Here is a 56,399-nt window from a genome sequence, read left to right on the forward strand (position 1 = left end):
GCACAGGTTTGGCATATACAAGGGCATGCGCGACAGGCGTAGTGTACTTGGAATCGTCTGGCTTGACTAATCCACGCCGGACTGCGGCGTGCTTGAAAAATATTTTCGGGAGGCATTTGACTTCAGCGTGGATTCCTCTATAATTCTGGTCTCCCGCAGCGCAAGCGACGGGATCTGCAAGACAGGGTTGATGTGCAGTAAGGAATGTAAAAGTTCATCTGGCGCAAAACTCTCCCGGTCGCTATAATAGCAGAGTTGTTAAGCAGCATCAGTGCCCACGTGGCGGAATTGGTAGACGCGCATGGTTCAGGTCCATGTGCCGCAAGGTGTGGGGGTTCGAGTCCCTCCGTGGGCACCACAGAATTCCGCGAAAAGAGCCTCCTTCGGGAGGCTTTTTTTCATTTCTACTCCGTCCACTCCAGTTTCAGGTGCGCGCCGATCTCGCGCAGCAGGTCGTGCTCGTTGACGGGCTTGGCCAGGAAGGCGTTGGCGCCCACCGCCAGCGAACGCTCCTCCCCTTCCGGCGTGGAGCTGGCCGAGATGATCAGCACCGGCGTATCCGATGTGCGCTCGTCGGCGCGCAGGCGGCGCGTGGTTTCTATGCCATCCATGCCGGGCATCACCATGTCCAGCAGCACCATGTCCGGCTGCCCCGTTTGCGCCTGCATCAGACCGGACACGCCATTGTCCGCCTCCAGCGTGCGAAAACCCAGCGAACCCAGCAAGTCGCGCAGCAGCGCGCGGTTGGTGGCGACATCATCGACCACCAGGATGGTTTTGCGCGGACCGGCGTAGCCGGTGGCGATGTGCTCACCGGTCGCCAGCGTGCCGGGAGCGGCGACCACCGGCAGCGGAACATCGAACCAGAAGCGGCTCCCCCTGCCCCGCGCGCTCTCCACTTGCAGCACGCCGCCCATCAGCCGCACCAGTTGCTGACTGATCGCCAGGCCCAGCCCGGTGCCACTGGCACGGCGCGAGGCGTCGCCCACTTGCTCAAACGGGCGGAAGATCGCCTCCAGCTGGTCGGCGGCGATGCCGACACCCTCATCGATCACCTCGAAACGCAGCAACGCCTCCGCCCCCCCCTGCGGCGTCGGCGGCGGCGACACGCGCAACCGCACGGCACCACGGTCGGTGAACTTGACCGCATTACCCAACAGATTCAACAGCACTTGGCGCAGCCGGGTTTCATCCACGCTAACGGCGGTGGGCAATCCCTCCATCCACTCCAGCTCGAAGTGCAAATGTTTCTGCTCGGCCCGCACGCGCATGATGTCGCCGACCACCGACAGCAACTCGCGCAGCCGCACCGGCTTGGGATGGAATTCCAGCTTGCCCGCCTCGACCCGCGCCAGATCGAGCACATCGTTAATCAGCGCCAGCAGATGCTGACCGCCTTGCTGGATCGTGCTGATGCCGGTTTGCTGTGGCACCGTCAGACTCTTGTCGCGCTTGAGGATTTGCGCGTAGCCGAGGATGGCGTTGAGCGGCGTGCGCAACTCATGGCTCATCGACGCCAGGAAGGCACTCTTGGCGCGGTTGGCCACCTCGGCCCGCTCCATGGCCATGCGCAGATCGTTGTTGGCTTGTTGCAGCTCGGCGTTGACGGCGGCCAGTTGCGCCGGACTGGGAATGCGCAACGCGATCGGCACCAGCAGCACCGTGGCGACCGCCGTCACCACCGACGCGGCGGCCGTGATCGCCTTCAGCGACGCCGCCAGCACGTAGTCCGGATTCCAGATCACCCAGATGTCGGCGATGTGCGTGGCGCCGCAGGCCAGGATGAACACACCGAAGGCGATGAACATCCAGTGAAACGGCATGTCGCGCCGCTTGCGGATGAAATACACCAGCGAAATCGGGATCGTCAGGTAAGCCAGCGCGATCAGCGCGTCGGAGATCACACTGGTCCACAGAATGGACGGAATCCACAGGAAGCAATGTCCATGCGGCATAACCATGCGGCATAAAACTGACCATAGCCCATCTCCGGCATGATATGAGAGGGAGCAAGCTTACGAAAGCGCAACGCAAGAAGCAAGCACGAAAAGCACTTGCGAAAAACAAGTCGTTGCCTTAATATGCTGACCTCTGACGCGGACAACGCGACAGAGCAAGCAGCAAAACGCCCACGTGGCGGAATTGGTAGACGCGCATGGTTCAGGTCCATGTGCCGCAAGGTGTGGGGGTTCGAGTCCCTCCGTGGGCACCAAGAATTCCGTGTGAAAAGCCTCCTTCGGGAGGCTTTTTGCATTTCCGCGCGCGCCGCAACGAGATGGCGCCAAATAATTTCACAAAAGCAGCAAAATGCTATTGACGGGTGAGGCCTCACCCCTTAAGATGCGTGCCTTCTGTTGCAGAACACGCAGCAGAAAGTAGCTGCAAGACATCAGCGCCCACGTGGCGGAATTGGTAGACGCGCATGGTTCAGGTCCATGTGCCGCAAGGTGTAGGGGTTCGAGTCCCTTCGTGGGCACCATGCGCTGATGATTGAGGTTGCAAATGAAGTTACAAATGCCCACGTGGCGGAATTGGTAGACGCGCATGGTTCAGGTCCATGTGCCGCAAGGTGTGGGGGTTCGAGTCCCTCCGTGGGCACCAAGAATTCCGCAAAAAGCCGTCTGGCTGAGCGCAATAAAAATTGCGTTCAAGCCCGACGGCTTTTTTGTTTGCGCTTACAGCGCGGCTTTGACAGCGTCGGCCAGCGAGATGGTTGGACGGCCGATGAGCTTGCTCAGGACCTTGCTGTCGTCAGACAGCGCGCCTTTGGCGGCCTGGGCGTCGGCGTCCGCCACCAGCTCGGCCAGCGGCGCCGGCAGCCCCACTTGCAGCAGCATGCCGAGGTAGTCTTGCGGCGGCAGGTTGTGGTACGGGATGTCCTTGCCGGTCTGGCGCGAGACTTCCGCCGCCAGTTCCGCCAGCGTGAACCCGACATCACCGGCCAGCTCGTAAATCTTCTCGACCGGCGCCGCGCTGGTCAGCACGACGGCCGCCGCTTGAGCATAGTCGGCGCGCGCGGCGGCGGCAATCCGCCCCTCGCCCGCGCTGCCGGCCAGCGCGCCGTGCGCGATCGCGCCGCCCAGCGCGCCGGTGTAATTTTCCACATACCAGCCATTGCGCAGCAAGCTGTATGGCACGCCGGCCGCGCGCACCGCGTCTTCGGTCGCACGATGCTCGGCGGCCAGTCCCAGCGCCGAGGTGTCGGCGTGCAGCACGCTGGTGTAGGCCAGCAGGCTGACGCCAGCGCGGGCGGCGGCGTCGATGACGTTGCGGTGCTGCGGCACCCGGTTACCCAGGTCATTCGACGAAATCAGCAGCACTTTGCTGGCGCCCTCAAACGCCTGATCCAGCGAGGCAGGGTCGTTGTAGTCGGCGTGGCGCACCAGCACGCCCTGGTCGGCCAGATCGGCCGCCTTGCCCGGATCGCGCACGGCGGCGACGATCTGTTCCGAAGGCACACGTTTGAGCAGTTCGGCAATGACCAGGCGACCCAGTTGGCCGGATGCGGCGGTAACGATAATCATGAGGTTTCTCCTGAAAAAGTGGATGACACCATCATATAGGCTATACTTACGAATTGTAAGTACGCACATTTTAGTAAGTACCCCAACACACGGAGCCGGACCATGACCAGCAAATCCCTGCGCAAAACCATCGAACGGATGAATCAGGATCCGCAACGTGCCCAGGTCATGGCCGCCGACTGCCCGTCGCGCGCCGTGCTCGGCCACATCACCAGCCGCTGGGGCGTGCTGGTGCTGGTGATGCTGCTGGAACGCACCCACCGCTTCAGCGAACTGCGCCGCGCCGTCGGCGGCGTCAGCGAGAAGATGCTGGCGCAGACGCTGGACGCCCTCGCCTACGACGGCCTGGTGCTGCGCGTCGCCCATCAGGTGGTGCCGCCGCACGTCGAATACAGCCTGACGCCGCTGGGCCGCGCCGCCGCCGAGCGGCTGGAAGTGCTGGTCGACTGGATCGAGGACAATTTCCCGCTGATCAAGCAAGCGCAGGACGCGGCCGCGCTGAAGGCGGCATAAGCCCCTCCCGCCGGTCGTCATCTTGTAATACACTGGCGCCAAGCCGCCTTGCAGAGCTTTGACCACCCCACCACCCCACTATGCCGCCGTATTCGTCCGATCAGCCGCAAACCATCCTGATTGCCGCCAGCGCGGCATTCGATACCGACGCACTCGGGCGCCAGCTGGCGCGCCATGGTTTCGAGGTGCTGGCCGTGCGCCGGGGCGACGAGGCGCTGGCGGCTGTCCGCGGCGGCAAGGTCGCGCTGGCCCTGCTCGACGTGGTGCTGTCCGGCAGCGCGCAGCTGGAACTGTGTCCACGCCTGCAACAGGCCAGCAACCATCCGCTGCCGGTGTTCATGCTGTCCAGCCATCCCGACGACGAGGAACGGCAGCACGCGCAGCAGGCCGGCGCCACCGCCTACCTGCCGATGAGCGTCAACAGCGAGGACCTGGCGGAAAAAATCCTGCTGCACCTGCAAGTGATCGCGCCGGCGCCGGCTCAGGCCGGCATACCGAGCGTCAGCACGCTGGAAGTCAATTACCACACCGTGCTGGCCGATTCACAGGACGCCATCGTGCTGATGCAGCGCGGCAGCCGCCGCATCCTCGACGTCAACCTGCGCACGCGGCAGCTGTTCGGCATGACCGAGACCGAGCTGATCCAGACCGACCTGCTGTCGCTGTGCCCGCTGCTGCAGCCGGACGGCCTGCCCAGCGAGCACGTGCTGGACGTCGGCATCGAACGGGTCATGGCCGGCGATGCGCAATCTATCGAACTGACCATGCGGCACAGCGCCGGCCGCCCCATCGCCTGCGAACTGCGCATGGTGCCGCTGACCACCGCCGAGCACCGGCTGATGCATGTGCGCATCATCGACGTCACCCCGGCCAAGCTGGCGGTTGCCCTGCGCGACGGTAAGAACGCGCTGCTGGAAATGGTCGCCCGCGGCGCGGCGATGAACGACACGCTGAACAAGCTGGTCACCCTGATCGAAGGCCAATTGGACGGCGGCTATTGCACCGTGATGCTGCTCAACCCCGACGGCGTCACCGTCCACAGCGCCGCCGGCGCCAGCATGCCGCCCGAGTACATGAACGCCCTCAACGGCCTGCCGATCGGCCCGGCGGCCGGCTCGTGCGGCACCGCCATGTTCCGCAAGGAGACGGTGATCGTCAGCGACATCCTCAACGATCCGCTCTGGGCGCCCTACCGCAACGCCGCCGCCCATTATGGCCTGCGCGCCTGCTGGTCGATGCCCATCCTGCTCGACAACGACACCGTGCTGGGCTCGTTCGCCATGTACTACAAGGAGGTGCGCGCGCCGCAGGACGAGGAACGCTACCTGATCCACACCGCCACCCACCTGGCCGGCATCGCCATCGCCCGCACCCGGCGCGAAGAGGAACTGCTGCGCCACCGCGAGCATCTGGAAGACCTGGTGACCGCGCGCACCGCCGAACTGCGCCAGGCCAAGGAAGAAGCCGAACACGCCAACGAAGAACTGAGCACCGCGCTGGACAACCTCAGCATGACGCAGGAGGAACTGGTACGGCGCGACAAGCTGGCCGCGCTCGGCGCGCTGGTGGCCGGCGTCGCGCACGAACTGAACACGCCGATCGGCAACGCCCTGACCGTGGCCGGCAGCATGAGCGAGCGCACCAACGAACTGCGCCGCGACCTCGACGCCGGCTTGCGCAAATCGGTGCTGGCCGTATATCTGGAACAGGCGGCCAGCGCCGACGAGATCATGCTGCGCAACCTGAACCGTGCCGCCGCGCTGGTCGACAGTTTCAAGCGGATCGCCGTCGACGGCGCCGCCAGCCAGCGCGGCCGCTTCAAGCTGGGCGACGTGGTGGCGCAACTGCTGCAATCCTTGCAGGCGGAACTGAACCGGCGCCAACTCGATCTGATCGAGGACGTCGAGCACTGGCAGGAAATGGACAGCTACCCCGGCCTGCTGACACAGGCGCTGCACCACCTGATCGACAACAGCATGGTGCACGCCTTTGACGCGCGCCCCAAGGAGCGCGGCAGCATCACGCTGTCGGCGCACGACAGCGGCAATGGCGAAATCGTCATCACGCTAAGCGATAACGGCGCCGGCATCGCCGAGGCCGACTTGCCGCGCATCTACGATCCCTTCTTCACCACGCGCATGGGCGCCGGCGGCTCCGGACTGGGTCTGTACATTACACACAACATCGTCACCGGCGTGCTGGGCGGGCGCATCGAGGTGGCCAGCACGCCCGGCCATGGCACCAGCGTCCTGCTGCGCTTGCCCAAGGTGGCGCCGCTGTAGCATTCGCGAACTTTTTTCCGGCCCCTAATTGTTGCAGTCGTATAATGTACCTTAACAGACCGGCAAGGCAGCTGGCCTTTAGCGGAGAGACGCGCCATGCCCCCCATCCCCGTTCCGTCCAGGACAATCCGAGTGGCACCCCTGCGGTGCGAGTTCCTCGACGCCAAGACAGAAAACGATTTCCTCCAGCATCAGCTGCGGATGACGCAGGGCCAGTTGCGCATCAGCTTCCTGTTGTGCTTGCTGTTCTACCTGTGTTTCGCGTTTAGCGACCTGATCTGGATCGGCTACGACTGGAAAACCGCTTGGCTGATCGGCACCCGGATCGCCGTGGCCGTCATCGTGCTGAGCTGCCTGGCGTTGCTGAAGCGGCGACCGGACTCGATTCCGTTCACGCGGGTGGCCGCCAACATCGTGGAGGTGACCGGCACGGCCGGCTTCCTGCTGATCGCCGCGCTGCGGCCGAGCGAGTTCTTGCTGCACGCGATTTCGATGTCCATCACCATCATCGTGCTGTACATCTACATTCCCAACCGGCTGCTCTACGCGGCGGCGATCGCGGCGCTCGCCACGCTGGTGTTCATCGGGCTGGCCGGCTGGCTGGGCGGCATCGGCGGCATCGCGCTGCCGACCATGGCGGCGTTGCTGGCCCTGGCCAACCTGTTCGGCTACGTGGCGGCGCGGCGCTACCAGATCCTGTGGCGCGAGGAGTACAGCGCCCAGATGGTGCTGAAAAACCTGTCGGTGCGCGACCCGCTGACCGGCTGCTACAACCGCCGCCACCTGCACGAGCAACTGCTGGAAACCGAAATCTCGCGCGCCCAGCGCTACCGGCTGAGCCTGACCGTCATCATGTGCGACCTCGACCACTTCAAGGCCGTCAACGACACCTATGGACACGACGGCGGCGATGTCGTGCTGCAGCACTTCGCCGCCCTGCTGCAGGCGATGACGCGGGATAACATCGACAGCGTGGTGCGCTACGGCGGGGAAGAGTTCCTGCTGATCCTGCCGGAGACCGATCTGGCCGGCGGCGAACTGCTGGCCGAACGGCTGCGCCACACCATGGCCTCCCAACCGGTGGAACACGACGGGCAGCGGATCACGGTGACGGCCAGTTTCGGCGTGGCCAGCGTGGATTTTGGCAGCGCGCCGCCCGCCGCCCGACTCAACATGATCGCGGCCGCCGACGATTTGCTGTACGCTGCGAAAAACAGCGGCCGCAATCGCGTCCGCGCCCAACAACTGGCCTAGCCTAAAGCATGAACAAAATTGCACCGCGCGCGCTGATCATCGCGCTTCTGCTGCACTGCGGCAGCCTGACCGCCGAGCCGGCGCCCTGGTGGAAATGGCGCAGCAAAATCGATGGCAAGCTGGTCTGCTCGCAGACGCCGCTGGGGCCGGGCTGGGACAAGGCCTACGGCCCGTTCCGCGATGGTCGTTGCGAGAAGTTAATTGTTATACGATAATCAAACCATAAAAACACGGGAAACCGGAATCGCTGCAAGCTGCATCCCTACATTTTTCATGAGGAGACTGTATGTTTACGAATCCCGAACAATTTGCCAACGCCACCAAGACGTTGTTTGAATTCCAGCTCGAAACCTTCAACACGCTGACCAGCAAGACCGTGCAAGGCGTCGAGCAAGTCATCGCGCTGAATATGGCCACGGCCAAAAACCAGTTGCAGGAGGGCTTGGCGGCCGGTAAGGAAATCAGCCAGGCCAGCGACGCCAAGACGGCGCTCAAGCTGGCCGCCGACCAGGTGCAGCCCGGCGTGGCCAGCGCCGCCACCTACCAGCAGCAGCTGGGCGACATCATCGCCGAGATCCGCGAGGAATTTACCCGCGCCGCCGACGCGCATGTGGTCGAGGCCAGGAACAATCTGAGCGCGCTGATTCATGATGTCACGAAGAATGTGCGTCCTGGTTCGGAGAACGCGGTGCAGATCGTCAAGACCGCGATCGATAACGCCTTTGCCGGCTATGAGCAGGTGACCAAGGCAACCAAGCAGGCGGTGGAGGCGGTGGAGGCAGAGATTAGCAAGGCCAACACGATCGTCGCCCAGAAGGCTGCCGGCAAATAGTTTTTCGTGCTTTTTGCTGTGCAAGCGGGGCTTAACGCGATACACTGTACATAAATACAGTTAATCTCGCGTCCGCCCCGCTGCAATGATCAAAGTCCTGGAAAATCCGTTCTATTATCTGGAGAATTTCCACCAGGTGCTGGTGTGGATCGGCGAACGCTATGACGATCTGCTGACCACCGACGAACGTCATTTCCTCGCTGCCTTCCCTGCCCTGCCGCAACCGTCACGCGCGCTGTTCGCGCGCATGGTCATGCGCAAGGGAACGGTGTTCCGCGCCAGTAAGCTGGTCTACGCCGAAATCGGCAGCACGCATGAGGCGGCCCGTCCGCTGGCGGAGCTCGGCCTGATCGAAGACGATCCGCCACTGTGTCTGGACGAATTGTTCGATCTGCTGCAGAAGCCGGAAATCGCCAAGGTGTTCCAGTTGGGCGCCCACGTCAGGCATCTGCGCAAGGCCGAGCAGCTGGAAGCGCTGCGCGAGCAATATGACGGCGCGCACCGCTTTTCCGGCTGGTACGCCAATTCCGGCGACCACGTCTACCGCAACCTGACGCAAGCGCTGTGCGACCGCCTGCGTCTGATCTTCTTCGGCAACTACCATCAGGACTGGACCGAGTTCGTGTTGTCCGACCTCGGCATTTATCAGTACGAGAAAGTCGCGTTCTCGCCGGCAGCGCGCGGCTTCCGCAGCCGCCGCGACATCGATGACTTCCTCGCCATACACCGCTGCCACGAGCGCTTCGCCGAGGGCGCGGCGCCGGCCGCCATCATCGCCGACCTGCCGCCCTGCGCCGAGGACAACGAATGGCTGCGCAGCCGCCGCAGCAAGCTGGTGTTCGCCATCGCCCAGCACCTCGAAAAATTGCGCGACTGGCCGGCCGCCCACGCGTTGTACGCCGATTGCGACTATCCCGGCGCCCGCGCGCGCACCATCCGCGTGCTGGAAAAAAACGCCCAGCCGCGCGAGGCGTTCGAGCTGCTGCAAACCGCCATGCAGGCGCCGGAGAGCGAGGCAGAACGCCAGCAACTGCTGCGCATGGCGCCGCGTCTGGCGCGCAAGCTGGGCCACGCCAAACCGCCGCCGGTGACGCCGGCGCAAGCCACCCGCATCGACCTGAGCCTGCCGCCACCGGCGCTGGAGAATTACGTCGAGTTCGTCGTGCGCGACCACCTGAGCCGCGACGATGCGCCGGTCTACTACGTCGAAAACGCGCTGATGAATTCGCTGTTCGGCCTGCTGTGCTGGGACGCGGTGTTCTCGCCGATACCAGGCGCGTTCTTCCATCCGTATCATCGTGGCCCGGCCGATCTGCACAGCGCCGATTTCCAGCGCCGCCGCGCGCTGGCGTTCAGCGCCGCGCTGGCCCAGCTCGACGGCGAGCATTACCGCGCCACCATCCGCGCCAATTACGCCGCCAAGTACGGCATCCAGTCGCCCTTCCTGTATTGGGAAGCGATCGATGAGGATCTGCTCGACCTGGCGCTGGATTGCATTCCGCCGCTGCACCTGAAGCGCGCGTTTGAACGCATCCTGCTCGACATCAAATCCAACCGCAGCGGCTTCCCCGATCTGATTCAGTTCTGGCCGGCCGAGCGCCGCTACAACATGATCGAAGTGAAGGGCCCGGGCGACCGCCTACAGGACAACCAGCTGCGTTGGATCGAATACTGCGCGGCGCACGAGATGCCGGTCTCGGTCTGCTATCTGCAATGGGCGGCATGACGCATCCGGCCCGCTACACCGTCACCGTGCGCGCGTTGTGCGAGTTCACCGCCAAGACCGGCGACCTCGATCTGCGCTTCACGCCCTCGCCCACCGCGCAGGAAGGCATCGCCGGTCATGGCGTGGTCACCGCGCGCCGCGACGACGATTACCAGACCGAGATCTCCCTGTCCGGCGATTTCGGCCCGCTGCACGTGCGCGGCCGCGCCGACGGCTACGACAGCCGCGCCAACCGGCTGGAAGAAATCAAAACCTATCGTGGCGACTTGAAGAAAATGCCGGACAACCAGCGCGCGCTGCACTGGGCGCAGGTTCGCATCTACGGCCACCTGCTGTGCAAGGATCGCGGTCTGCAAAAGATCCGCCTGGCGCTGGTCTACTTCGACATCGGCAGCCAGAAGGAAACCGCGCTGCACGAAGACCGTACCGCCGCCGACCTGCAAGCGGGCTTCGAGCAGCAGTGCGGCCTGTTCCTGCAATGGGCGCAACAGGAGATGGCACACCGCGCGCAACGCGACCTGCAATTGAAGGCGATGCGCTTCTCCTACGGCGACTTCCGTCCCGGCCAGCGCCAGTTGGCGGAAGCCATGTACCGCGCCAGCAAGCGCCAGGTATGCCTGCTGGCGCAAGCGCCGACCGGCATCGGCAAGACCGTCGGCAGCCTGTTCCCGATGCTGAAGGCCAGCGCCGAACATGGCGTCGACAAGATCTTCTTTCTCGCCGCGAAAACCTCGGGCCGGCAGATGGCGCTCGACGCGGTGGACCTGATCCGCACAGGCGCGCCGCTGGTGCCGTTGCGCACATTGGAACTGGCGGCCAAGAGCACCGCCTGCGTCAATCCGGACAAGGCCTGCCACGGCGAATCCTGTCCGCTGGCCAAAGGCTTCTATGACCGTGTGCCGGCCGCGCGCGACTCGGGGCTGGCCATCATGGCGCCGTCGGACAGCGGCCACGCACCGCCGTCGCTGGACCGCGACACGCTGCGCGCCATCGCGCTGGCGCACAACGTCTGCCCGTATTACCTGAGCAGCGAAATGGCGCGCTGGTGCGACATCGTCATCGGCGATTACAACTACTATTTCGACAGCAGCGCCATGTTGTACAGTCTGACGCAACTCAACGACTGGAAGGTCAACGTGCTGGTGGACGAGGCGCACAACATGGTGTCCCGCGCGCGCAAGATGTACTCGGCCGACATGGAGCACGACAGCCTGCGCCTGCTGCGCAAGATCGTTCCCGATGAACTGAAAAAGCCGCTGGACCGCGTGCACAAGCAATGGAATCAGCTGGAGAAGGAGCAGACGTCCGACTATCAGTCCTACGCCGAGCTGCCGGATAAATTCATGGGCGCCTTGCAGACCGCGTCCACCGCCATTTCGGATTACATGGCCGATCATCCGGGCTATGTGGAGCCTGACCTGCAAAGCTTCTACTTCAACGCGCTGATGTTCGCGCGACTGGCGGAAAGCTTCGGCGATCACGCGCTGTTCGATATCGAGAAAGCGCCGGGTGCCCGCGCCAGCAACAGCAACTCGGTGCTCTGCATCCGCAATATCGTGCCGGCGCCGCACCTGAAGCCGCGCTTTGAAAGCACGCACGCCACGGCGTTGTTCTCGGCCACACTCAGTCCCTGGAACTACTTCGGCGACATGCTCGGCATGCCGGAGACCACGGCGTGGGTGGATGTCGAATCACCATTCGTGGCAGAACAGTTGTCGGTGCAGGTGGCGTCGCACATCTCCACGCGCTACGCGCACCGCCAGCAATCGCTGCGCCCCATCGCGGAGCTGATGGGCAGACAGTACGCGGCGCAGCGCGGCAACTACCTCGCCTTCTTCAGCAGCTTCGATTACATGGAGAAGGCCGCCAACCAGTTCAGCGAGCTGCATCCGGACGTGCCGGTGTGGCGCCAGTCGCGCCGCATGGATGAGGCGGAGCGGGCGCGCTTCCTTGAACGCTTTACGCTCGACAGCGAAGGCATCGGCTTTGCGGTGCTGGGTGGCTCGTTCGGCGAAGGCGTGGACTTGCCGGGCGCGCGGCTGATCGGCGCGTTCGTCGCCACGCTCGGCCTCCCGCAAATCAACCCGGTCAATGAACAGATCCGCGCGCGCATGGAGACGATCTTCGGCTCCGGCTACGACTACACCTACACCTATCCCGGCATGCAGAAAGTGGTGCAGGCGGCGGGACGCGTGATCCGCACCACGTCCGACCGCGGCACCGTCCACCTGATCGACGACCGTTTCGGCCGCCCCGAGATTCAGGAACTGATGCCGGCCTGGTGGCGCATCGAGATTCAGCGGCAAGATACGGATATCATGGCAGCATCTCAACCAAACCGGAGCCTGTCATGAAAAAACTGGGGATACTGTTATTGGCACTGATGGGCATGGCCCACGCGGCAGACGACACCTCGCTCACCGCCACCATCGCCAGGCTGGACACGGAAATGTTCAACGCCTTCAATACCTGCGACAAGCCGGGACAACTGGATAAATACGCCAGCTACTTCGATCCGAATATCGAGTTCTATCACGATAACGGCGGCGTCACCTGGACGCGCGACGTGATGATCGCGCAAACGAAGAATTACGTCTGCGGCAAATATCGCCGCGAGCTGGTGCCGGGCAGCCTGAAAGTATCGCCGGTGAAGGACTTCGGCGCCATCGCCACCGGCTCGCACACCTTCTGCCAATTGGGCGGCAGCAAATGCGAAGGCATCGCCGAATTCACCCTGGTCTGGCGCCTGCGCGACAACACCTGGCAAGTCACCCGCGCCCTCAGCTACGGCCACCGCGCCGCGGCTACTGAATGACGGCGCGGATTTTCTGATAGCCGCTGCGGCTGATGGGAATGCGGTTGCCGTCCTTCAGCACAGCCACATGGCTATCCTTGGTGGCCTGTTCGATGCGGTCTACAAAGGCGATGTTGACGATGTAGGAACGGTGAATACGCAGGAACTGCTGGCCATCCAGTTGTTCCTCCAGTTCCGACATGCGTTGGTTCTTCAGATAGGACTTGCCTTCAGCGCGTAGCTGCACGTAGTCATCCTGCGCCTCGATATGCTCGATCTTGTCTGCGGTGATGACGTGGACCTTGGCGCCATCGCGTATCAGCACGCGGCCGAGCGGCTTGTTGCGGCCCGTGGCCTCGCGCACCATCTTGTCGACCGCGTCGCCGCCGGCGCCAAGGTTGGCGCGCGCATGCGCCAACGCCTGATCGAAGCGCTGCTGGCTGAAAGGCTTGAGCAGGTAATCAAGCGCGTGAAACTCGAACGCCTTGATCGCGTACTGGTCGAACGCGGTGGCGAAGATGTAGCGCGTCTTGCTGCCCGCCAGTTCGGCCACTTCAAACCCGTCCAGCTTGGGCATCTGGATATCCAAAAATACCAGGTCCGGCGACAGCTCGGTGATCGCCTTCACGGCCTCAAAACCGTTGGCGCATTCGGCTACCACCTCCACGTCCGCGTGCTCGGACAGGTACTCGCGCACCACGCCGCGCGCCAGCATTTCATCGTCCACGATGATGATACGCATTGCTCTACTCCCCTCGTTCGCTCGTTTGCGCGGGTATGGTGATGTCCACGCCAAAGCTCTTTTCCTTGCGGCCCCAGTGGATGCCGGCTTCGTGTTTGTAGGCGCCGGCCAGACGCTGGCGCACGTTGGTCAGGCCGATGCCGTGGCCTTCGCCGCGAATCGACGCCATGTCCTCATCCACCGGATTGCTCACGCTGATCTGCAGGATTGAACCGGCGCGCCGGGCGCTGATGCGCACCGTGCCGCCCTCCGGCATATTGCAGATGCCGTGCTTGACGGCGTTCTCCACCAGCGGCTGGATGATCATCGGCGGCACCATGCACCGCGCCGCGTCCTCGCCGATATCCTCCTCCACCAGCAGCCGCTCGCCAAAGCGCACCTGCTCGATCGCCAGGAAGTGGCGAATCAACACCATCTCCTCGCCCAGCGTGACCTTCTTGTGCGCCTCCATGCCCAGGCTCTGACGGAAGAAACTCGCCAGTTCCAGCGTCATGCGCCGCGCCGCCTTCGGGTCCTGCGAGGTCAGCGCGCTAATCGAATTGAGGCTGTTGAACAGAAAGTGCGGATCGATTTGCGTGCGCAGCATGCGCAACTCGGCCTCCTGTGCCATCAACAGCGATTCCAGTTCGCGCTGCTCGGCGTTCTTGGCGCGGACAAATTCAATCACCAGATAATGCAGCGCCGCCGCGAAGCCGTACAGCAGCACGCCCAGCACCACGATCAACACCGACAGCTGCGGCGTGATCACAATCCCGCTCCATTCAACCCCCGGCACCAGACACAGTGCGTTCCACAGGTTACCGATAATCAGCCACAGGAAGCCCGATGCCAGCGCCGCCACCGTCAGCACCAGCGCGATCTGCCCCGGCCGGCGGCTGCCCAGCGGATAGGCGCGGCACAGGTAGAACGCCGAATAGCCGGTGGCGAACGCGTACTCCAGGTTCACCGGTATCGAAAACAGCATGGCGTTGGCCAGCGGCGTGTCGCTGGCCAACCAGATCACGCCGCCCAGCGCCACGCCAAGGAACAGCCACACCAGCAGATAGACGATCAGCCCGCGCCGGGTGGAGGACAATTCCAGCATCAGTTACGCACTTCCACGCCGCCCATGATGACGTAGCCGCGCAGGATCAGCCGTTTCGGCACGCTGCCGGCGGCCGGTGGCATGGTCTTCTCTTCAAAGCCCCCCATGATCGGCGTGCCTTCCAGCAGCACGATCCAGTCCACCGGCACCTTGATGGTGATGCCGCCGCAGAAGGCGAACAGGTTCAGCACCGCGTCGCCGTTGATCGACGCCTGCCGCAGATCGAGATCGCTGCCGCCCATGATGGCGGTGATTTCGCCGCCACGAAAATCCTGCGACAGCACGCGGTTCTTGTGGGCGCCCATGATGGCGGTGATGTTGATCACGTTGTCCGAGCTATCCTTGTCCAGCGATAGCCCGTCCTGCTGCGGCGACGCGCGCTGCATGGTGGATTTGATCACCACCGCCACGCCGGCGCCGATCAGCAGCAGCGGCCACAAGGTGCGCCAGTCGATGTGGAGAAAACCGAGGGACTTCAGCATGATCAGCGCGCCCACCACAATCAGCGCGCCGCCGACGATCACGCCGGACTGCGTGCGGGTCTGCAGCACTTTCAGGATGCCGACGCCGATCAGCACCGTCGGCACGATGTGGACGCGCAGGTCCAGGTCCACCCAGCCCAGGTTATCCAGCAAAAACAGCATGCCGATACCGATGACGAACAGGCCGATGATCATCTGCGTGGCGGGATTGCGCTCGCGGCGGTGGCTTTTCATGCTTGCTCCTTGGTCGACGGCGGGAAGATGTTGTCCAGCAGTGGGCGCAGCATCATGCCCAGCCCCCAGGCGACCAGCAGCGCCGGCCACGTCTCGCCGAATCCCAGGCCCCAGATGTGATTGAAGGAGACATACCACCAGCCGGCGAAGAAGATCTCCCACCAGCCTTCGGTGAAGTGGCGCGAGGTGGTGGGCGGGATGATTTTGGTGACGCCGCTGATCACCAGCAGCCATGGCCACCAGCGCCAGAAGTGCGCCGGATTCAGGTCTATGTCGAGAATATCGAGCTGCGCCAGCAGGATCACGGTGCCGGCGATAATCAGCGCCAGGCCCCAGACCAGCTGTTTGCGCCAGCGATATGCGGTGTGTACGTTCATCTCAGCTCCCCAGGTCGGTATGGATAGAACAATACCGGGGAACGGCTGGCGGGGAAACCGCTATTCGGCGAACAGCGGATATGGGCCGGTGAATGACGACGCTATCGGTCAGCGACGGTCAACCGCGGCCATTGCCGACCTTTTGCTCAAAAGCCATCAGGCCCCAGCCGAGCTGACGGCGGATTTCCTCGGGCGTCGGCGGTGGTTTGACTTCGTGCGAACGGCGTTCCAGGTAAGCACGTACCAAGTACTTCGAAGGCTGATTCGTCTGCGTCATGATGACCTCCATGCGGCGGCAACATCGTTGATCTGGTGCCGATACTTGAGGCTATCGGCTTACCTGCTGCAGGGCGGAGATCGCCCGACACGCAAAGCCAGTGTAGCGCCGCATGGCCATCGCCTCTGTACGGACCCACACACTGCACCCATCACAGTTTTTGCTGCAAAAAGTCCAGGAAGCAGCTGATTCGTTGCGCCAGTTGGGTGTTGCGGTAGTAGACCGCGTGAATTTGCTGGCGGTAGCCGGTGTAGTCGTCGGCCAGCAGCTTGACCAGGCGACCGGCCTCGATGTCGGTGCGCGTCATGAAATCGGCCAGGCAAACGATGCCCTGGCCGGCCAGCGCCAGTTGACGCAACGTCTCGCCGCTGGAGGCGGATATCGACGGCGTCACCGTCAGGCTGTTGCCGTTGGCGTGACGCAGCGGCCACTGGTTGCCCAGTTCATACTGCACAAAGCCGAGCAGGGTGTGCTGCGCCAGGTCTTCCGGCGTGCGCGGCGTGCCGTGCGCCGCCAGGTAGGCCGGGCTGGCCAGCACGTACAGCGGGCTGGCGGTGAGCGCGCGCGCATGCAGCGTCGAATCGTTCAGCGCGCCGATGCGGATGGCGATATCGGTGCGGTGCTCGATCAGGTCGGCGATCTGGTCATTGCTGCTGAGCTCCAGGCGGATTTCCGGGTACATGGCGCGGAACTCCGCCACATGCGGCACCACACAGTGCAGCATGAACGGCGAGGCGGCGTCCACACACAGGCGCCCGGCCGGCTTCTGGCGGCGGATACGGATGGTTTCTTCCGCCTCCTCCATCGCGCCGAGAATGGCGCGGGCTTTTTCGAGGAACAGCGTGCCCTCTTCGGTCAGTTCCATGCGGCGCGTGGTGCGCGTCAGCAGCGAGGTGGCGAGCTTGTCTTCCAAGCGCGACAGCGCGCGGCTGACGCCGGAGGTGGTCTGGCCCAGATGCACCGAGGCGGCGCTCAGCGTGCCGCTGTCGATCACGGTGATAAAGGTCTTTAAATCGTCCGAATTGATGTCCACGGGAGTTCCATCCTTACGCCACGTACAGCAGCACCGCGCCGAAATGGCAGGCGCTGCCGCCCAATACAAACAAGTGCCAGACGCCATGTCCATAGCGCCATTTGTGATCGGTGACGAAGAAGGCGATGCCCACCGTATAAACCAGGCCACCGATCGCCAGCCACCAGAAACCGTTCCAGCCCAGCGCGTCGACCAGCGGACTGGCGCCGATCACGCCCACCCAGCCCATCGCCACGTAGATCAGCAGCGACAGCACCCGCGCGCCCTTGGCGAACAGCAGTTCCTGCACAATACCGATCACCGCCAGCCCCCACACCACGCCGAACAGTGTCCAGCCCCACGGCCCGCGCAGGCTCACCAGCGTGAACGGCGTGTAGCTGCCGGCGATCAGCAGATAAATGGCGCAATAGTCCATCTGCCGCAGCACGTCCTTGGCGCGCCCGCGCAGGCTGTGGTACAGCGTCGACGTCAGGTACAAGGCCAGCAAGGTGGCGGCGTAAATACTGAAGCTGACCACTTTCCAGACGTCGCCGCTGCGCGCGGCCAGCACGATCAGCAGCGTGCCGCCAATGGCGGCCAGCGCGGCGCCCACCGTGTGCGTGATGCTGTTGAAACGCTCTCCGTAATACATACTCAAATCCAATGCAATGGTGGCTGCGGCTGGGATAGCGGCGGCCAACGGCATTGTATAGCGCTTGCGCCGCGCCCGCCGCTGCGCACGCCACCATTGCCAATTGGAAATTATCAAAAAATCTATCGTAACATACTGAGAATTTATTTAAAGCAATGTTACAAAATGATAGATCGGAATTTGAGATGGCGAGGGTTGACGCGATTGCGACATATGTCGCATAATCATCCCATTAGTCGCATAGGAGCATGTCATGTCGGTGTTGATTCCTTCGGTCAGTGAGCTGACTTTGTTAAAAGTGCTGTGGAAGCAGCAGCCACTGAGCGCGCGCGAGCTTCACGACGCCGCCGCCGAGGAACTGGGCTGGTCGTTCTCATCCACCCGCAAGACGCTGGACCGGATGCTGGAAAAGCAGATGATCGGCCTGCAGGCGGTGCATGGCATCAATGTGTACACGGCGCGTCTGGAAAAGGTCGGCACGCTGGCGGCGTTCGCGCACGACTTTGGCCGCCGCGTGATGGAGATGGAAGCGCCGCTGCCGGTGGCCATGTTCACCGGCAGTAAGCTGGTTGATCAGCAGGAACTGACGCAGCTGGAGCAACTGCTCAACGACTGGCCGGCGGAAGAACAGTGATGGCGCTGGCTTGGCTGCTGTCGACACAATGGCTGCTGGCATCCGTCGGCAGCGTGGCCGTGGGTGTGCTGGCGTGGCTGCTGCTGAACGGCGCCGCGCAGGCATGGCCGGCGCTGCGAATGCGGCGCAACGTGTGGCTGGCGGCGCAATGCACCGTAGCAGTCGCCGCCCTGCTGCCCTTCCTGCCGCGCAGTGTGCACGTCGCCCCGCCGATCACGCTGACGCCAGCGCTGTTGTCCACCAGCGCGCCAGCGCAAGCCGTGCCATTGGCCGCGTCGGAGGAAGAGACAACGTCGCCCGCCCGCGAGCTGCCGCTGGCCGCCGATTCCGTCGCCCCCGCGTCGGTTGCCGCCACGGCCACTGACACGTCAACGCTGCTTGGACGTGCATTGCCGCTGATCGCCGCGCTTTGGGCGCTGGTGTATGTCGCCGGCATGACTTGGGCGCTTGCCCGACTGCTGCGTGCCCGCAGTTTGTGGCGCAGAATGATGGCTGCCGCGGAGCGCGTGTCGCGGGCCGCGCTGCAAGTCCACATCGCCTTCACCGCCGAACAGCGCCGCCAGATCGCGCAACGCGGCCTGACCGTGATGCGCATCGACGCCGCCATCTCGCCGATGTTGATCGGCGTCCTGCGTCCGGTGCTGCTGTTACCCGCGCATCTGGATGGCCTGACCGCCGAACAGCAGAAAATGATCGTCGCCCACGAATTGCATCACTGGCGCGCCCGCGACCCGCTGTGCCTCGCCATCGCCGCCGCGCTGCGAACTGTTTTCTGGTTCAACCCCGCCACGCGCTGGATGGCCAAACAGATGGAATGGGCACTGGAGCTGCAATGCGACCAGCAGGTACTGAACGGCCGCCCGCAACAGCAGCGCAAGCAATACGCCGCCTCGCTGCTGCAGCAATGGACGGCGCCGATGGGCGTCGCCGCCTTCAATGGCGCCACCATCACCGCCCGCATCCGCCAGATGCAAAAAAACAGCCTGCCAGCACTCAGCGCGGCCGCCGTGTGGACGACCGCCGCCGCGCTGATGGCCGTGCTGGCGGCGGGCGCGCTGCTGCAACCGGCGCTGGCCATCGGCATCCCGGCAGCCACCGCGCAGGCAACGGCACAGGCCATGGCGCCAGCACCAGCACCGGCGGCCGAAGCCTGGCGCGCGCCACTCGACGAGGTGCGCGTCACCAGCTTCTTTGGCGTCAGGCGCAGCGTGCCACGCACGCCGCACAAAGGCATCGACTTCCGCGCGGCCAAGGGCACGCCGGTCTATGCCACCGCCAGCGGCACGATCATCGCCGCCGGCCCGATCGCCGAGGGCGACGGCAAATACGGCAACGCCGTCATCATCGACCATGGCGCGCAACACTCGCTGTACGCGCACTTGGACAGCGTCAGCGTCCAACCCGGCCAGCGCGTGCAAGCGGGCCAGTTGATCGGCGCGGTCGGCGAAACCGGCCTCGCCACCGGGCCCCACCTGCATCTGGAAGTCCGCCGGAACGGCCAGATCATCGATCCGGCCACCATGTTTACCGATCTGGATGCCCACGCCACCGCGCATGCGCTCAAGGTCCGGCGCCAGCAACTACCCTCGAAGGGATAAACCATGTCAGCACCACGCATCACCGGCAGCTTGCTGCTGGCGGTAACCGTCTGCGCCTACGCATCGGAAACACCGGAACCGCAGCAGGTACAGATCAGCGCCACCCGCGAAGATCTGCGCCAGCGCGAGACCACCACCAACATCGTCATCAACCATGCGGACATCGTGCGCCAGGGCGACCAGACGCTGGCCGATGTGCTCAAGCGGCTGCCCGGCGTCAGCATTCGCGGCACGCCCGGCCAGGGCGGCGGCATCCAGATGCGCGGCCTGGGCAACGGCTACACGCAAATCCTGCTCAACGGCGAAGCGGTCGCCGCCGGCTTCTCGCTCGACACCATCGCGCCGGAGACTATCGAGCGGATTGAAATCCTGCGCAGCGCCACGGCGGAATTGAGCAACCAGGCGGTGGCCGGGGCCATCAACATCATCCTGAAGAAAACGGCGACGCCCGGCCAGCGCTCGGTCAGCGCCAGCCTTGCGCGCCAGGGTAGCGCCAGCACGCCTTCGCTGAGCGCGCAAGTCTCGGACCAGGATGGTGCTTTTTCCTACAGCCTCACTGCCACGCTCACACGCAAGCAAAGCCGCAAACCCTTCACCGAGTGGCAGGAGCAGCGCGCGTCCGACGGCGGCATCACACTGCTGCGCCGCATGCCGCAAACCGAATCCGGCCGCACCGACTCGCTGACACTGACGCCGCGCCTGAACTGGAAACTCGCAGGCGGCGACACCTTGAGCTGGCAAGGCTTCGTTTATCTGCGGCGCATGGACAATCTGGCGGTGGCCGACGAAACGGCGCTGATCGGTGATCACAGCCAGTACCCGCGCAACGCGGCCAACTTCATTGCCAACTTCGTCATGCTGCGCAGCGACCTGAATTGGACGCACCGTCTGGACAACGGCGACAAGCTGGAGATGAAGCTCGGCGCCGGCACCAACCGCCGCAGCGGCGTCTTCGACTTTCACGGCATGGACACCGACGGCGCGCCGCTCGGCCGCCATCACGTCGACTCCGGACCGGTGGAAAATACCTACACCAGCACCGGCACCTATCGCCATCCGGTGGGCGAAGCGCACGCGATCGCGCTGGGCTGGGATGTGAGCCACGGCATGCGACGCGAGGACCGCGACGAAACGCTGTTCGACGCGGCCGGCCGGCAGACCAGCGCCAACAACGCCGACTATTCCGCGACCGTCAACCGCCTTGCGCTGTTTGCGCAGGATGAATGGCAGATCAGCAAACGCTATTCGCTGTATCTCGGGCTGCGTCACGAACGCCTTGAGACCATCAGCCGCGCGGTGGCGGTCAATGCGCCGGACAAGCTGGATAACAGTTCGGCGGTCTGGAGTCCGTCGCTGCAGTCGCGCTATGAACTGGAGAACAAGGATGTGGTGCGATTGGCCGTCAGCCGCACCTACAAGGCGCCGTTGCTGGTGCGGCTGGTGCCGCGCCGCTACACCAAGGATAACAACAACAATCCGAACAACGCGGATGAACAAGGCAATCCGGCACTGCGGCCGGAGCTGGCCTGGGGGCTGGATGCGGCGTATGAACATTATCTCGGCGAAGGCGCGCTGCTCAGCGCCAGCGTCTATGCGCGGCGCATCCGCGATGTGACGCAATGGCGTCTGTTCGAGCAGGATGGCGTGTGGGTGACAGCGCCGTTCAACGACGGCACGGCCAGCTCGCATGGCGTGGAGCTGGAGGCCAAGCTGCGGCTGACGAAGGCGCTGGACTTTCGCGCCAACCTGGCGCGCAACTGGTCGCGCGTGGACAATGTGCCCGGGCCGGACAACCGGCTGGAATCGCAAACGCCGGCGACCGCCAACGTCGGCCTGGATTATCGCTGGTCGCAGCTGACGCTGGGCGGCAGCCTGAATTACCAGGCCGCTGAGCGCCAGCGGCAGTCCGCGCAGACGTTCAGCAGCACCAGCGCGAAGCGGGAGCTGGATCTGTACGCGCTGTGGAAGTGGCATGCGAAGACACAGTTGCGTGTCTCCGCCAGCAACCTGCTGCACCAGCAGACGACGGAGAACTACATCTATGCAGACGCCAACGGCAGCACGCGCACCATCCGCCTGACGCCGAGCTACGCAACGGTCCGCATCATGCTGGAGCATCAGCTGTAGCTAGTGAGGCGGAACGACGATCGAAGGTCGCGTCGATCCAACTTCGTGATATGGTTGCGTTCTATGACGCAAGATTCGTATAAACCATATAAACGTTGCATGGTGTTGGGCGGTGGCGGCTTCCGCTTCGGCATTTATATCGGCATGTATGCCGCGCTGCGGCAGGCCGGCCAGGCGCCGGATGTGCTGCTGGCCAGCTGCGGCGGCGCCATTGCCGCGGCCATCATCCACAACCTGCCCGATCCCGACGCCCAGCGCAAATGGCTGTCTTCCGCTGAGATGTATCAGTTCTGGTGCAGCCTGCGCTCGACCCGGCGCGCGGCGCTGGTCGGCACCTTGCTGCGCGCGGCGCAACGCAAGCTGTCGCGCGCCAACGCGCCGGTGATCCCGGATCTGTTCAACGACTATCTGTTCGAGATTCCGCCCGCGCTGCCCTTCCCCGCCGCCAGCGACACGCCGGAGGTGGAGGTCGCCATCATCGGTGGCAAGCTGCTGTTCGGGCCTGAAGACGTGGGACAACGGCGCGGACAACGCAAGCTGTATGCGGAAACCATTTTCTGCAACGAAGCCGCCGCCAGCGCGCTGCGCGGCATGGATTCGCCGCTGGCCGACGAGCGCTGGGGCGAGCACGCCATCGCCCGCGAGATGCTGATCGACAGTAGGGCGACCGTCACCGAGGCCGCCCGCATCTCCATCGCCGACATGATCTACTTCCGCAGCGCGCGGTATCGCGGCGATGAATACATCGGCGGCGTGCTCGATCTGTTTCCGGTGGAAATCGCCCGCAGGCTGGGGACGGAAGTGATCATGGAATTCAAGGAGGCCTTCGACCAGGTGTTCTCGATTCCGGCCTGGCGCGCGGTGCTCGGCGTGGACGGCAACGCGCGCCTGCGCTACGCCAATTCGCACCTGGCCGACATGCGCATCGATTCATCCGATGTGTCGGTGGTGCTGGAAAAGCAGCAGTTGCAGCAAAGGCTGGACTGGCTGCACAACCGCATCGAGCTGCAAATGCCACCGAGCTACGATCTCTTCGCCCAGCACATGCGCGACCAGTGGCAATATGGTTACGAGCGCGCGCAAGAGGCGCTGACGCGGCCGCCGCGCCAGCAACCGCTGGTTCGGCGCGCCAACAAATACAGCAAGCCGCTGAGCAGCATCGAACCTTAGCCGTGGCGGCGCTTCAGCGGCACAGCTGCTTCCACTGCGCCTCGAATTCATCCGGCGACACATCCTGCGCCAGCAACGTCAAATCGCGCGCGACCGAAATATAGCGCTGAAAACCGATGTACGCGCCAAACGCATCCTTGGCATTGACCTCGCCACATGGCGCGCCACCCTTGCCAATAAATTGATTGCGGAACTGCGCCTGCGCGGGTTCAAGCACCTTTTCTCTCACATATTTTTCGCCTTGGCTGTTCAACAGCGCCATGTCCTCGCGCTGTCGCTGCTCGGCCGACTTGCCACAGGCAGCCAGCACCAGCATCAATGCCATCGTGATTAGCAATCTCATATGTTTTCTCTTTTATTTACCACATTCATGACTTAACGCAGCAACACCCCGCATTGTTGACACGCACGGGATTTGCTAATATCTCATGATTTACATTTAAATCAGGAGACCAAATGTTCAACCCCGTTCGTGCCCGATGCCTGCAATCGCTGCTGGCCTGCGCAATGCTGCTCAGCTCTTATGCCGGGGCAGCTGAAAAACTCGCCCATGTGACGATTCTGGCCACCGGCGGCACCATCGCCGGCAGCGGCAACAGCAGCACCACCACGGTCGGCTACACCGCCGCCACCGTCGGTGTGGACCGTCTGATCGCCGCCGTGCCGGAACTGGCCAAGGTCGCGGACGTCAAGGGCGAACAAGTGTTCCAGATCGCCAGCGAAAACATGAGCAACGAGCACTGGCTGACGCTGGCCAAGCGCGTCAACACCCTGCTGGCGCAGCCGGACGTGGACGGCATCGTCATCACCCACGGCACCGACACGCTGGAAGAAACCGCCTACTTCCTGGACCTGACCGTCAAGAGCAAAAAGCCGGTTGTGCTGGTCGGCGCCATGCGCCCGGGCACCGCGCTGTCGGCTGACGGCCCGATCAACCTGTACAACGCCGTGCTGCTGGCGGCCAGCCAGGAAGCCGTCGGCAAGGGCGTGCTGGTGGCGCTGAACGACCAGATCCACGCCGCCCGCGACGTCACCAAGACCAATACCTCGACGCCGGACAGCTTCAAGACCCCGGAACTGGGCCTGCTCGGCTACATCCAGGGCAGCAAGCCGTACTTCTATCGCCAGCCAACCCGCAAGCACACCGCCGACAGCGAATTCGACGTCAGCAAGCTGAGCGCGCTGCCGCAAGTCGACATCGTCTACGGCTACGCCAACGTCAGCCCGGTCGCGCTGAACGCGCTGGTGGCCGCTGGCGCCAAAGGCATCATCCACGCCGGTGTCGGCGACGGCAGCCTGGCCACCTCGGTCAAGGCCGGTCTGGTCGAAGCGCGCAAGAAAGGCGTGCTGATCGTGCGTTCTAGCCGCGTCGGCCAGGGCATCGTGGCCCGCAACGGCGAAGCCAATGACGACGAGCTGGACTTCGTCGCGTCGGACACGCTGAACCCGCAAAAAGCCCGCATCCTGCTGATGCTGGCGCTGACCAAGACCAACGACAGCAAACAGATCCAGCGTATTTTCTACACCTACTAATCGCGCTTACGGATAGCTGGGCCGCTTCATGCGGAACAGATTCTCCGGCGTGATCTCGAAGTAATCGGCCGGGCCGCCGCCACGCAAGATGGTGCGCGAACCGGCCGTATCATAGACGCCGTCGCGTAACAGCGCACGCGCGATATGCACCCCCACCACCTCCCCCAATATCAGCCAGCTGTCGGTTGGCGCGCCGGAGGCGCCTTGCAAGCGGATGATCTGCGTGCGCCGGCACTCGAACGATACCGGGCTTTCCAGCACACGCGGCACGGCGACAATGTTGGACGCGACCGGCGTCAGACCGGCCAGCGCGAACTCGTCCACCTCCGGCGGCGCGGCGGCGCAGCTGGCGTTCATCGCCTCGGCCAGCGGCCGGGTGGCCAGATTCCACACAAACTCAGCGGTTTCCTCGATGTTGACCAGCGTATCCTTGCGGCCCAGGCTGGCAAAGCCGATCAGCGGCGGCGTGTAATTGAAGGCGTTGAAGAAGCTGTACGGCGCCAGGTTCAGCGCGCCGCTGGCGGCACGGGTGGAAATCCAGCCGATCGGGCGCGGGCCGACGATGGCGTTGAAAGGATCATGCGGCAGGCCGTGGCCCTGCGCTGGCTGGTAGAAGTAGGGATCGCTCATGCGCCATTGTCGCACAGGTGGCGGATGGCCCGGCGAGCGGCCAGGTTGTTAACATTTTCTGTGGATAAGGTTGTTAAGAAGCATTCCCACCTGGCGCTAAACCCTTGTATTACATGGATATTTTTCCGCTGCGCAAATTATGCGCAGCGAAGTTATCCACTCCAGTACACTAAGCGGCTTTGTCACTTCACCCCAAGACCACATGAAATTGCGATTGACCGCCCTGGCTTTGTCCTTGCTGCTGGGCGCCGCCAGCGTCCACGCCGGCGCCGCCGAAGCCGATGCGCCGAAATGGAGCTTGCGCGAACACTACACCAAATACGAATTCCAGATCCCGATGCGCGACGGCGTCAAACTGTTCACCGCCGTCTACGTGCCCAAGGACGCCAGCAAACCCTATCCGTTCCTGATCCAGCGCACGCCGTACAGCGCCGGCGTGCAGGCCGGTGGCGAACTGCATTATGGCGTGGACTACTACCCGGAGCACATCGGCCCGTCGCAACAGTTTGAGGACAGCGGCTACATCTTCGTCAAGCAGGACGTGCGCGGACGCTATATGTCCGAAGGCAAGTGGCAGGAAATGACGCCACACATCAATCCCCACCGTGCCAAAGGCGAAGGCAACGAGAGCGAGGACATGCACGACACCGTCGACTGGCTGCTCAAGCACGTGGCCAACAACAACGGCAAGGTCGGCATCCTGGGCATTTCCTATCCGGGCTTTTACACCTCGGCCAGCATTATCGATTCGCATCCGGCGATCAAGGCCGCCTCGCCGCAGGCGCCGGTGACCGACCTGTACATGAATGACGACTCCTATCACGGCGGCGCCTTCATGCTGGCCGCCAACTTCGACTTCTACTCGGCGTTTGTCGAAGCCGACAACCCGACGCCGCTGCCGAAAACCTGGACCAGCTTCGACTACGGCACCGCCGATGGCTACGAATTCTTCCTCCAGCACCTAACGCTGAGCCATATTCTCGGGACGATGACGGCAAAACAGCGCGCCCTGCTGCAGCCGACCATCGAGCACAGCACCTACGACGCGTTCTGGCAAAGCCGCAACATCGCGCCGCATCTGAAGAACATCAAAGCCGCCGTGCTGAACGTGGGCGGCTGGTACGACGCCGAAGACCCGCAGGGTCCGCTAACCACCTACGCCAGCATCAAGCGCAACAATCCCGGCATCTACAACGGCCTGGTGATGGGGCCGTGGGTGCATGGCGGCTGGGCGCGCGGCGAGGGCAAGCGCCTCGGCTACGTCGACTTCGGCAGCAAGACCGGTGAGTACTTCCGCACGCGGATCCAGTTTCCGTTCTTCGAGCAGTACCTGAAAGGCGCGCCGAACAACAGTGCCGAAGTCCACGCCTTTGAAACCGGCACCAACGTCTGGCGCACCTATCCGGCCTGGCCGCCGCGACAGGCGCAGGCGCGCACACTGTACCTCGGACCAAACGGCACACTGGGCTGGAAACAGCCCGCCGCCGGCGCGGCCTATGATGAATATGTGGCCGACCCGCGCAAGCCGGTGCCGTTCACCGCATATCCGACGCTGGGCGTGCCCAAGGAATACATGGTCGGCGACCAGCGCTTCGCCGCCACCCGACCGGACGTGCTGACCTACCAGAGCGCGCCGCTGGAAGAAGACGTTACCTTCGCCGGCCCGGTCAAACCCAAGCTGTTCGTCTCGACCACCGGCACGGATGCGGACTGGGTGGTCAAGCTGATCGACGTCTACCCACCGGCGTACCCGGGCGGCGACAGCGAGGAAAGACGCGGTGGCGATGTCGGCAAGCCGCAGCTGCCGATGGCGGGTTATCAACAACTGGTGCGCGGCGATCCGCTGCGCGGCAAATTCCGCAACAGCTTCGAGCAACCGGAACCGTTCACGCCAGGCAAGGTGGAAACCGTCAGCTACCGCATGACCGATATCAACCACACCTTCCGCCGGGGGCACCGGATCATGGTGCAGATCCAGAGCTCGTGGTTCCCGCTGGTGGACCTGAACCCACAGACGTTTGTGGAGATCCCGAAGGCCAAGCCGGACGACTTCCAGAAGGCGACGCAGCGGGTTTACCACGCGCCGTCGATGTATTCCGGCATCGAAGTGCAGTTGTTAACAAATTCTGTGGATAAGGTTGTTAACAAACGCTAGCGCCAAGTGCTAAGTGTCTGTTTTACCGGGGAAAAGTAGCGCTGCGCATTTTCCGCGCAGCGCGAAGATCGCCAACCGGCCAGCCCAGCAATACGGCTTAGCCGTTGACCACACGCAGATTGCGCTGCCCAGCCAGGCGTGCTGTCGGCGCGGCCTGTTCCGACCTGGCGGAGCGCGAAGAAGCCGACTCGTCCAATTTAAACTGCCCGACGATCTCGGTTAAATGCGACGCCTGATCTTTTAATTCATGCGCGGCCGCGCTCGCCTCTTCCACCAGCGCGGTATTCTGCTGCGTCATACCATCCATTTGACCGATGGCGTGGCTGGCTTCCTGAATGCCAACGCTTTGTTCATCGCTGGCGTGGGTAATTTCAGCCATGATCTCGGTCACCCGGCGCACGCTCGACACCACCTCATGCATGGTGGCACCGGCTTTTTCAACCAGATCAGAACCCGCACTCACTTTACTAACCGAATCATCGATTAAAACTTTAATTTCTTTAGCCGCTTGTGCCGAGCGTTGCGCTAAAACACGCACCTCGCTGGCCACCACGGCAAAACCCCGGCCTTGTTCACCCGCACGGGCCGCCTCGACCGCCGCATTCAACGCCAGAATATTCGTCTGGAATGCAATGCCATCGATAACGGAAATAATATCGACGATTTTTTTGGACGAATCGTTAATCGACTCCATCGTCTCCGTTACCTGGCGCATCACCTCGCCCCCCTGCTGCGACACTTGCGACGCCGACTGCGTCAGTTGATTCGCCTGCTGCGCGTTGCTGGCGTTTTGCTTGACCGTGGACGTCAACTCCTCCATCGCTGTCGCCACCCGCTCCAGCGACTGCGCCTGCTGTTCGGTGCGCTGCGACAAGTCGGCATTGCCGACCGCAATCTCGTTGGACGCGGTGGTGATCGACTCCGTACCATGCCGTACTTCGCTGACGATGCCGGTCAGGCTGTCGCGCATGCCCTTGATGGCAAACAGCAGGCTTTCCTTGTCCGATGGGACCACTTCCACATTGATCGACAAATCACCCTGGGCGATACGGCCAGCGATTTCCACGGCATACGCCGGCTCACCGCCCAGTTGCTTCAGCAGCAAGCGTTTGATCAGCCCCGCGATCAGCAGGCTCAACACGAACGCCGCCGCCGCCAGCACCATCACCATCTGCTTCGCGCTGGACGCATAGCCTTCCACCGTCGTGCTTGCTTTGTCCGATTCTTTCTGCTCCGCCGCCACCAGCACCGCCATATCCTGCACAATGCGACGCCGCAGCGGGCTGCATTCATTCACCAGGAAGTGGCCATAATCGGCCATCTTGCCGGCCTCGCGGTACTGGCGTGGACGCTTCAGCTCGTTGGCCATGGCCAGCAAGCCCTCCTTCACCTTGGCAAACTGCGGATCGTTGGCATAGGCGGGCGACATCTTGTCCAGCGCCGCCAGATAGAGCGCCTTCTGCTCATCGACAATATTCAACTCTTTGGCCGCTTGCGCATTGTCCTCAAAAATGTAGCCGTTACGCGCCGCCAGCCCGGTCTGCGCCAAGGCTTCGCGCGCCACATACAGCGGTTCCAGCTTATCGGCGGCAATCCGCTGCTCAGCCTGGAAGGCCTGTGACAGCGACGACACGCGCATCAGCGAGAACACCGCCAGCACCAGCATCAACGCGGTGAGCATGCCGAAGCCCAGCGTAAGCTGAGTGCCAATTTTTAACTTTTTGAACGATGCCATTGTGACGCTCCAATGAGTGGCTAAAACCAGGCTCGCAGAGGCGGGGCGAAGGAAGAAATAAGGTCGGGACAGTGACGGAATGTAGATAGCGCCGGCGGGGATCAGGGCGGCGTGATAAGCAACATACGCCATGCATGGTATCCCAATAAATTCCGGGAATCAATTTAATTTCACTTACTATCATGCGGGCGCACGCTGAACGCCACACTACTTCAACGTAAGGATTCGCGTTCGTATCCAGACGCGACCACAGCGCTGTTGCATGATTAAATTTCTCACTGATGCCCATATCACGAATTTATTTACACGCTCCCGCTAGAATGGCGGAATGTCAAAAACTCCAAAATTCCCCGGCCCGCTGACCGCGCGCGGCGCCGTCCTGGCGGTGCTACTGTCCGACGCCGACCAGACTGGTGCCGAGCCGCTGCAAGGCCGCACTTCACTCGCTGCCATCGTGAAGACATTGAAACGCAAGTACCATTGGCCAGTCGAGTCCAGCAGTTTCCCCTCCAATACTAGCGATGGACGCGCCACCTGGGCGACGGTGTATCGCCTGCCAGCAGAAGTGGTCGTCAAGGCATTGGCCAACGGCGGCAGAGAATGGCTGGAGCGCCGCGCGGGGGCCAAGGCGTGAGGTTGCAATTTCTCGCACTACCAATATTCAAAGCCCTGGCGGGCGTACACAGAATTAATTCAAATTCTGTATTTATTGCTTGATAAGTGATGAATTTGGCCTGCCCAACTGGATTCGAACCAGTGACCCTCAGCTTAGAAGGCTGATGCTCTATCCAACTGAGCTATGGGCAGAAGATCGCGCCGCATTGCTGCGGCGGAAATGAAAAACGGGCTGTCCGAAGACAACCCGTTTTAGAGATTTTGGTCGGAGTACAAGGATTCGAACCTTGGACCCTCTGGTCCCAAACCAGATGCGCTACCGGGCTGCGCTACACTCCGATGACCAGTATTCTAGCCGCACTCGCCTTCGGCGTCAATCAAAGCGCGTGATTTAATTTCACTGCTAAAACATTAGGCAGCCAGCTTGCTTTCCACTTTGTCGGCAATCCGGCGCGCCAGTGCCTGGGCGGCGTCGGCGTCGCGCGCCTCCACCATCACGCGGATCAGCGGCTCGGTGCCCGATGCGCGGATCAGCACGCGGCCGCTATCGCCCAGTTCGCCTTCGACCTTTTCTTTCTCGGTCACCATGGCGGCGTTTTTGGTCCAGTCAAAGCCGGGCGCCACGCGCACGTTGATCAGCGTCTGCGGGAACAGGGTCAGGTCGGCGCAGCATTCTTCCAGCGACTTGCCGGCGCGCTTGAGCGCCGACAGCACCTGCAGCGCCGAGACGATGCCGTCGCCAGTGGTGTGCTTGTCCAGCGCCAACAGGTGGCCCGAGCCTTCGCCGCCCAGTATCCAGCCCTTTTCCTGCATGACTTCCAGCACGTAGCGGTCGCCGACCTTGGCGCGGGCGAAGCCGATGCCCTTCTCTTTCAGCGCCACTTCCACCGCCATATTCGTCATCAACGTGCCGACGGCGCCGGCCACCTGGCCGGTGGCCAGGCGGTCCATCACCATCAGGTACAGCAATTCGTCGCCGTTGTAGAGACGACCATTGGCGTCGCACATGATCAGGCGATCAGCGTCGCCGTCCAGCGCGATGCCGAGGTCGGCGCCGTGGGCCTGCACGGCGGCGGCCATGGCTTTCGGCGCGGTGGCGCCATGGTCGAGGTTGATGTTGAAGCCGTCCGGCTTGTTGCCGATGGCGATGACTTCGGCGCCCAGTTCATGGAACACGTGCGGGGCGATGTTGTAGGCGGCGCCGTGGGCGGTGTCGACCACGATTTTCAGGCCGCGCAGGTCCAGCTCGTTCGGGAAGGTGCTCTTGCAGAATTCGATGTAGCGGCCCTGGGCGTCATCCAGGCGCTTGGCGCGGCCCAGCTTTTCCGAGGGCACGCACAGCATCGGCTTGTCCAGTTCGGCTTCGATATCCAGCTCGACCGCATCCGGCAGCTTGGTGCCCTGCGCCGAGAAGAATTTGATGCCGTTGTCCTGGAACGGGTTGTGCGAGGCCGAGATGACCACGCCGGCCGACAGGCGCAGCGCGCGGGTCAGGTAGGCGATGGCCGGGGTCGGCATCGGGCCGGCCAGCATGACGTCGACGCCGGCGGCGGAGAAGCCCGCTTCCAGCGCGGCTTCCAGCATGTAGCCGGAGATGCGCGTGTCTTTGCCGATCAGGACGGTCGGACGGCCGCTGCCGGTGCGCTTGCTGGCCAGCACTTTGCCGGCGGCATAGCCGAGGCGCATGACGAAGTCGGGAGTAATCGGGGCTTCGCCCACCAAGCCGCGGATGCCGTCGGTACCAAAATATTTGCGTGTCATTGTCGTAATTCTTTATCGTTGTAGGGGACTGCCAGCCTGGAACACCTTCAGCGCGTCGACCGTTTCGGAGACGTCGTGCACCCGCACGATCAGCGCGCCCTGCGCCACCGCCGCCAGGGCGCCGCCGACGCTGCCGGCCATGCGTTGCTCCACCGGCTTGCCGGTGATCGCGCCCACCATGGATTTGCGCGACAGGCCGGCCAGCAGCGGCAGGTTGAGGGCGTTCATCAGGCGCGCGGTGGCCTTCAGCAGAGCGTAATTATGCTCCACCGTCTTGCCGAAACCAAAGCCTGGATCGATGCACAATCGACGCGGATCAATCCCGGCCGCCATCAAGGCCTCCGCCCGCTCACGCAGGAAGTTTATTATATCCTCTACAACATTAGTGTACAACGGGGCAAGTTGCATATGTTGGGGATCGCTTTGCATGTGCATGATGCACAACGCGCAATCGCTGTCTTTCACGGCCTCGATGGCGCCCGGGGCGCGGAAACCGTTGATGTCGTTGATCATGTCGGCGCCGGCGATGATCGCTTCGCGCATCACCTGCGGCTTGTAGGTGTCGACCGAGATGGCCGGGCCCATGTCGCGCATCGCGTACAGCACCGGCATCACGCGCCGAAGCTCGTCTTCCAGCGAGACCGGCGGCGCGCCGGGCCGGCTGGATTCGCCGCCGATGTCGATGATGTCGACGCCTTCCTGAATCATCTGCTCGGCGTGCGACAACGCGAATTCCAGCGACTGATAATGGCCGCCGTCGGAGAAGGAATCGGGCGTCACGTTGAGGATGCCCATCACGCGGGCGCGCACGCCCTGCCCCCGCCACGGGAAATTGAACCGGCCAAACTGTAAGGTAGATTGCATGGGGAACTGAAATAAAAAAGGGCGAGGATTGCTCCTCACCCCTGTCGTTGACGCCGTGCCGCCGCTTACGCCGGCGCGGTCACGCTAGGCGATACACCACTGCCACCGTCGCCGGGAGGCTGTTTGCGGATCGTCACGCCGGCTTTCGGCGGACGTGGGTCCAAGCCGGCCATGATGTCGTTGATCTGGTCCGCGTCGATGGTTTCCCATTCCAGCAGCGCCTTGGTCATGACTTCGACTTTCTCGCGGTTGTCTTCCAACAGCTTGCGGGCCAGCGCGTACTGCTGATCCAGAATGTTGCGGATTTCCGCGTCCACCTTCTGCTGGGTCGCTTCCGAGATGGTCTTGTTGCTGCCCCCCAGGAAACCGTCGTTCTGCGTATCCTCGTACACCATCACACCCAGCGCGTCCGACATGCCGAACTTGGTGACCATCGAGCGGGCCAGCTTGGTGGCGCGCGAGAAGTCGTTCGAGGCGCCGGTCGACATCTGGCCGACGAAGATTTCCTCGGCGATGCGGCCGCCGAACAGGATGGAAATTTCTTCCAGCATCTTGTCCTTGTAGCCCGAGATATTGTCGTGCTCCGGCAGCTGCCAGGTCAGGCCCAAGGCCCAACCGCGCGGCATGATGGTCACTTTGTGCACCGGATCAGCCTTCGGCAACAGCTTGGCGACCACCGCGTGACCGGACTCGTGGTAGGCGGTGTTGCGACGCTCTTCCTCGCGGATGACCATCGATTTACGCTCAGGACCCATGTAGATCTTGTCCTTGGCGTCCTCGAAGTCGGCCATGTCGACCAGACGCTTGGAGCGGCGGGCGGCAAACAGCGCGGCCTCGTTGACCAGGTTGGCCAGGTCGGCGCCCGAGAAGCCTGGGGTGCCACGGGCCAGCACGTCGGCCTTGACGTCGGTGCCGATCGGCACTTTACGCATGTGCACGTTCAGGATCTGTTCGCGGCCACGGATGTCCGGCAGGCCAACGTTGACCTGACGGTCGAAACGGCCCGGACGCAGCAGCGCTTTATCCAGCACGTCGGCACGGTTGGTGGCGGCGATCACGATCACGCCGGACTGCGCTTCGAAGCCGTCCATTTCCACCAGCAGCTGATTCAGCGTCTGTTCGCGCTCGTCGTTGCCGCCGCCCATGCCGGCGCCACGGTGACGGCCGACCGCGTCGATCTCGTCGATGAAGATGATGCACGGCGAATGCTTCTTGGCGTTCTCGAACATGTCGCGGACGCGGGACGCGCCGACGCCGACGAACATTTCGACGAAGTCCGAACCGGAAATCGAGAAGAACGGCACTTTGGCTTCGCCGGCGATGGCGCGCGCCAGCAGGGTTTTGCCGGTGCCTGGGGGACCAACCATCAGCACGCCGCGGGGAATGCGGCCGCCCAGTTTCTGGAACTTGCTCGGGTCTTTCAGGAAGTCGACGATCTCGGCGACTTCTTCCTTGGCTTCGTCGCAGCCGGCCACGTCGCCCAGGGTGACGGTGTTGTTGGCTTCATCCATCATGCGTGCCTTCGACTTGCCGAAGGAGAACGCGCCGCCCTTGCCGCCGCCCTGCATCTGTCGCATGAAGAAGATCCACACGCCGATCAGCAGCAGCATCGGGAACCAGGAGACGAAAATTTGCGACAGGAACGATGGTTCCTCTGGCGGTTTGACGTCGAAACGGATGCCGTTGTCGCGCAGGTCGCCGATCAGGCCGCGGTCGAGCAGCGTGGCGGTGGTGCGGACCTTGGTGTCGTCGCTGCGGGTGGCGATGATGTTGCCGCCCTCGATGGTGACATCCTTGATGCGTTTGGCTTTCACGTCATCCAGCAAATCGGAGTAGGCGATCGGCTTCGCGCCGCCCGTGACGCCATGGCTATCAAACTGCTTGTACAGCATAAGCAGGAGCAGTACGACGACTACCCAGATGGCTGATTTGGAAAACATGTTATTCACGAAAACTCCTTGGATGCGAGACGCATCGATAAACCTGGCTGAAATCCGATTTTACTCGTAATAGGCAGGCGTTGCCATAAACCTGCCGTGCGCCAGTCAAAAACCGGCGAAAAAGCACATAATTTGACCTGAATCAGGCTGCAATCCCGGCAAAAGTGGCATTCACGTTTTGATATAAGGGTTATTCAGCAGATATCAAGGGCGCCAGCCATCGGAATCGAGCGGTTGCGCCGACGCCATGCCGCCGTCGGTCGGATTCTTCAGGCCACGACCCAGCAGGAAAATCTCGGAGGATTTGTCGCGGCTGGCTTTGGGTTTCTTTTGCGTCACTGTTTTAAATTCGGCACGGAATTTATGCACGATGTCGTTAAAGCCCATGTCCTTAAAACATTTGACCAGCAGCGCGCCTTCCGGCTTCAGGTGCGCCTGGGAAAATTCGATGGCCAGGTCGATCAGATGCTCCATGCGGGCCGCGTCGGAATCGTGGATGCCCGACAGATTGGGGGCCATGTCCGATAACACCAGGTCAACTTTTTTACCCTGCACGACGGCTTCCAGCTGCTGGATTACCTCCGCCTCGCGGAAATCGCCCTGAATGAAGTGGAAGTCGGCGATCGGCTCCATCGGCAGCATGTCGAGGCCGATCAGCGTGCCATTGATGCCGCCGCCCTCCTTGCCGGCCAGCTTGCGGCGGGCATATTGCCCCCAGCTGCCCGGCGTGCAGCCGAGGTCGACAATAACCTGGCCGGACTTGATCAGCTTCTCGTCCTCGTCGATCTCTTTCAGCTTGAAAGCCGCGCGGGCGCGATAGCCCTCTTTTTGGGCTAATTTCACGTAAGGGTCGTTAATATGGTCGTGAATCCAGTTTTTGTTTAATTTGTTCTTAGCCATTCGCGTAGAATACTGCCTTTAAGGAACCTACAAAAAATAATTTTATGATCAAACTTACCCCCGTTGAGCGCAGCGCGCTGCGCGCCGAAGCCCATGGTCTGAAACCGATCGTCCTGATTGGCGCCGACGGCCTGACTGCCAACGTCCTCAAGGAAATCGCGCTGGGACTCGATTCCCACGGCCTGATCAAGGTGCGTGTGTTCGGCGACGACCGCGAAGCGCGCATCGCCCTGTACGAATCCATCTGCGAGCAGCTGAAGGCGGCGCCGGTGCAACACATCGGCAAACTGCTGGTGCTGTATCGTCCGAAAGTGGAAACCGAGAAATCCCGCAGCGCCACCGCCGGCAAAGGCATGCGCGAAGTCACCATCGTCAAGGCCAGCCCTAGCGGCACCAAGCGGCCGTCGGTCACCAAGGTACTGCTGAAGGGGAATGAACGCGTGACCCAGGGCGGCAACATCAAGCGCGCCAAGGCACGTCAGAAATCGACCAAGAAGACGGTGCTGGGCTAAACATGCAAGTCCGTCATTCCCGCGTAGGCGGGAATGACGTGGTTACTGCTTCACCACCAGCCAGGCGGCCAGCAGGCTCTGGATCAGATAGATCGTACTGGAAATCCCATGCAGGATGCCGAATTCATTCCTCGCGGCCTCCGCCATCACCCCGCCCGGCCCGGCCGCGGCACGCAGCGACGCCATCATCGGCTGCAGACCAAAGTGCGACACCAGCGTGCACGCCAACATCACCATCACGATAATCAGCAGCGTGCGGCGCGACTTGGCCGCCATATTGGCCGCCGGTCCGGCAAAGATGCCGCCGGTGCTGGTCTGGGTCGCCCCCAGCAGCACCAGCATCACCAGTCCACAGGCGATCGACAACCAGGCCTGATTGCTGAACAGGTTGCCGGCAATGGTGCCGGCCAGCACGCGATCACTCAGCGTGGCGAACAGGGTCGGTGCGGCCAGATAGCCCACCGTCCATAAACTGCCGGCCCATAGGGTCGCGACCAGCAAACGTGTGCGGGCAAGTAACATCAGACGTAACGCACTTCCAGGATTTCATATTCGCGCGGACCCGACGGGGCCTGCACTTCCACCACGTCGCCGGCCGACTTGCCGATCAGCGCGCGGGCGATCGGCGAGGTCACCGACACTTTACTCAGTTTCAGGTCGGCTTCATCGATGCCGACGATCTGGTAGGTCACCTTGGCGCCGGACTCCAGGTCTTCCAGGTCCACGGTGGAGGCGAACACCACACGGCCTTCGGCGTCCAGCGTGGTCGGATCGATGATCTGCGCGGCACTCAGCTTGCCTTCCAGTTCCGCGATGCGGCCTTCCACGAACGCCTGGCGCTCCTTGGCGGCATCGTACTCGGCGTTTTCCGACAGATCGCCATGCGAGCGTGCTTCGGCAATCGCGTCGATCACGATACGGCGTTCTTTGGTCTTCAACTGGTGCAACTCTTCTTTCAAGAGCTCGGCGCCGAATTTGGTAAGTGGAACTGAAGTCATGTTGTCTATTTACTCTGTTATTACAATGGAAAACCACAGAGGCCGCGCCAAACTGCCAGCGCGAGCTCTGTGGTCCGGGTACTACCTAAACCTCACAGGCTTAGTGTAAGGTTTTATGCAGCCCTTGTAAATCGTACACACGCAATTCGTCGAGGTGACGGATGCCTTCGACCGCCGCTTCGGCGCCGGCGATGGTGGTGTACGTGGTCACGCGCGAGGCCAGCGACGAAGTGCGGATGGCGCGCGAGTCGACGATGGCGTTGCGTTTCTCTTCCACCGTGTTGATGACCAGGACCAGTTCATGGTTCTTGATCATGTCGACGATGTGCGGGCGGCCTTCCACCACTTTGTTGACCGCGGTGACCGGGATGCCGGCCGCCGAAATCACCGCCGCCGTGCCCTTGGTGGCCGCCAGTGTGAAGCCCATGTCGACCAGATCGCGCGCCACTTTCACAGCGCGCGGTTTGTCCGACGACTTCACCGACAGGAACACCTTGCCCGATTTCGGCAGCTTGACGCCAGCGCCCAACTGCGACTTGACGAAGGCTTCGCCGAAGGTCTTACCGACGCCCATGACTTCACCGGTCGATTTCATCTCAGGGCCGAGGATGGTGTCCACGCCTGGGAATTTCACGAACGGGAACACGGCTTCTTTCACGCTGTAGTAAGGCGGCACCACTTCTTCGGTCACGCCCTGCTCCGCCAGCTTCTGACCGACCATGCAACGCGCGGCGATCTTGGCCAGTTGCAGGCCGGTCGCCTTCGACACGTAAGGCACGGTGCGCGAGGCGCGCGGATTCACTTCCAGCACGTAGACCACGTCCCGCAGTTGACCATCTATGTCCTGCTTCTGGATCGCGAACTGCACGTTCATCAGGCCGACCACGTTCAGGCCCTTGGCCATCAGCGAGGTCTGACGTTTCAGTTCATCGATGGTTTCCTGCGCCAGCGAATACGGTGGCAGCGAGCAGGCCGAGTCGCCCGAGTGGACGCCCGCTTGTTCGATGTGCTCCATCACGCCGCCGATGAAGGTGGTGTCGCCGTCCGAGATGCAGTCGACGTCGCACTCGATGGCGTCGTTCAGGAAGCGGTCCAGCAGCACCGGCGAATCGTTCGACACCTTGACCGCTTCGCGCATGTAGCGCTCCAGGTCACGCTGCTCGTGAACGATTTCCATCGCGCGGCCACCCAGCACGTAGGAAGGACGCACCACCAGCGGGTAGCCGATTTCCTGTGCCAGCGCCAGCGCGTCCGCTTCGGTGCGCGCGGTGCGGTTAGGCGGCTGACGCAGACCCAGGTCTTGCAGCAGCTTCTGGAAACGCTCGCGGTCTTCGGCGGCGTCGATCATGTCCGGCGAGGTGCCGACGATCGGCACGCCGTTGGCTTCCAGGTCCAGCGCCAGTTTCAACGGGGTCTGGCCGCCGTACTGCACGATCACGCCGACCGGTTTTTCCAGTTCGACGATTTCCAGCACATCTTCCAGCGTCAGCGACTCGAAGTACAGACGATCCGAGGTATCGTAGTCGGTCGACACGGTCTCCGGATTGCAGTTGACCATAATGGTCTCGTAGCCGTCTTCGCGCATCGCCAGCGCGGCGTGCACGCAGCAGTAGTCGAATTCGATACCCTGGCCGATACGGTTAGGGCCACCGCCCAGCACCATGATCTTTTTCTTGTCGGTCGGATTGGACTCGCATTCCTCGTCGTAGGTCGAGTACATGTACGCGGTGTTGGTGGCGAATTCCGCCGCGCAGGTGTCGACGCGCTTGTACACCGGACGGATGTCCAGCGAGTGACGGTATTTGCGCACTTCAGCCGGCGTGGTTTGCAGCAGGAAGGCCAGACGACGGTCCGAGAAACCCTTCTGTTTCAGCTTGTACAGCGTGGTCTTGTCCAGCTGTTCCAGCTTCTGGGTGTCCATCCACAGTTCCAGGTCGACGATCTCTTTAATCTGGATCAGGAACCATGGGTCGATCTTGGTCAGCTGATGCACTTCTTCCAGCGTGAAGCCTTGGGCGAACGCGTCGCCGACGTACCAGATGCGCTCAGGACCTGGCTCGCCCAGTTCCTCTTCGATCTTCTCGCGGTCCTTGGTTTTCTCGTTCAGGCCATCGACGCCCACTTCCAGGCCGCGCAGCGCCTTCTGGAACGATTCCTGGAAGGTGCGGCCGATGGCCATCACTTCACCGACGGATTTCATCTGGGTGGTCAGATGGTGGTCGGCGGTCGGGAACTTCTCGAAGGTGAAGCGCGGGATCTTGGTCACGACGTAGTCGATCGACGGTTCGAACGACGCCGGCGTTGCGCCGCCGGTGATCTCGTTGCGCAGCTCATCGAGCGTGAAGCCAACGGCCAGCTTGGCCGCCACTTTGGCGATCGGGAAGCCGGTGGCTTTCGACGCCAGCGCCGACGAACGCGACACGCGCGGATTCATCTCGATGACGATCATGCGGCCGTCTTTCGGGTTGATCGAGAACTGCACGTTGGAGCCGCCGGTATCGACACCGATTTCACGCAGCACCGCCAGCGAGGCGTTACGCATGATCTGGTATTCCTTGTCGGTCAGCGTTTGCGCCGGCGCCACGGTGATCGAGTCGCCGGTGTGCACGCCCATCGGGTCCAGGTTTTCGATCGAGCAGATGATGATGCAGTTGTCCGCCTTGTCGCGCACCACTTCCATCTCGTACTCTTTCCAGCCCAGCAGCGATTCCTCGATCAGCAGCTCGTTGGTTGGCGAGGCTTCCAGGCCGCGTTTGCAGATCGCTTCGAATTCTTCTTCGTTGTAAGCGATACCGCCGCCGCTGCCGCCCATGGTGAACGATGGACGGATGATGGTCGGGAAGCCCACTTCGCGCTGCACCGCCCACGATTCTTCCAGCGAGTGCGCCACGCCGGAACGTGCCGAACCCAGGCCGATCTTGGTCATCGCGTCCTTGAACTTGGAGCGGTCTTCGGCCTTGTCGATGGCTTCCGGCGTGGCGCCGATCAGTTCCACCTTGTACTTATCCAGCACGCCGTTGCGGTGCAGGTCGAGCGCGCAGTTCAGCGCGGTCTGGCCGCCCATGGTCGGCAGGATCGCGTCCGGCTTTTCCTTGGCGATGATCTTCTCGACGATTTGCCAGGTGATCGGCTCGATGTAGGTGACATCGGCCATTTCCGGGTCGGTCATGATGGTCGCAGGGTTGCTGTTGACCAGAATGACTTTGTAGCCTTCTTCGCGCAGGGCCTTGCAGGCCTGGGCGCCGGAATAATCGAACTCGCAGGCCTGGCCGATGATGATCGGGCCAGCGCCAATAATCAGGATGCTTTTAATATCAGAACGTTTTGGCATTTATTTTTTCTCCGAAGCTTCCATCAGGCCGATGAAGCGGTCAAACAGGTAAGCGACGTCAGTCGGGCCAGGCGATGCTTCAGGGTGGCCCTGGAAGCAGAAGGCCGGGGTGTCGGTGCGGGCGAAGCCCTGCAGCGAACCGTCGAACAGCGACACGTGCGTCACGCGGCAGTTGGCCGGCAGCGTGGCTTGATCCACCGCGAAACCGTGGTTCTGCGAGGTGATCATCACCTTCTTGCTGTCCAGGTCTTGTACCGGGTGGTTGGCGCCGTGGTGGCCGAATTTCATTTTCAGGGTTTTGGCGCCGGAGGCCAGGCCCATGATCTGGTGACCAAGGCAGATGCCGAACAGCGGCAGCTTCTTCTCCATGAACACCTTGGCGGCGGCGATGGCATAATCGCAAGGCTCAGGGTCGCCAGGGCCGTTGGACAGGAACACGCCGTCCGGATTCAGCGCCAGCACTTCCTCGGCGGTGGTCTGCGCCGGCACCACGGTGACTTTGCAGCCGCGCGCGGTCAGCATGCGCAGGATGTTCTTTTTGACGCCGAAGTCGTAGGCGACCACGTGGAACTTGGGATTTTCCAGCTTGCCGTAGCCTTCGCCCAGCGTCCACTCGGTTTCGGTGTACGCGTATTTTTCCTTGACGGTGACCACCTTGGCCAGGTCCATGCCGGCCAGGCCGGGGAAGGAACGCGCCAGGTCCAGCGCCTGCGATACCGATGGCTCGTTGCCCTGGGTGCCGGTGACGATGGCGCCGGATTGGGCGCCCTTCTCGCGCAGGATGCGGGTCAGCTTGCGGGTGTCGATACCGGCGATGGCGACGATGTTCTCGGCCTTCAGGTAATCGGCCAGCGACTGGGTGGAGCGGAAGTTCGACGCGATCAGCGGCAGGTCACGGATGATCAGACCGGCGGCGTGCACTTTGGTCGATTCAACATCTTCGGAGTTGATACCGTAGTTGCCGATGTGGGGATACGTCAGGGTGACGATCTGGCGGCTGTAGGAAGGATCGGTCAGGATCTCCTGGTAACCGGTCATGGAAGTGTTGAACACCACTTCACCGGTGGTGTGGCCGGCGGCGCCGATCGAAAAACCTTTGAAAATGGTTCCGTCAGCGAGGGCCAGTATGGCTGGAACGGCGGGGCCAGAAAAAAATGGCGGCAAGGGCAACTCCTGATAAAGTTACCGTAGCTGCGCCACGTCAGACGACCGTCAAGCAACCCTGGCCATGCTCGCGCCGGGGGTGAGGGTCAGATTGATGATGGATGAGTGGTAGTCGCTACGGTAGAGATATGATTTGGCTAAACCTTTGAATTATAACCAAATCCACCCTATCTGACAAGGCGGCGACGGGACTTTATTTGCTTATCAGACCGACTCCGGCCTGCGGTAAGCCAAGCTTGCCAACGTACTCAGAAATCGCCACGGTCAGCAATTGATTAACGCTACATCCCTGCGATTGCGCCAACTCGGCGATATCGGCATGGAGGCTGCGCGGAATCCGCAACGCAATACGGCCACTGGCATCAAACGGCCGCATGGGCTCCGCAAGCTGTTGCCCATGCGCCAATGACGCAGCCAACCAGGACGCGGCCGCCTGATCGAGGTTGCTTAATGCCTCATCCGCCGTTTCCCCCTCCGCCACCTCATCCAGCAGCGCACTGATGATGGAACGCGCCGTACCGATCTTTACGTTCTTACTGTGCGCCGGAATGCTCAAAGGCCGCGCCAATTCCGGTTTCCGCTGGCGCAACCATGTCGGCTCCTTGCCGCGCTTCTCACGCTGACGCCCCAACGCCCGAGCGAGTCCCTCGAACTCAAGCGCATTTTGCCCTTGCGGCGAGCGCTGCAGTTCAATCAAAACCTTCTTGATCTTCGCAAGGTGCTTCGGAGTCATAGCATCACAGCGATATCACTGGCGATATCGCATGATAGACATGCGGTTTGCATGCTGCGACGATTCTCCAATAGAAAATGCCGCTGGGCTTTGAGCCAAACGGCATTCTGGTACGACCAGGCGAAGCGGCTTAGTTCAGGGCGGCAATGCCGGCCTTCGCCACTTGTGCGTCTTCGGCGGATTTGACGCCGGAGACGCCGACCGCGCCGATGACGTGGCCATCAACGATGATCGGCGCGCCGCCTTCCAGCATGCCGTCGGTCTGCGGCGCCGGCGCGCTGAGGAACGAAACCCGGCCGTTGTTGATCATGTCTTCATAGATTTTCGACTCGCGGCGGCCCAGCGCCGACACCCGCGCCTTGGCCGGGGCGATGTGCGACGACAGCGCGTTGGCGCCATCCTGGCGTTGCAGCCACAGCAAGTGACCGCCGTCGTCGACGATGGCGATGACCACCGGCCAGTTGTTGGCGACCGCTTCCGCCTCGGCGGCAGCGGCGATTTTCTTGACGTCGGCGAGCGACAGATACGGCTTGGTTTGCATGGTACGTCCTTATGGTCTGCGTTTAGCTTCGAGTTTTTGTTTGATCTGGGCCATCACCTGCGCCGCGGCCTGCTCGCCGGCCAACACCGCCTGGTTGCGGCCATTGAAGTCGTTGCTGGCCATCTTGCCCAGCGCCGGCGTGATGACGATGTCGGCGTCGCGCAACTCATAATCGTTGATGCGCTGGCCCATGATGGAAAAGGTCTGCATGATCACGTCCAGCGAACTGACGGTCGCCTGCACGTCGGCCTGGGTCGAGATATTGACGGCAATGACGAAGTCGGCGCCCATGTCGCGCGCGAAGCGCGCCGGCACCGGCGCCACCAGGCCGCCGTCGACATAAGTACGGCCGCCGATCGCCACCGGCTGGAACACGCCCGGCACCGCCGACGACGCGCGCACCGCCATGCCGGTATTCCCGCGCTGGAACAGGATCGGCTTGCCGTCCTTCAGGTCCGTGGCCACCGCGCCGAACGGAATTTTCAGCTTCTCCATCGGCTGGTTGTGGACCGCCTTGTTGACGTAGGCCTGCAGCGCCTCGCCTTTCAGCACGCCGGTGGATTTGCGGAACAGCGGCAAGGCCCAGTCGGAAATCTGCGCCTCGTCCATGTCCATCGCCAGCTTCTGCAACTGGAAGCCGGTATTCCCGGCCGCGTACAGCGCGCCGACCACGCTGCCGGCGCTGGTGCCGACCACGATATCCGGATAAATGCCCTGTGCCTCCAGCGCCTTGATCACACCGATATGCGCAAAGCCGCGCGCCGCGCCGCCGCCCAGCGCCAGACCGATCTTGATCTTCTTCGGCGGCAGCGGCTCCACCGGCGGCGCGGCCACCGGCGCCTCGATCACGGGCGCGGTTTTGCAGCCGACGATCGCGGCTGCGGACAGGATGGCTAAACTGGCAAGGGCAAGACGGCGTGAGGGCATGAGCGGTGTATAAGCGGTGTATAAGCGGTGTATAAGCGGTGTATAAGCGGTGTTATGAGCGGTTTGAGCGCCCAAATTGTACACCGCCAGACGCGAGAAGGATCGGAGTGGCGTCAGGCTGGCGCCAGGCATTCCTCCAGGCTCAGTTCCAGCAATGGGAAATGGCCTGTTTCCACTTTAAAGAACGCCGCCTGCGGGAAGATCGTTTCCCACACGGCGCGATCCTGATCGGCGTCGATCATCGGATCGTAGGCGCCGAACAGCACCGACACCGGACCGCCGAAGCCGCTGCGCACCGGCGTGTGGTCCTGCGCCGAAAAATCGTCCGAGGTCGCCACCGAGGTCGGACCGTCGAAGGCGCCCGGCTGCTGGATCAGCTGCGCGAACGAACGCGCCGCCTGCGCGCCGCCATGCGGGCCGAAATACAGCTCCGTCACATCCGGCAGCAGCGACAGCGCGCCGAAGACATCCCAGAAGCGCGGGCGACCCGGATCGTCCTCGTACATCGCCAGCGCGGTGGCCAGCTTGCCGGCGTGCTGGTGGTCCGTATGCACGCGGAAGGCGCGCCGCGCCAGACGCAACGCCGCCTGCTCCGGATTGAAGGTGGGCGCCAGCAGCACGATGTTCTTGATCAGGTCAGGCGCATGGCGCGCCAGATGCACGGCGAGATGCGCGCCGAAGGAGCTGGCCATCACCGTCAGCGGCTGGCCGGCGTCGGCTGCCACGCGGCGGAATTCGGTCAGCGTCGCTTCCAGCAAATCCAGGTAGGGCCGCGCCGCGCATGGTTTGGCCAGCGGCTGATGCCACCAGTGGACCTGCGTCGCGTCCGGGTAGCGGGCGCGCTCAAACACCGGGCCCAGACCGGGGCCGCCGTGCAGATAAAAAACCGAAGGTGCTGCCATGTTCTCTCCTTTGCCTGTGCAGCGGGCATTATAATCGGTGCATGAAAAAATTCCTCTTCGCCCTCGCCCTGCTCCTCGCAGCGGGCGCCCAGGCCCAGGTGCTGTCCGTGCGCGACCAGGCAAAGGTCGTCAACGAGCTGCTGGCGGAACGTTTCGACACCGTGCTGCCGGCGGCGATGCGGCAGACCGGCATCGACATGTGGATCGTGGTCTCGCGTGAATACAACGAGGACCCGGTCATCAAGACCATGCTGCCGGCGGAATGGCTCAACGCCCGCCGCCGCACCATCCTGGTGTTCCACCGCGATGCCAGGACAAGCAAGGTGGAACGGCTGGCGGTGGCGCGCTACAACGTCGGCAACAGCATCCAGGCGGCGTGGGACATGCAAAAATTCCCCGCGCAATGGGAGGCGCTGGCCGACATCGTCAAGTCCCGCAATCCGGCGAAGATCGCGCTGAATACGTCAACGCACTTCGCCCATGCGGACGGCATCGACCACACCGACTATACCGAGCTGCTGGCGGCGCTGCCGGCGCAGTTCAGGAGTCGCGTGGTCTCGGCCGAACCGCTGGCGGTGCGCTGGCTGGAAACGCGCACCGCGCGTGAAATGCAGATTTATCCGCAACTGGTGAACGCCACGCACAAGATCGTCGAGGAAGGCTTTTCCGAGCGCGTGATCACGCCCGGCATCACCACCACCGACGATGTGGTGTGGTGGTTCCGCCAGAAGATCCGTGAACTGGGCTACGACACCTGGTTCCACCCCTCGGTGGAAATCCAGCGCCAGCGCCAGGACAAAGACCTGGACCAGGACCAGCAGCGCGCCAATCCGGACGTCATCCTCCCCGGCGACCTGCTGCACGTCGATATCGGCATCACCTACCTGCGCCTGAACACCGACATTCAGCAGCATGCCTACGTGCTGAAGCCCGGCGAGCGCGCCGCGCCGGCAGCGCTGAACCAGGCCTTCGCCAGCGCCAACCGGCTGCAGGACATCCTCACCGCCAACTTCCAGCAAGGCCGCAGCGGCAACGCGGTGCTGGCCGCCGCGCTACAGCAGGCCAAGGCCGAAGGCATCCGCCCGACCATCTACACCCACCCGATCGGCTACCACGGCCACGCGGCGGGCCCGGCCATCGGCATGTGGGACGCGCAAGGCGGCGTGCCCGGCACCGGCGACGACACGCTGCGCTACCAGACCGCGTATTCGATCGAGCTGAACGCCGCCAGCGACATTCCGGGCTGGCGCGAGCCGGTCCGCATCATGCTGGAAGAGGACGCCTACTTCGATGAAAGTGGCGTGCGCTACATCGACGGTCGCCAGAAACAGCTGCTGCTCCTGCCACGGCGGGCGCCGGCCATTGAGTAAAGAAAACAAATAGTTCCGGCAAGCTCTGGAGTGCCGCGATGCGGCCAGATTTGCGATGATAGCGGGGCGGACGTCAGGCCAAAACGTCCGCCCCGCTTCATTTTGGCCACCTACCGCACCAGGAGAACGCTAATGAACTCGTTTGTGGAAACACTGTCCCCGGCAGCCCGACACCACGCGGAAGCCCGCATCGATTACTACACCGACCTGTCGCAGGCCGTCCTGCACTCGCTGCGCCAGCTGTCGGAGCTGAATATACGGTTCAGCCGCGAGTGGCTGGAAGATTCGACCGCCTCGCTGCGCTACACCATGCTGACGCCGCCATCGGAACAGCAAGCGGGCAAGGCGCCGCAGCAGGCCGGCGCGCTGCTGCAAAAGCTGCAGCAATACCATCAGCAGCTGGCGCAGGTGGCCAGCGAGTTCCAGTCGGAGATCAACAAGGTGGCCCAGGAACATGTGCCACAAACGGCGCGCACCGCCACCGAACTGGCCGACGCCGGCCGCAAGGCCGCCGGCAAACACTTCGCCGACGAGGCCACACGGTTTGCCAACGTGGCGGCGCAAAGCCAGGCCTTCCCGCAGGCGGCGTCGGTGCAGAGCGCCGGCGAAGGTAACAAGAATTAAAGGAAGCGCTGCGGTATATCGTTGACGAAGGGATACATCGAGAAGTATGGCTTGGCCTCGTCCAGCACCTGCTGGACCGACGGCCGGGCCACCAGCCGCTCGAAGTAGCTTTGCAGGTGGTGGTATTCCTCCGGGAACGGCAGCAAGGTGGCGGCATAGAACAGCGCCGGCGCCGCCGCGCAATCAGCCAGGCTGAAGACCTCGCCGCACATCCAGCCGCGCGTGGCCATGCGCTTCTCGATCATCTTGTACGCCGTCTTCAGCTTGGTGCGTTCCTTGGTCTGGTCGCAGCTCAGGCCGGTCAGATGGGCGTTGACGATAGTCTGCACCGGCCCCTGCACATACAGATCAAAGAAGCGGTCCCACAGGCGCACATCCAGCGCCGCCTCCCAGTCGGCCGGGATCATCGGCTGCGCGCCCGGATAGTGGCGGTCGAGGTATTCGACGATGATCGAGGTTTCCGGCACATCGCGCCGGTGGGCGGTGTCGCGCAGCACAGGGAATTTGCACAGCGGCCACAGCGCCTCCAGCTCGGCGCGGTCGGCGTCGTCGCCGAGGTTGATGACGCGCTTGTCAAACGCGGCGCCATTCTCGTACAGCGCAATCAGCACCTTGTGGCAGAACGAGGACAGCGGGTGATAGTACAGGGTCAAAGACATGTCAGCTCCATGGGTCGGATGGCGATACCAAACATTTCGGCAAATGATACTTCAGCGACGGCGATAGCGTCGGACCTTGTTTATTGAGAAACTGCCGCGCGTCTACAGCCGGGCAATCACGCGCCGGCGGACCACTGAAAGGGAACCATCATAATGCGCCACGCCATCACCTTGACACTCATGTCACTCTGCGCCGTCAGCGCCAACAGCTTCGCCCAGGAAGCCGCGCCCGCAGGGCAAGGCGACGCCATGCTGGCCGGCATCGGTCTGGCTTACGTGCCGGAATACGCCGGCGCCGACAAGAGCCGCTTACTGCCGCTACCGTTCCTGGAAAAGACCTTCAGCAATGGCGTGTTCCTCAGTACGCATCGCGGCATCGGTTACGGCACCAGCCTGGGCGATTTCAAGGTCAGCGCCGCGCTGGGCTATGACATCGGCCGCGCGGATCACAAGGAAGATTACTTCTCCGGCTCGGACGCCCTCAAAGGCATGGGCAAAATCAAGGGCTCGGCGATCACGCTGCTGAGCGTGGGCTATCAGTTGGGCAGCGTCGGCCTGAGCCTGTCCACCAAGCAGAACCTGGGACACCGCGAATACGGCAACACTTACACGCTGGGCATGGAGACGCCGATCTACACCACCGCGAGCGACCAGTTCGGCTTTGACGCATCGGCCGAATACGCCGACCGCAAGCACATGCAGACCTACTTCGGCGTCACGCCGACACAATCGATGGGCAGCGGCTACCGTGTCTACACGCCGAAGGCCGGCTTCAGCAACGTCTCGGCGTCGGTGAACTGGACCCACGTCATCGACAGCAAGTGGATGGTGCGCAGCGCGGTGGGCGTGAGCCGGATGGCTGGCGACGCGGCCGACAGCCCGCTGACCCAGCGCAAAACCACGCCGGTGCTGATGACGGCCGCCATCTACAAGTTCTGAGCGGCCATGAGGTATCATTGATCAAAACTCATCGTTGAATCAATGATACTTTCCGCTTTTCTCTTCCTGGCGCTGGCGATCGGCGCGGTTTGGCTGCGTCCGCTTCCCGTCGGTCGGCGCGCGTTGCCGGCATGGCCTTTGTTGTTGTCGATGGCGCTGGCCTGGGGGCTGGTGGGCGGCGTGGTGACGCCGCCGGCGGTCGCCGCGCTGCTGTTGCTGGCGGCCTTGGCATATGGCTGCGCCGCCGCGCCACAGCGGTGGCTGCGTCTGCTCTGCGGCGTGTTGACCGGCGTGCTGGCACTGGCGCTGGCCATGCACAAGCTGCCCGGCTTCCACAATCCGCTGCTGCTCGACCGCGTGGTGCTGTCGGAAGGCGCCGCGCCGTTCAGTCTGTACGCCAATTTCGACAAGGGCGCGGTCGGCCTGATCCTGCTGGCCCTGCTCTGCCGCCGCGTGTCCTCGCGCGCCGAGTTGGGCGAGGTGGTGCGTCGCACGGTGCCGGTGCTGGGCCTGACGCTGCTGGTGACGCTTGGCTTTGCCGTGGCGGCCGGCGTGGTTGGCGTCGATTTCAAATTCCCGCCGCAGGCGCCGACCTTTATCGCGGTCAACCTGCTGTTCACGGTGGTGGCCGAGGAAGCCTTCTTCCGCGGCTTCCTGCAGGCGCGGCTGGCTAACGCACTGACGCGCTGGCGCTGGGGAACGTGGGTGGCGGTGGCCGTGTCGGCGCTGTTATTCGGCCTCGCGCACCTCGGCGGTGGCTTGCTCTATGGCATACTCGCTGGCATCGCCGGCCTCGGCTACGCTTGCGCTTACCAGCGCACGCGGCGCATCGAGGCGGCCATACTGGTCCACATCGCACTGAACGTGGTGCATTTTATCGCTTTTACTTATCCAGCCAGGATACCCGGTGTCTGACTCTCTCACCTCCCGCAATTTGCCCAGCGCCGTCGCCGGCCTGGTCGGCACCGCCACGGTGCTGGCCCTGCTCTACTTCGGCCGCGATGTACTGATTCCCATCACGCTGGCCTTCATCTTCAGCTTCCTGATCGCGCCGTTCGTGCGCGCGCTGCGCCATCTCGGGCTGGGACAAACGTTGTCGGTCTGCACCGGCGTGCTGCTGGTGACGGTGACGCTGCTGGCGATCGGGGCGGTCATCGTGCAGCAGGTCGGCGCGATGGGCGCCAGCCTGCCGCAGTACCAGGACACCATCGCCAGCAAGATCGAAAAGCTCGATGAGCTGACGCGCGGCACCATCGGCAGTCTGGGCGGCCCGGCCGGCCAGTTGATCGAACACTTCACGCAGGACAACGGCGGCAGCGCACAGCCGGTGCTGCAAAGCGATGGCAGCGTCAAAACGCCGGTGCTGGTGGAAATCCATGAGCCGGCGCTCAAGCCGTTCCAGTTGCTGGGCAAGGTGGTGGCCTCGGTGTGGCCGCCGCTGGAGACGGCCGGGATCGTGTTCGTGGTGCTGATTTTTGTGCTGCTGGAGCATGAATCGCTGCGCGACCGCTTCATCCGCCTGGCCGGTGGCGGCGATCTGCGCGCCACCACGATCGCCGTCAACGATGCCGGCGAGCGGCTGTCGCGCTTCTTTATTTCGCAATTTCTGGTGAACCTGGCCACCGGCCTGTCGGTGTGGCTGGGGCTGACGCTGATCGGACTGAGCCAGGCGCTGCTGTGGGGCACGATGACGGCGGTGCTGCGCTTCATTCCCTACGTCGGCGTGTGGATGGCGGCGTTTTGCGCCACGCTGCTGGCGGCGGCCATCGATCCCGGCTGGTCGATGGCGCTGATGACGCTGGGCCTGTTCCTGGCGGTCGAGATCATCGTCGCGCAAACCATCGAGCCCAAGCTGTACGGCCACACCACCGGCCTGTCGCCGTTGTCGGTGGTGGTGTCGGCGATTTTCTGGAGCTGGATCTGGGGCCCGGTCGGGCTGGTACTGTCGACGCCGCTGACCTTGTGCCTGGTGGTGGCCGGCCGCTACATCCGCGCGCTGAAGGTGCTGGAGATTATGTTCGGCGAGCTGCCGGCGCTGACCATGCCGCAAAACTTTTACCAGCGCGCGCTGTCCGGCGACGCGCACGAGATCATCACCAGCGCCAAGCGCTACATGCAGCACAAAACGCTGGCCGAGTATTGCGACGGCGTGCTGCTGCCGGCGCTGCACCTGGCCCATTTCGACCTGAAGGACCAGTCGATCACGCCGGAGGAAGAGGAAAAAGTCACCTCCTCCATCATCTCGGTGATTGAAGCGCTGAGCGGCAATCCCAAGTGGTGGAAAAAACGCAAGCGCAGCAGCGTGCTGGCCGGCGGCGGCATCGGCCGGCAACTGCGCGAGCAGCGCATCTCCGTCAGCGGTGAATGGCAAGGCTCGTTTGATGTGCCGGCGGGCAGCGTGGTGCTCAGTATCGGGCTGGGCAAGCAAAGCGCCGAACTGGCCACCGAGATTCTGGTGCGCATCCTGCGCGAACAGAAGATCGATGCGCGCAGCCGCGCCGCCGATGAACTGGACATGGAGCCGCCGCCGGGCGCATCGCCGGAACTGGTGTCGATCGTCATCCTGGTCAGCGTCGATCCGCTGAACGACTGCGAACAGATGACGGCGATGTTGGAAGGCGTCAACGAGCGCATCCCGCACGCCAAGCAATTCGTGCTGCTGCTGCCTAGCCCGTTCGAGAATCCTGACCTGAAAACCTGCGTGTTCCCCGGCGCCGACCATGTGTCGCGCTCGTATGACGATGTACTCCACAGCTGCCAGATCGCGATGAAGGGATGAGGTGCCTTATGAAATTGATGATTGCCCTGCTGCTGGCGGCCAGCGCCGGCAGCGCCTGTGCGGAGGACTGCAAGAACGCCGTCGCCACACCCGACATCAACGAATGCGCGGCGGTCGAGCAGAAAAAAACCGAAGACAAGCTGAACCTGGTCTATCAGCAGGTGATCAAGTCGATCACTGACGCCGAGACCAAAAAGGCGCTGATCGAGGCGCAGCGGGCCTGGGTCAAATTCCGCGAGGCCGACTGCAAAGCCATCTACACGCAATACAAAACCGGCACCGCCCGCACCGTGATGTATATCGGCTGCATGCAGGGGCACGCGGAAACGCGCATCAAAGACCTGGAAGATTTCAGGATGTAATCCCGAAAAACAGGATCAGGTCAGATCGTGCAGGTCCTTGTCCAACGCGGGGACCAGCAAAAAATCCTCGAAGCGCACCGCCAGCCCGTCGCGCTCCGGGGTACAGCACATCACGCCGACCGCGCACTGTTTGTCGGCCGGGAAATAGGCCAGGCGCAGCAGCGGCCAGGTCTTGCCGTCGACCGAGTATTGCAGGCGCAGGCCATCCCCTTTGCGCGTCAGGCGCATCCAGAACTGGTCGGCGCTGGCCGGGAAGATGCCCGGCGCCCAGTCGGACTGGCCGAGGGTCAGCACGCTGCCGATCGCCGGCGCGCCATCGTTCAACTCCACACCGGCCTTGAGCCAATGATCCTGGTCGGCCAGCAGCATGATGCCGGCCTGGTCGTACAACGCGCTGAACGCCGCCTTGACCTTTACCTGAAAGGTAAAGTCACCGCTGACATCGGCGCCGAAGAAGTGGCCGGAAAAGCGTTTGAATCCGTACCATGTGTCATTCCAGAAGTCGGTTTTCTCGTCGGTCGTCACCAACAGCGCGTCACCTTCACGGTGCCAGTGCTGTGGCGGATTCACCCAGTAAAAATCTTGGTTCATAAAATGGTCCGATATATGACAGGATCAATCCATTGTACAGGCGATGCGGCGATAGGAGGCCGGCGAAAACCGCAGGCACAGCGCCACCAGGCACAGCGCGCCGATCAGCATCGCCACCCAGGCCTGCGTCAGGTCCGAGAACCGGTCGCGCAGCACGCCCGCCAGCAAGGGCATGCAGCTGGCAATGATGTAGCCGCCGCCCTGCACGAAGGCCGTCAGCATGCCCGCCTGTGCCGGGTCGTCAAGGTGGTCCAGCGTCAGGATCAGCGACAGCGGGAACAGCGCGCCGATACCGATGCCGAGCATCAGACATGCCGGCAAGGCTAACGATAGCGGCGCGAAGATCAGGCACAGCAGCCCGCCGCTCAACAGCAACAGCACCGCCAGCAACGGCAGGCGGCGATCCGGAAAGCGGCCGATCCAGGCCGAGACCGCCAGCCCCGCGACCACCTCGGCCAGCGTCAGGCCGCCCAGCAGGAAGCCCGCTTCGGCCGGTTTCCAGCCCAGGCTGGTGTAGAACGGTGGCAGCCAAGCCAGCACCAGGGTGTAAGCGCCAGTGCCAATGCCGAAGAAGATCATCAGTTCCCACGCGCGCTGGTTGCGCCAGAAACCCGGCTGCGCCGTCCGCCCCGCCGCGACGGCGGGCAATGGGACGGCAAGTCCTGCGGTGGCGCGACGCCACAGGAAAAACGCGGCCAACGCCGGCAAGGCCCACACCGCGAGCGCGAACTGCCAGCCCGATTGCGCCGCCAGCCCGGCCGCCGAAGCCGCCGCGATCGCCGCGCCGCCCATGATGCCGGTGGTATAGAGTCCGAACACGCTGCCCGCCTCCGCGCCAAAGCGCCGCTTGATGAAGGCTGGCAGCAGTGTCTGCACCAGCGCGATGCCGGCGCCGGCCAGAATCGCCGTCAATAGCAAACCGGCGCTGCTGCCGGCGCAGTAGCGCGCCAGGCAGGCGGCGCACACCAGCGCCATCCCGAGAGCGATGCCGTTACGCTCGCTAAACTTGCCGGCGATATGGCGGCCACCCAGCGCGCAAAGGCCCATCACAAACACCGGCAACGACGTCAGCAGGCTCGATTGCGTATGGGACAGGCCGGTCGCCGCCTCGATCATGTCCAGCAGCGGCCCGATGGCGGCCATCGCCGGACGCAGGTTAAGCGCCAGCCCGATAACGGCAACGATGATGAAGCAATGACGACTAATTTTCATAACTATCTCGAAATAAAGTATCTTGATATCAAATCATATCGTTGAAACCGCCTTTACACAAGGCGGCAATAATGGAATCATATGAAGTAACTTGATATAGAGGTAACGATGAATAACCGAGCAAACCGCGCGGCGGCCGATTGGTCGCAGCAGCGCCCGGAGCTGGACGCCAAGGTCATGGCACTGGCGGGACGTCTGCTGGAGGCCAGCCAATTGCTGGAGCGGCACTGGCTGAATCCGCTGGCCGCCCAGTTTGAACTGCACCCGGGCGAGTTCGATGTGATCGCCACGCTGCGGCGCTCGGGCGCACCGTATGCGCTGACGCCGACCGCGCTGTACGAGCGGCTGATGCTGTCCTCGGGCGCGATGACCAGCCGGCTCGACCGGCTGGAGCGCAAAGGCTTGACGGAGCGCGCACCCGCGCCCGGCGACCGGCGCAGCATCCTGGTGCGGCTGACGCCGGCGGGCCTGGCGCTGATCGACAAGCTGCTGCCGCTGCATATCGCCAACGAACATCAGGCGCTGTCGGCGTTGGGCCAGGGCGAGCAAGACCAGCTGGATGCGTTGCTGGCCAAACTGATCACCGGTTTGAACGCAGAGCGTTAGGACGCGTACAGACCTGTTGGGCGGCACAGGTTAGCGTATGTGCATACACAACAAGGAGCCAACATGTCCGTCACGACCGATCACACCATCAGCCAACTGTTCCTGCTGGCGAACGCCGCGCAGCGGGCAGCTATCGTTAATCGTCTGCTGAGCAATGTCAGCCATGAGATGGCGGTGTCGCTCGCCGCCAGCATCGGCGACTTCGGCGACGAGCTGCATCCGCGCGTGACGCCGGAGCAGGCCGAGCAGATCACGGCGGCGCAAATGGAGGAAATCGCGGTCACCGCCGAACAGCACGCGCCGGGCCTGGTGCCGCAGGTAACGGCCTTCTTTAACCGCGAATTGGCTTAAGCGCTGGGCTCACGCGCCACTCTTAGTGGAGCTGCAACTCCGGTTGCTGCTGGACGATGGCGGTCTTCGGCAGACAGACGATGAACGCGCTGCCCTTGCCCGCCTCCGATTTGATCTGCAGCGTGCCGCCGTGCCGCAGCAGCACGTGCTTGACAATCGCCAGCCCCAGACCCGTGCCCTGGGTCTCGCGCGAGCGGCTCTTGTCGACCCGGTAGAAGCGCTCCGTCAGCCGCGAAATATGTTCCGGGCTGATGCCGATGCCGGTATCCTCGACCAGGAACTTGACGCCGCTATCAACCTGCTTCCACACCAGATGAATCTTGCCGCCCGCCGGCGTGTAGCGCACCGCGTTCGAGGCCAGGTTGCCGAAAGCGCTGTGCAATTCCTCATACGAGCCCATCACATCCGGACCGTTAAACGCCATCGTCACCTCATGCTTGCCGGCCGACAGCGCCCTGGCGTCGCGCAACACCTGCTCGATCAGCTTGCGCACGTCCACCGGTTCCGGCCGCATCGGATAGTCCACCGACTCCAGCCGTGACAAGGTCAGCATGTCTTCGATCAGATGCTGCATGCGATGCCCCTGCTCCGTCATCAGCTTCAGGTGCGCGGCGCGGGTGGCGGCGTCAAGCCCCTCTTGCGCGGCGATTTCCAGGAAGCCGACGATGACGGTCAGCGGCGTGCGCAACTCGTGCGAGGCGTTGGCGATAAAATCGCGCCGCATTTCCTCGATGCGCTCGGTCTCGGTGGCGTCATGCGTCACCAGAATCTGACGGCGATTTTCAAACGGAATGATATGCACGATCAGCTTGCGCTCGCGGAAGCTGATCGTCAGCGGCTGCTCGTAGCGGCCGAGGATGATGTAATCCATGAAGTCCGGATTGCGCACCAGGTTGGTCACGCGCATGCCCTTGTCACGCTCGTTGCTCAGCCCCAGATGCTGCTCGGCCGCCGGATTGCACCACTCCAGGAACAGCACGTCGTCCATGATGGCCACGCCATCCGGCAGCAGGTGCATCGCCTGGCGGAAGCGCGCCAGCCATTCGGTCAGTTCGGTCTGGTTTTTTTCGTCCTCGCGGCGCATGCGGTACAGGCGCGAGAAGATGTTGGTCCACTCGCCCCAGCCGTCCGGCAGCTTGGCGCTTTGCGGATCGTCGAGCCAGCTGCTCAGCTGGTACAAATAGGATAACTGGGTGAACACCAGGGCCAGCATGCAGACAAACGCCAGCACCAGGCCGGTGAGCCAGCCGGCGATCCATCCCGCCAGGGCGCAGCCCGCCAGAATAATGGCGGTGCGCAGCGCGGCGGGCACCCAGAACACCAGTTTTGGATTCATTTAGAACTCAGCTTTTTTCCGACAGCATATAGCCGACACTACGCACGGTCTTGATCAGATGCTCGGCTTCCTTCAATGCCTTGCGCAGACGCAGCACGTGCACATCCACGGTCCGCTCCTCGATCACCACATGATCGCCCCACACCTTGTCCAGCAGCTGGCTGCGCGAGAACACACGTTCCGGGTGCGCCAGCAGGAATTTCAGCAGTTTGTACTCGGCATGGCCGATATCGATCTTCTGCTCGTCCATGGAAACGGTGCAACTGACCGGGTCCAGCATGATGTTGGCGGCGCGCATGGCCGACTGCGCGTGCTCCGGCGCCTTGCGGCGCAGCAGCGCCTTGGCCCGCGCCAGCAGCTCGCGCGGCGAGAACGGCTTGGTGATGTAGTCGTCGGCACCGCTGTTCAGGCCGGCCAGCTTGTCCTCTTCCATGCTTTTCGCCGTCAGCATGATGACCGGGATGTCGTTGAACTGACGGTCCGAGCGGATGCGCGACAGCAGACGCAAGCCGGTCGAATCCGGCAGCATCCAGTCCAGCAGGATCAGTTGCGGGGTCTTGCTCTGGATGAAATCCCAGGCCTCGCCCGCGCTTTGCACGGCGCAGCAGTTCCAGCCCGCTTCGCGCAGCGAAAACGTCACCAGCTCGACAATTGCCGGCTCGTCTTCAACAATCAGTACAGTCGTTTTATCAGATGCCATTGCAAGATATTTTTATTTACTCAGCCTGTTCCGGCTCGGTTTCCGCGGCAGGCATCTTGGTGTGGCGGATATCCCGGCCTTCCACCACATAGATGACGTATTCCGCGATGTTCTTGGCGTGATCGCCGATGCGCTCGATCGCCTTGGCCACCCACAGGGTGTCCAGCGCGGCCGAGATGGTGCGTGGATCTTCCATCATGAACGTGATCAGGTTGCGCATGATGGAACGGAATTCATGGTCGATCACGGCGTCCTGGGCGATCAGCTGCAAGGCCTGCTTGCCGTCGTTGCGGGCGAAGGCGTCCAGCGCGTCGT

General features: G+C 62.9%; 54 protein-coding genes and 6 tRNA genes (1 of these 60 cut by a window edge). 28 read left to right on the forward strand and 32 right to left on the reverse strand.

Features of this window, described 5'->3' with window-relative positions:
- Positions 1-273: 273 nt before the first annotated feature.
- A tRNA-Leu gene (locus tag GTP44_RS08570) sits at positions 274-358 on the forward strand.
- A gap of 46 nt (positions 359-404) precedes the next feature.
- On the opposite strand, the gene GTP44_RS08575 is transcribed toward GTP44_RS08570, so the two are convergent.
- Positions 405-1,955: an ATP-binding protein gene (locus GTP44_RS08575; protein ID WP_161019111.1), complete on the reverse strand. Its 1,551-nt coding sequence runs from the start codon at positions 1,953-1,955 to the stop codon at positions 405-407.
- A 172-nt stretch (positions 1,956-2,127) separates the two neighbouring features.
- Between GTP44_RS08575 and GTP44_RS08580 the strand changes: the two genes are divergently transcribed.
- The 3 genes from GTP44_RS08580 (at position 2,128) to GTP44_RS08590 (ending at position 2,601) form a co-directional block, all read left to right on the forward strand.
- Positions 2,128-2,212: transfer RNA gene (locus GTP44_RS08580), tRNA-Leu, on the forward strand.
- Between the two features lie 182 nt (positions 2,213-2,394).
- A tRNA-Leu gene (locus GTP44_RS08585) sits at positions 2,395-2,479 on the forward strand.
- A 37-nt stretch (positions 2,480-2,516) separates the two neighbouring features.
- Positions 2,517-2,601: transfer RNA gene (locus GTP44_RS08590), tRNA-Leu, on the forward strand.
- 74 nt (positions 2,602-2,675) lie between these two features.
- Here GTP44_RS08590 and GTP44_RS08595 read toward each other — a convergent pair.
- Positions 2,676-3,524, reverse strand: coding sequence for an SDR family oxidoreductase (locus GTP44_RS08595; protein ID WP_161019112.1), 849 nt, complete (start codon positions 3,522-3,524; stop codon positions 2,676-2,678).
- 102 nt (positions 3,525-3,626) lie between these two features.
- On the opposite strand from GTP44_RS08595, the gene GTP44_RS08600 reads away from it, so the two are divergent.
- From GTP44_RS08600 to GTP44_RS08635, 8 genes are all read left to right on the forward strand, one after another.
- Complete coding sequence (locus GTP44_RS08600) at positions 3,627-4,037, forward strand: winged helix-turn-helix transcriptional regulator (protein WP_161019113.1); 411 nt, start codon at positions 3,627-3,629, stop codon at positions 4,035-4,037.
- A gap of 80 nt (positions 4,038-4,117) precedes the next feature.
- Positions 4,118-6,319 carry an ATP-binding protein gene (locus GTP44_RS08605; protein ID WP_161019114.1) on the forward strand — a complete coding sequence of 734 codons (2,202 nt, stop codon included), beginning with the start codon at positions 4,118-4,120 and terminating at the stop codon, positions 6,317-6,319.
- Between the two features lie 132 nt (positions 6,320-6,451).
- Positions 6,452-7,573, forward strand: a complete 1,122-nt coding sequence (locus GTP44_RS08610) for a GGDEF domain-containing protein (RefSeq protein WP_371867181.1) — start codon at positions 6,452-6,454, stop codon at positions 7,571-7,573.
- An 8-nt stretch (positions 7,574-7,581) separates the two neighbouring features.
- On the forward strand, positions 7,582-7,788 hold the full coding sequence (locus GTP44_RS08615; protein WP_161019116.1) for a hypothetical protein: 207 nt from the start codon (positions 7,582-7,584) through the stop codon (positions 7,786-7,788).
- A gap of 71 nt (positions 7,789-7,859) precedes the next feature.
- Complete coding sequence (locus GTP44_RS08620; protein ID WP_160988651.1) at positions 7,860-8,405, forward strand: phasin family protein; 546 nt, start codon at positions 7,860-7,862, stop codon at positions 8,403-8,405.
- 85 nt (positions 8,406-8,490) lie between these two features.
- Positions 8,491-10,131, forward strand: a complete 1,641-nt coding sequence (locus GTP44_RS08625; RefSeq protein WP_161019117.1) for a VRR-NUC domain-containing protein — start codon at positions 8,491-8,493, stop codon at positions 10,129-10,131.
- Complete coding sequence (locus GTP44_RS08630; RefSeq protein WP_161019118.1) at positions 10,119-12,485, forward strand: ATP-dependent DNA helicase; 2,367 nt, start codon at positions 10,119-10,121, stop codon at positions 12,483-12,485. Before GTP44_RS08625 ends, GTP44_RS08630 begins: the two co-directional genes overlap by 13 nt.
- A complete protein-coding gene (locus GTP44_RS08635) occupies positions 12,482-12,946 on the forward strand; it encodes a nuclear transport factor 2 family protein (protein ID WP_161019119.1) in 465 nt (154 codons plus the stop codon). Before GTP44_RS08630 ends, GTP44_RS08635 begins: the two co-directional genes overlap by 4 nt.
- On the opposite strand, the gene GTP44_RS08640 is transcribed toward GTP44_RS08635, so the two are convergent.
- The 7 genes from GTP44_RS08640 to trhA form a co-directional block, all read right to left on the reverse strand.
- A complete protein-coding gene (locus GTP44_RS08640) occupies positions 12,936-13,667 on the reverse strand; it encodes a LytR/AlgR family response regulator transcription factor (RefSeq protein WP_160988647.1) in 732 nt (243 codons plus the stop codon). The two genes, GTP44_RS08635 and GTP44_RS08640, sit on opposite strands and share 11 nt — an antisense overlap.
- A gap of 4 nt (positions 13,668-13,671) precedes the next feature.
- Positions 13,672-14,751: a sensor histidine kinase gene (locus GTP44_RS08645; protein ID WP_161019120.1), complete on the reverse strand. Its 1,080-nt coding sequence runs from the start codon at positions 14,749-14,751 to the stop codon at positions 13,672-13,674.
- A complete protein-coding gene (locus GTP44_RS08650; RefSeq protein ID WP_202424030.1) occupies positions 14,751-15,467 on the reverse strand; it encodes a LiaI-LiaF-like domain-containing protein in 717 nt (238 codons plus the stop codon). Before GTP44_RS08650 ends, GTP44_RS08645 begins: the two co-directional genes overlap by 1 nt.
- Entirely contained in the window at positions 15,464-15,844 is a 381-nt protein-coding gene (locus tag GTP44_RS08655; RefSeq protein ID WP_161019121.1) for a LiaF transmembrane domain-containing protein, read from the reverse strand. Before GTP44_RS08655 ends, GTP44_RS08650 begins: the two co-directional genes overlap by 4 nt.
- A 118-nt stretch (positions 15,845-15,962) precedes the next feature.
- Positions 15,963-16,121 (reverse strand): hypothetical protein, encoded by a 159-nt coding sequence (locus tag GTP44_RS27180; RefSeq protein WP_202412629.1) that lies wholly within the window; start codon positions 16,119-16,121, stop codon positions 15,963-15,965.
- A gap of 151 nt (positions 16,122-16,272) precedes the next feature.
- Positions 16,273-17,154, reverse strand: a complete 882-nt coding sequence (locus GTP44_RS08660) for a LysR substrate-binding domain-containing protein (RefSeq protein ID WP_161019122.1) — start codon at positions 17,152-17,154, stop codon at positions 16,273-16,275.
- A gap of 13 nt (positions 17,155-17,167) precedes the next feature.
- On the reverse strand, positions 17,168-17,785 hold the full coding sequence (trhA, locus tag GTP44_RS08665) for a PAQR family membrane homeostasis protein TrhA (RefSeq protein ID WP_160988643.1): 618 nt from the start codon (positions 17,783-17,785) through the stop codon (positions 17,168-17,170).
- A 253-nt stretch (positions 17,786-18,038) separates the two neighbouring features.
- On the opposite strand from trhA, the gene GTP44_RS08670 reads away from it, so the two are divergent.
- The 4 genes from GTP44_RS08670 to GTP44_RS08685 all read left to right on the forward strand — a co-directional run bounded on the left by GTP44_RS08670 (position 18,039) and on the right by GTP44_RS08685 (position 23,314).
- The gene (locus GTP44_RS08670; protein WP_161019123.1) at positions 18,039-18,419 is read left to right on the forward strand and encodes a BlaI/MecI/CopY family transcriptional regulator; all 381 of its coding nucleotides are present in this window, start codon (positions 18,039-18,041) and stop codon (positions 18,417-18,419) included.
- On the forward strand, positions 18,419-20,017 hold the full coding sequence (locus GTP44_RS08675; protein WP_161019124.1) for a M23/M56 family metallopeptidase: 1,599 nt from the start codon (positions 18,419-18,421) through the stop codon (positions 20,015-20,017). Before GTP44_RS08670 ends, GTP44_RS08675 begins: the two co-directional genes overlap by 1 nt.
- Positions 20,018-20,020: 3 nt before the next feature.
- Positions 20,021-22,144 carry a TonB-dependent receptor plug domain-containing protein gene (locus GTP44_RS08680; RefSeq protein WP_161019125.1) on the forward strand — a complete coding sequence of 708 codons (2,124 nt, stop codon included), beginning with the start codon at positions 20,021-20,023 and terminating at the stop codon, positions 22,142-22,144.
- A 99-nt stretch (positions 22,145-22,243) separates the two neighbouring features.
- Complete coding sequence (locus GTP44_RS08685) at positions 22,244-23,314, forward strand: patatin-like phospholipase family protein (RefSeq protein ID WP_161019126.1); 1,071 nt, start codon at positions 22,244-22,246, stop codon at positions 23,312-23,314.
- A 13-nt stretch (positions 23,315-23,327) separates the two neighbouring features.
- On the opposite strand, the gene GTP44_RS08690 is transcribed toward GTP44_RS08685, so the two are convergent.
- A complete protein-coding gene (locus tag GTP44_RS08690; RefSeq protein WP_229256289.1) occupies positions 23,328-23,639 on the reverse strand; it encodes a hypothetical protein in 312 nt (103 codons plus the stop codon).
- 131 nt (positions 23,640-23,770) lie between these two features.
- Between GTP44_RS08690 and GTP44_RS08695 the strand changes: the two genes are divergently transcribed.
- Entirely contained in the window at positions 23,771-24,847 is a 1,077-nt protein-coding gene (locus GTP44_RS08695; protein WP_160988638.1) for a type II asparaginase, read from the forward strand.
- Positions 24,848-24,853: 6 nt separating this feature from the next.
- Here the strand turns inward: GTP44_RS08695 and GTP44_RS08700 are convergent, their stop codons facing one another.
- Positions 24,854-25,477, reverse strand: a complete 624-nt coding sequence (locus GTP44_RS08700) for a flavin reductase family protein (RefSeq protein ID WP_161019127.1) — start codon at positions 25,475-25,477, stop codon at positions 24,854-24,856.
- Positions 25,478-25,679: 202 nt separating this feature from the next.
- Between GTP44_RS08700 and GTP44_RS08705 the strand changes: the two genes are divergently transcribed.
- Positions 25,680-27,632 (forward strand): CocE/NonD family hydrolase, encoded by a 1,953-nt coding sequence (locus GTP44_RS08705; protein WP_161019128.1) that lies wholly within the window; start codon positions 25,680-25,682, stop codon positions 27,630-27,632.
- A gap of 97 nt (positions 27,633-27,729) precedes the next feature.
- Here GTP44_RS08705 and GTP44_RS08710 read toward each other — a convergent pair whose 3' ends face one another.
- Entirely contained in the window at positions 27,730-29,367 is a 1,638-nt protein-coding gene (locus GTP44_RS08710) for a methyl-accepting chemotaxis protein (RefSeq protein ID WP_161019189.1), read from the reverse strand.
- Positions 29,368-29,695: 328 nt separating this feature from the next.
- Here GTP44_RS08710 and GTP44_RS08715 point away from each other — a divergent pair, with 328 nt between their 5' ends.
- Positions 29,696-30,001 (forward strand): hypothetical protein, encoded by a 306-nt coding sequence (locus tag GTP44_RS08715; protein WP_161019129.1) that lies wholly within the window; start codon positions 29,696-29,698, stop codon positions 29,999-30,001.
- 96 nt (positions 30,002-30,097) lie between these two features.
- Here the strand turns inward: GTP44_RS08715 and GTP44_RS08720 are convergent.
- The 6 genes from GTP44_RS08720 to GTP44_RS08745 form a co-directional block, all read right to left on the reverse strand.
- Positions 30,098-30,174: transfer RNA gene (locus GTP44_RS08720), tRNA-Arg, on the reverse strand.
- A gap of 70 nt (positions 30,175-30,244) precedes the next feature.
- Positions 30,245-30,321, reverse strand: a tRNA-Pro gene (locus tag GTP44_RS08725).
- Between the two features lie 72 nt (positions 30,322-30,393).
- Positions 30,394-31,743 (reverse strand): phosphoglucosamine mutase, encoded by a 1,350-nt coding sequence (gene glmM, locus GTP44_RS08730; RefSeq protein ID WP_161019130.1) that lies wholly within the window; start codon positions 31,741-31,743, stop codon positions 30,394-30,396.
- Positions 31,744-31,755: 12 nt separating this feature from the next.
- Entirely contained in the window at positions 31,756-32,607 is an 852-nt protein-coding gene (gene folP / locus GTP44_RS08735; RefSeq protein WP_161019131.1) for a dihydropteroate synthase, read from the reverse strand.
- A gap of 65 nt (positions 32,608-32,672) precedes the next feature.
- Complete coding sequence (ftsH, locus tag GTP44_RS08740; protein ID WP_160988632.1) at positions 32,673-34,556, reverse strand: ATP-dependent zinc metalloprotease FtsH; 1,884 nt, start codon at positions 34,554-34,556, stop codon at positions 32,673-32,675.
- Positions 34,557-34,751: 195 nt separating this feature from the next.
- Complete coding sequence (locus tag GTP44_RS08745; protein ID WP_161019132.1) at positions 34,752-35,447, reverse strand: RlmE family RNA methyltransferase; 696 nt, start codon at positions 35,445-35,447, stop codon at positions 34,752-34,754.
- A gap of 44 nt (positions 35,448-35,491) precedes the next feature.
- On the opposite strand from GTP44_RS08745, the gene GTP44_RS08750 reads away from it, so the two are divergent.
- Positions 35,492-35,959 carry a YhbY family RNA-binding protein gene (locus GTP44_RS08750; protein WP_161019133.1) on the forward strand — a complete coding sequence of 156 codons (468 nt, stop codon included), beginning with the start codon at positions 35,492-35,494 and terminating at the stop codon, positions 35,957-35,959.
- Positions 35,960-36,001: 42 nt separating this feature from the next.
- On the opposite strand, the gene GTP44_RS08755 is transcribed toward GTP44_RS08750, so the two are convergent.
- The 8 genes from GTP44_RS08755 to GTP44_RS08790 form a co-directional block, all read right to left on the reverse strand.
- A complete protein-coding gene (locus GTP44_RS08755) occupies positions 36,002-36,481 on the reverse strand; it encodes a DUF4149 domain-containing protein (RefSeq protein WP_161019134.1) in 480 nt (159 codons plus the stop codon).
- A complete protein-coding gene (greA, locus tag GTP44_RS08760) occupies positions 36,481-36,957 on the reverse strand; it encodes a transcription elongation factor GreA (RefSeq protein WP_160988628.1) in 477 nt (158 codons plus the stop codon). The genes GTP44_RS08755 and greA overlap by 1 nt, the downstream gene beginning before the upstream one ends.
- 100 nt (positions 36,958-37,057) lie before the next feature.
- A complete protein-coding gene (gene carB / locus GTP44_RS08765; RefSeq protein WP_161019135.1) occupies positions 37,058-40,288 on the reverse strand; it encodes a carbamoyl-phosphate synthase large subunit in 3,231 nt (1,076 codons plus the stop codon).
- Positions 40,289-41,452: a glutamine-hydrolyzing carbamoyl-phosphate synthase small subunit gene (gene carA, locus GTP44_RS08770; RefSeq protein ID WP_161019136.1), complete on the reverse strand. Its 1,164-nt coding sequence runs from the start codon at positions 41,450-41,452 to the stop codon at positions 40,289-40,291.
- A 193-nt stretch (positions 41,453-41,645) separates the two neighbouring features.
- Positions 41,646-42,185 carry a toxin-antitoxin system HicB family antitoxin gene (locus GTP44_RS27185; protein WP_202424031.1) on the reverse strand — a complete coding sequence of 180 codons (540 nt, stop codon included), beginning with the start codon at positions 42,183-42,185 and terminating at the stop codon, positions 41,646-41,648.
- 130 nt (positions 42,186-42,315) lie between these two features.
- Entirely contained in the window at positions 42,316-42,726 is a 411-nt protein-coding gene (locus tag GTP44_RS08780) for a GlcG/HbpS family heme-binding protein (protein WP_161019137.1), read from the reverse strand.
- Positions 42,727-42,735: 9 nt separating this feature from the next.
- Entirely contained in the window at positions 42,736-43,653 is a 918-nt protein-coding gene (locus GTP44_RS08785; RefSeq protein ID WP_161019138.1) for a patatin-like phospholipase family protein, read from the reverse strand.
- Positions 43,654-43,766: 113 nt separating this feature from the next.
- A complete protein-coding gene (locus GTP44_RS08790) occupies positions 43,767-44,555 on the reverse strand; it encodes an alpha/beta fold hydrolase (protein WP_229256843.1) in 789 nt (262 codons plus the stop codon).
- 41 nt (positions 44,556-44,596) lie between these two features.
- On the opposite strand from GTP44_RS08790, the gene GTP44_RS08795 reads away from it, so the two are divergent.
- Together GTP44_RS08795 and GTP44_RS08800 are read left to right on the forward strand one after the other, a co-directional pair.
- Positions 44,597-45,925, forward strand: a complete 1,329-nt coding sequence (locus GTP44_RS08795; protein ID WP_161019139.1) for a M24 family metallopeptidase — start codon at positions 44,597-44,599, stop codon at positions 45,923-45,925.
- A 132-nt stretch (positions 45,926-46,057) separates the two neighbouring features.
- Positions 46,058-46,549, forward strand: a complete 492-nt coding sequence (locus tag GTP44_RS08800; protein WP_160988622.1) for a phasin family protein — start codon at positions 46,058-46,060, stop codon at positions 46,547-46,549.
- Here the strand turns inward: GTP44_RS08800 and GTP44_RS08805 are convergent.
- Complete coding sequence (locus GTP44_RS08805; RefSeq protein ID WP_161019140.1) at positions 46,546-47,208, reverse strand: glutathione S-transferase family protein; 663 nt, start codon at positions 47,206-47,208, stop codon at positions 46,546-46,548. The two genes, GTP44_RS08800 and GTP44_RS08805, sit on opposite strands and share 4 nt — an antisense overlap.
- A 180-nt stretch (positions 47,209-47,388) precedes the next feature.
- On the opposite strand from GTP44_RS08805, the gene GTP44_RS08810 reads away from it, so the two are divergent.
- The 4 genes from GTP44_RS08810 to GTP44_RS08825 are packed head-to-tail and all read left to right on the forward strand — an operon-like array spanning position 47,389 to position 51,288.
- The gene (locus tag GTP44_RS08810; RefSeq protein WP_229256844.1) at positions 47,389-48,147 is read left to right on the forward strand and encodes a MipA/OmpV family protein; all 759 of its coding nucleotides are present in this window, start codon (positions 47,389-47,391) and stop codon (positions 48,145-48,147) included.
- Between the two features lie 42 nt (positions 48,148-48,189).
- Positions 48,190-49,062 carry a CPBP family intramembrane glutamic endopeptidase gene (locus GTP44_RS08815; protein WP_161019142.1) on the forward strand — a complete coding sequence of 291 codons (873 nt, stop codon included), beginning with the start codon at positions 48,190-48,192 and terminating at the stop codon, positions 49,060-49,062.
- Entirely contained in the window at positions 49,055-50,926 is a 1,872-nt protein-coding gene (locus tag GTP44_RS08820) for an AI-2E family transporter (RefSeq protein WP_371867182.1), read from the forward strand. Before GTP44_RS08815 ends, GTP44_RS08820 begins: the two co-directional genes overlap by 8 nt.
- A gap of 8 nt (positions 50,927-50,934) precedes the next feature.
- Positions 50,935-51,288 (forward strand): lysozyme inhibitor LprI family protein, encoded by a 354-nt coding sequence (locus GTP44_RS08825; RefSeq protein ID WP_161019143.1) that lies wholly within the window; start codon positions 50,935-50,937, stop codon positions 51,286-51,288.
- Positions 51,289-51,303: 15 nt separating this feature from the next.
- Here the strand turns inward: GTP44_RS08825 and GTP44_RS08830 are convergent, their stop codons facing one another.
- Positions 51,304-51,879, reverse strand: a complete 576-nt coding sequence (locus GTP44_RS08830; protein ID WP_161019144.1) for a DUF1349 domain-containing protein — start codon at positions 51,877-51,879, stop codon at positions 51,304-51,306.
- Between the two features lie 24 nt (positions 51,880-51,903).
- Entirely contained in the window at positions 51,904-53,091 is a 1,188-nt protein-coding gene (locus GTP44_RS08835) for an MFS transporter (RefSeq protein WP_202424032.1), read from the reverse strand.
- Between the two features lie 108 nt (positions 53,092-53,199).
- Here GTP44_RS08835 and GTP44_RS08840 point away from each other — a divergent pair, with 108 nt between their 5' ends.
- Positions 53,200-53,697 (forward strand): MarR family winged helix-turn-helix transcriptional regulator, encoded by a 498-nt coding sequence (locus tag GTP44_RS08840; protein WP_160988616.1) that lies wholly within the window; start codon positions 53,200-53,202, stop codon positions 53,695-53,697.
- Positions 53,698-53,760: 63 nt separating this feature from the next.
- A complete protein-coding gene (locus GTP44_RS08845) occupies positions 53,761-54,048 on the forward strand; it encodes a hypothetical protein (RefSeq protein WP_161019145.1) in 288 nt (95 codons plus the stop codon).
- A 22-nt stretch (positions 54,049-54,070) separates the two neighbouring features.
- On the opposite strand, the gene phoR is transcribed toward GTP44_RS08845, so the two are convergent.
- The 3 genes in view from phoR to phoU are tightly spaced (at most 16 nt apart) and all read right to left on the reverse strand, a layout consistent with a single transcriptional unit that may run on beyond the window.
- A complete protein-coding gene (phoR, locus tag GTP44_RS08850) occupies positions 54,071-55,384 on the reverse strand; it encodes a phosphate regulon sensor histidine kinase PhoR (protein ID WP_160988614.1) in 1,314 nt (437 codons plus the stop codon).
- Between the two features lie 7 nt (positions 55,385-55,391).
- Positions 55,392-56,084: a response regulator gene (locus GTP44_RS08855; protein WP_160988613.1), complete on the reverse strand. Its 693-nt coding sequence runs from the start codon at positions 56,082-56,084 to the stop codon at positions 55,392-55,394.
- A 16-nt stretch (positions 56,085-56,100) separates the two neighbouring features.
- On the reverse strand, positions 56,101-56,399 hold the 3' end of the coding sequence (gene phoU / locus GTP44_RS08860; protein ID WP_160988612.1) for a phosphate signaling complex protein PhoU. 412 nt of this gene lie beyond the right edge of the window; only the last 299 of its 711 coding nucleotides appear in the window; the start codon falls outside the window, past its right edge; the stop codon is at positions 56,101-56,103.

It is taken from the genome of Duganella lactea, from assembly GCF_009857505.1.
GTDB classification, from domain to species: Bacteria; Pseudomonadota; Gammaproteobacteria; order Burkholderiales; family Burkholderiaceae_D; genus Rugamonas; species Rugamonas lactea.

Coding starts and splice junctions, on each gene's coding strand:
- GTP44_RS08745 (WP_161019132.1), bottom strand. CDS start 35,447: ATGGCTAAGAACAAATTAAACAAAAACTGGATTCACGACCATATTAAC.
- GTP44_RS08755 (WP_161019134.1), bottom strand. CDS start 36,481: ATGTTACTTGCCCGCACACGTTTGCTGGTCGCGACCCTATGGGCCGGC.
- folP (WP_161019131.1), bottom strand. CDS start 32,607: ATGCAATCTACCTTACAGTTTGGCCGGTTCAATTTCCCGTGGCGGGGG.
- GTP44_RS08845 (WP_161019145.1), top strand. CDS start 53,761: ATGTCCGTCACGACCGATCACACCATCAGCCAACTGTTCCTGCTGGCG.
- GTP44_RS08625 (WP_161019117.1), top strand. CDS start 8,491: ATGATCAAAGTCCTGGAAAATCCGTTCTATTATCTGGAGAATTTCCAC.
- GTP44_RS08855 (WP_160988613.1), bottom strand. CDS start 56,084: ATGGCATCTGATAAAACGACTGTACTGATTGTTGAAGACGAGCCGGCA.
- GTP44_RS08790 (WP_229256843.1), bottom strand. CDS start 44,555: ATGGCAGCACCTTCGGTTTTTTATCTGCACGGCGGCCCCGGTCTGGGC.
- GTP44_RS08825 (WP_161019143.1), top strand. CDS start 50,935: ATGAAATTGATGATTGCCCTGCTGCTGGCGGCCAGCGCCGGCAGCGCC.
- trhA (WP_160988643.1), bottom strand. CDS start 17,785: ATGTATTACGGAGAGCGTTTCAACAGCATCACGCACACGGTGGGCGCC.
- GTP44_RS08700 (WP_161019127.1), bottom strand. CDS start 25,477: ATGAGCGATCCCTACTTCTACCAGCCAGCGCAGGGCCACGGCCTGCCG.
- GTP44_RS08620 (WP_160988651.1), top strand. CDS start 7,860: ATGTTTACGAATCCCGAACAATTTGCCAACGCCACCAAGACGTTGTTT.
- GTP44_RS08695 (WP_160988638.1), top strand. CDS start 23,771: ATGTTCAACCCCGTTCGTGCCCGATGCCTGCAATCGCTGCTGGCCTGC.
- GTP44_RS08645 (WP_161019120.1), bottom strand. CDS start 14,751: ATGCTGGAATTGTCCTCCACCCGGCGCGGGCTGATCGTCTATCTGCTG.
- GTP44_RS08630 (WP_161019118.1), top strand. CDS start 10,119: ATGGGCGGCATGACGCATCCGGCCCGCTACACCGTCACCGTGCGCGCG.
- GTP44_RS08795 (WP_161019139.1), top strand. CDS start 44,597: ATGAAAAAATTCCTCTTCGCCCTCGCCCTGCTCCTCGCAGCGGGCGCC.
- GTP44_RS08675 (WP_161019124.1), top strand. CDS start 18,419: ATGGCGCTGGCTTGGCTGCTGTCGACACAATGGCTGCTGGCATCCGTC.
- GTP44_RS08680 (WP_161019125.1), top strand. CDS start 20,021: ATGTCAGCACCACGCATCACCGGCAGCTTGCTGCTGGCGGTAACCGTC.
- GTP44_RS08670 (WP_161019123.1), top strand. CDS start 18,039: ATGTCGGTGTTGATTCCTTCGGTCAGTGAGCTGACTTTGTTAAAAGTG.
- GTP44_RS08800 (WP_160988622.1), top strand. CDS start 46,058: ATGAACTCGTTTGTGGAAACACTGTCCCCGGCAGCCCGACACCACGCG.
- GTP44_RS08640 (WP_160988647.1), bottom strand. CDS start 13,667: ATGCGTATCATCATCGTGGACGATGAAATGCTGGCGCGCGGCGTGGTG.
- carB (WP_161019135.1), bottom strand. CDS start 40,288: ATGCCAAAACGTTCTGATATTAAAAGCATCCTGATTATTGGCGCTGGC.
- phoR (WP_160988614.1), bottom strand. CDS start 55,384: ATGAATCCAAAACTGGTGTTCTGGGTGCCCGCCGCGCTGCGCACCGCC.
- GTP44_RS08810 (WP_229256844.1), top strand. CDS start 47,389: ATGTCACTCTGCGCCGTCAGCGCCAACAGCTTCGCCCAGGAAGCCGCG.
- GTP44_RS08805 (WP_161019140.1), bottom strand. CDS start 47,208: ATGTCTTTGACCCTGTACTATCACCCGCTGTCCTCGTTCTGCCACAAG.
- GTP44_RS08715 (WP_161019129.1), top strand. CDS start 29,696: ATGTCAAAAACTCCAAAATTCCCCGGCCCGCTGACCGCGCGCGGCGCC.
- GTP44_RS08815 (WP_161019142.1), top strand. CDS start 48,190: ATGATACTTTCCGCTTTTCTCTTCCTGGCGCTGGCGATCGGCGCGGTT.
- GTP44_RS08600 (WP_161019113.1), top strand. CDS start 3,627: ATGACCAGCAAATCCCTGCGCAAAACCATCGAACGGATGAATCAGGAT.
- GTP44_RS08605 (WP_161019114.1), top strand. CDS start 4,118: ATGCCGCCGTATTCGTCCGATCAGCCGCAAACCATCCTGATTGCCGCC.
- GTP44_RS08840 (WP_160988616.1), top strand. CDS start 53,200: ATGAATAACCGAGCAAACCGCGCGGCGGCCGATTGGTCGCAGCAGCGC.
- GTP44_RS08830 (WP_161019144.1), bottom strand. CDS start 51,879: ATGAACCAAGATTTTTACTGGGTGAATCCGCCACAGCACTGGCACCGT.
- GTP44_RS08635 (WP_161019119.1), top strand. CDS start 12,482: ATGAAAAAACTGGGGATACTGTTATTGGCACTGATGGGCATGGCCCAC.
- GTP44_RS08750 (WP_161019133.1), top strand. CDS start 35,492: ATGATCAAACTTACCCCCGTTGAGCGCAGCGCGCTGCGCGCCGAAGCC.
- GTP44_RS08690 (WP_229256289.1), bottom strand. CDS start 23,639: ATGGCATTGATGCTGGTGCTGGCTGCCTGTGGCAAGTCGGCCGAGCAG.
- GTP44_RS08650 (WP_202424030.1), bottom strand. CDS start 15,467: ATGAAAAGCCACCGCCGCGAGCGCAATCCCGCCACGCAGATGATCATC.
- GTP44_RS08595 (WP_161019112.1), bottom strand. CDS start 3,524: ATGATTATCGTTACCGCCGCATCCGGCCAACTGGGTCGCCTGGTCATT.
- GTP44_RS08780 (WP_161019137.1), bottom strand. CDS start 42,726: ATGCAAACCAAGCCGTATCTGTCGCTCGCCGACGTCAAGAAAATCGCC.
- GTP44_RS08655 (WP_161019121.1), bottom strand. CDS start 15,844: ATGAACGTACACACCGCATATCGCTGGCGCAAACAGCTGGTCTGGGGC.
- greA (WP_160988628.1), bottom strand. CDS start 36,957: ATGACTTCAGTTCCACTTACCAAATTCGGCGCCGAGCTCTTGAAAGAA.
- GTP44_RS27185 (WP_202424031.1), bottom strand. CDS start 42,185: ATGACTCCGAAGCACCTTGCGAAGATCAAGAAGGTTTTGATTGAACTG.
- GTP44_RS08785 (WP_161019138.1), bottom strand. CDS start 43,653: ATGCCCTCACGCCGTCTTGCCCTTGCCAGTTTAGCCATCCTGTCCGCA.
- GTP44_RS08685 (WP_161019126.1), top strand. CDS start 22,244: ATGGTGTTGGGCGGTGGCGGCTTCCGCTTCGGCATTTATATCGGCATG.
- GTP44_RS08615 (WP_161019116.1), top strand. CDS start 7,582: ATGAACAAAATTGCACCGCGCGCGCTGATCATCGCGCTTCTGCTGCAC.
- GTP44_RS27180 (WP_202412629.1), bottom strand. CDS start 16,121: ATGACGCAGACGAATCAGCCTTCGAAGTACTTGGTACGTGCTTACCTG.
- GTP44_RS08710 (WP_161019189.1), bottom strand. CDS start 29,367: ATGGCATCGTTCAAAAAGTTAAAAATTGGCACTCAGCTTACGCTGGGC.
- glmM (WP_161019130.1), bottom strand. CDS start 31,743: ATGACACGCAAATATTTTGGTACCGACGGCATCCGCGGCTTGGTGGGC.
- GTP44_RS08575 (WP_161019111.1), bottom strand. CDS start 1,955: ATGCCGCATGGACATTGCTTCCTGTGGATTCCGTCCATTCTGTGGACC.
- GTP44_RS08705 (WP_161019128.1), top strand. CDS start 25,680: ATGAAATTGCGATTGACCGCCCTGGCTTTGTCCTTGCTGCTGGGCGCC.
- GTP44_RS08835 (WP_202424032.1), bottom strand. CDS start 53,091: ATGAAAATTAGTCGTCATTGCTTCATCATCGTTGCCGTTATCGGGCTG.